The 56,531-nt window shown below is 59.0% G+C and carries 55 protein-coding genes (2 of these 55 running past the window's edge); 32 read left to right on the top strand and 23 right to left on the bottom strand.

The genetic code is table 11. The annotated features are described in order from the left end of the window. Positions 1-1,415: the 3' portion of a hypothetical protein gene (locus tag ACTG27_RS20890; protein WP_439980339.1), read on the top strand. Its footprint begins 247 nt before the window's first position; 1,415 of the gene's 1,662 nt are visible here — the last part of the coding sequence; the start codon falls outside the window, past its left edge; it ends in the stop codon at positions 1,413-1,415. A 117-nt stretch (positions 1,416-1,532) separates the two neighbouring features. Here the strand turns inward: ACTG27_RS20890 and ACTG27_RS20885 are convergent, their stop codons facing one another. Continuing rightward, positions 1,533-1,946, bottom strand: a complete 414-nt coding sequence (locus tag ACTG27_RS20885) for a CBS domain-containing protein (RefSeq protein ID WP_040068349.1) — start codon at positions 1,944-1,946, stop codon at positions 1,533-1,535. A 154-nt stretch (positions 1,947-2,100) separates the two neighbouring features. On the opposite strand from ACTG27_RS20885, the gene ACTG27_RS20880 reads away from it, so the two are divergent. The 4 genes from ACTG27_RS20880 (at position 2,101) to ACTG27_RS20865 (ending at position 6,648) form a co-directional block, all read left to right on the top strand. Then, a complete protein-coding gene (locus ACTG27_RS20880) occupies positions 2,101-4,011 on the top strand; it encodes an ABC transporter ATP-binding protein (protein ID WP_159164262.1) in 1,911 nt (636 codons plus the stop codon). Further along, positions 4,004-4,465 (top strand): DUF2390 domain-containing protein, encoded by a 462-nt coding sequence (locus ACTG27_RS20875; RefSeq protein ID WP_042052355.1) that lies wholly within the window; start codon positions 4,004-4,006, stop codon positions 4,463-4,465. The genes ACTG27_RS20880 and ACTG27_RS20875 overlap by 8 nt, the downstream gene beginning before the upstream one ends. Beyond that, complete coding sequence (locus ACTG27_RS20870) at positions 4,459-5,313, top strand: 23S rRNA (adenine(2030)-N(6))-methyltransferase RlmJ (protein WP_158110599.1); 855 nt, start codon at positions 4,459-4,461, stop codon at positions 5,311-5,313. The genes ACTG27_RS20875 and ACTG27_RS20870 overlap by 7 nt, the downstream gene beginning before the upstream one ends. 729 nt (positions 5,314-6,042) lie before the next feature. Next, positions 6,043-6,648 carry an HD domain-containing protein gene (locus ACTG27_RS20865; RefSeq protein WP_159157601.1) on the top strand — a complete coding sequence of 202 codons (606 nt, stop codon included), beginning with the start codon at positions 6,043-6,045 and terminating at the stop codon, positions 6,646-6,648. 82 nt (positions 6,649-6,730) lie between these two features. Here ACTG27_RS20865 and ACTG27_RS20860 read toward each other — a convergent pair whose 3' ends face one another. Further along, a complete protein-coding gene (locus tag ACTG27_RS20860; protein WP_043821654.1) occupies positions 6,731-6,937 on the bottom strand; it encodes a hypothetical protein in 207 nt (68 codons plus the stop codon). 191 nt (positions 6,938-7,128) lie between these two features. Here ACTG27_RS20860 and ACTG27_RS20855 point away from each other — a divergent pair, with 191 nt between their 5' ends. Beyond that, positions 7,129-7,494, top strand: coding sequence for a DUF2061 domain-containing protein (locus tag ACTG27_RS20855; protein WP_236303510.1), 366 nt, complete (start codon positions 7,129-7,131; stop codon positions 7,492-7,494). Positions 7,495-7,681: 187 nt separating this feature from the next. Beyond that, positions 7,682-8,278 carry an MliC family protein gene (locus tag ACTG27_RS20850; RefSeq protein WP_439980336.1) on the top strand — a complete coding sequence of 199 codons (597 nt, stop codon included), beginning with the start codon at positions 7,682-7,684 and terminating at the stop codon, positions 8,276-8,278. Positions 8,279-8,316: 38 nt separating this feature from the next. Here the strand turns inward: ACTG27_RS20850 and ACTG27_RS20845 are convergent, their stop codons facing one another. Next, positions 8,317-9,492, bottom strand: a complete 1,176-nt coding sequence (locus tag ACTG27_RS20845) for an aspartyl protease family protein (protein WP_439980335.1) — start codon at positions 9,490-9,492, stop codon at positions 8,317-8,319. A gap of 629 nt (positions 9,493-10,121) precedes the next feature. On the opposite strand from ACTG27_RS20845, the gene ACTG27_RS20840 reads away from it, so the two are divergent. From ACTG27_RS20840 to ACTG27_RS20815, 6 genes are all read left to right on the top strand, one after another. Then, the gene (locus tag ACTG27_RS20840) at positions 10,122-10,490 is read left to right on the top strand and encodes a hypothetical protein (protein ID WP_181269193.1); all 369 of its coding nucleotides are present in this window, start codon (positions 10,122-10,124) and stop codon (positions 10,488-10,490) included. Between the two features lie 131 nt (positions 10,491-10,621). Continuing rightward, the gene (locus ACTG27_RS20835; RefSeq protein ID WP_181269194.1) at positions 10,622-11,455 is read left to right on the top strand and encodes a DUF2806 domain-containing protein; all 834 of its coding nucleotides are present in this window, start codon (positions 10,622-10,624) and stop codon (positions 11,453-11,455) included. 178 nt (positions 11,456-11,633) lie between these two features. Continuing rightward, complete coding sequence (locus ACTG27_RS20830) at positions 11,634-12,092, top strand: hypothetical protein (protein WP_181269195.1); 459 nt, start codon at positions 11,634-11,636, stop codon at positions 12,090-12,092. Between the two features lie 87 nt (positions 12,093-12,179). After that, entirely contained in the window at positions 12,180-12,542 is a 363-nt protein-coding gene (locus ACTG27_RS20825; RefSeq protein ID WP_139443346.1) for a MerR family transcriptional regulator, read from the top strand. Positions 12,543-12,585: 43 nt separating this feature from the next. After that, a complete protein-coding gene (locus ACTG27_RS20820; protein ID WP_429035460.1) occupies positions 12,586-12,876 on the top strand; it encodes a putative quinol monooxygenase in 291 nt (96 codons plus the stop codon). A 121-nt stretch (positions 12,877-12,997) separates the two neighbouring features. Next, positions 12,998-13,483: a GNAT family N-acetyltransferase gene (locus ACTG27_RS20815; RefSeq protein WP_429035462.1), complete on the top strand. Its 486-nt coding sequence runs from the start codon at positions 12,998-13,000 to the stop codon at positions 13,481-13,483. Between the two features lie 123 nt (positions 13,484-13,606). On the opposite strand, the gene eno is transcribed toward ACTG27_RS20815, so the two are convergent. The 5 genes from eno to rlmD all read right to left on the bottom strand — a co-directional run bounded on the left by eno (position 13,607) and on the right by rlmD (position 21,415). Further along, positions 13,607-14,908, bottom strand: a complete 1,302-nt coding sequence (gene eno, locus ACTG27_RS20810; RefSeq protein WP_005335583.1) for a phosphopyruvate hydratase — start codon at positions 14,906-14,908, stop codon at positions 13,607-13,609. Positions 14,909-14,997: 89 nt separating this feature from the next. After that, positions 14,998-16,635: a glutamine hydrolyzing CTP synthase gene (gene pyrG, locus ACTG27_RS20805; RefSeq protein ID WP_005335584.1), complete on the bottom strand. Its 1,638-nt coding sequence runs from the start codon at positions 16,633-16,635 to the stop codon at positions 14,998-15,000. A 141-nt stretch (positions 16,636-16,776) separates the two neighbouring features. Next, positions 16,777-17,574: a nucleoside triphosphate pyrophosphohydrolase gene (gene mazG, locus ACTG27_RS20800; RefSeq protein ID WP_421177588.1), complete on the bottom strand. Its 798-nt coding sequence runs from the start codon at positions 17,572-17,574 to the stop codon at positions 16,777-16,779. Between the two features lie 73 nt (positions 17,575-17,647). Further along, positions 17,648-19,861: a GTP diphosphokinase gene (gene relA / locus ACTG27_RS20795; protein WP_005335588.1), complete on the bottom strand. Its 2,214-nt coding sequence runs from the start codon at positions 19,859-19,861 to the stop codon at positions 17,648-17,650. A 231-nt stretch (positions 19,862-20,092) separates the two neighbouring features. Further along, positions 20,093-21,415, bottom strand: a complete 1,323-nt coding sequence (rlmD, locus tag ACTG27_RS20790; protein WP_069528883.1) for a 23S rRNA (uracil(1939)-C(5))-methyltransferase RlmD — start codon at positions 21,413-21,415, stop codon at positions 20,093-20,095. Positions 21,416-21,568: 153 nt separating this feature from the next. Between rlmD and barA the strand changes: the two genes are divergently transcribed. The 7 genes from barA to galE all read left to right on the top strand — a co-directional run bounded on the left by barA (position 21,569) and on the right by galE (position 30,549). Continuing rightward, positions 21,569-24,286, top strand: a complete 2,718-nt coding sequence (gene barA / locus ACTG27_RS20785; RefSeq protein WP_042052370.1) for a two-component sensor histidine kinase BarA — start codon at positions 21,569-21,571, stop codon at positions 24,284-24,286. Positions 24,287-24,375: 89 nt separating this feature from the next. Next, positions 24,376-24,855, top strand: a complete 480-nt coding sequence (locus ACTG27_RS20780) for a DUF1456 family protein (RefSeq protein ID WP_005335594.1) — start codon at positions 24,376-24,378, stop codon at positions 24,853-24,855. A 34-nt stretch (positions 24,856-24,889) separates the two neighbouring features. Next, positions 24,890-25,777 (top strand): N-acetylmuramoyl-L-alanine amidase, encoded by an 888-nt coding sequence (locus ACTG27_RS20775; RefSeq protein ID WP_439980333.1) that lies wholly within the window; start codon positions 24,890-24,892, stop codon positions 25,775-25,777. 155 nt (positions 25,778-25,932) lie between these two features. Beyond that, positions 25,933-26,400, top strand: a complete 468-nt coding sequence (locus ACTG27_RS20770; protein ID WP_139707517.1) for a Dps family protein — start codon at positions 25,933-25,935, stop codon at positions 26,398-26,400. Between the two features lie 293 nt (positions 26,401-26,693). Further along, a complete protein-coding gene (gene hcp, locus ACTG27_RS20765) occupies positions 26,694-28,343 on the top strand; it encodes a hydroxylamine reductase (protein WP_439980547.1) in 1,650 nt (549 codons plus the stop codon). A 111-nt stretch (positions 28,344-28,454) separates the two neighbouring features. Next, the gene (locus tag ACTG27_RS20760; RefSeq protein WP_439980332.1) at positions 28,455-29,441 is read left to right on the top strand and encodes an FAD-binding oxidoreductase; all 987 of its coding nucleotides are present in this window, start codon (positions 28,455-28,457) and stop codon (positions 29,439-29,441) included. 94 nt (positions 29,442-29,535) lie between these two features. Further along, positions 29,536-30,549, top strand: a complete 1,014-nt coding sequence (galE, locus tag ACTG27_RS20755; protein ID WP_100652867.1) for a UDP-glucose 4-epimerase GalE — start codon at positions 29,536-29,538, stop codon at positions 30,547-30,549. 69 nt (positions 30,550-30,618) lie between these two features. Here galE and ACTG27_RS20750 read toward each other — a convergent pair whose 3' ends face one another. Beyond that, positions 30,619-31,320 carry a phosphatase PAP2 family protein gene (locus ACTG27_RS20750; RefSeq protein WP_439980331.1) on the bottom strand — a complete coding sequence of 234 codons (702 nt, stop codon included), beginning with the start codon at positions 31,318-31,320 and terminating at the stop codon, positions 30,619-30,621. A gap of 259 nt (positions 31,321-31,579) precedes the next feature. On the opposite strand from ACTG27_RS20750, the gene mpl reads away from it, so the two are divergent. After that, the gene (gene mpl, locus ACTG27_RS20745) at positions 31,580-32,950 is read left to right on the top strand and encodes a UDP-N-acetylmuramate:L-alanyl-gamma-D-glutamyl-meso-diaminopimelate ligase (RefSeq protein WP_042063094.1); all 1,371 of its coding nucleotides are present in this window, start codon (positions 31,580-31,582) and stop codon (positions 32,948-32,950) included. Beyond that, complete coding sequence (locus tag ACTG27_RS20740) at positions 32,947-33,558, top strand: flavin prenyltransferase UbiX (RefSeq protein WP_128815641.1); 612 nt, start codon at positions 32,947-32,949, stop codon at positions 33,556-33,558. The genes mpl and ACTG27_RS20740 overlap by 4 nt, the downstream gene beginning before the upstream one ends. 72 nt (positions 33,559-33,630) lie before the next feature. On the opposite strand, the gene ACTG27_RS20735 is transcribed toward ACTG27_RS20740, so the two are convergent. Continuing rightward, positions 33,631-34,245 carry a TetR/AcrR family transcriptional regulator gene (locus ACTG27_RS20735; protein WP_042079938.1) on the bottom strand — a complete coding sequence of 205 codons (615 nt, stop codon included), beginning with the start codon at positions 34,243-34,245 and terminating at the stop codon, positions 33,631-33,633. A 201-nt stretch (positions 34,246-34,446) separates the two neighbouring features. On the opposite strand from ACTG27_RS20735, the gene hpt reads away from it, so the two are divergent. From hpt to ACTG27_RS20720, 3 genes are all read left to right on the top strand, one after another. Then, positions 34,447-34,977, top strand: coding sequence for a hypoxanthine phosphoribosyltransferase (gene hpt, locus ACTG27_RS20730; RefSeq protein ID WP_005335618.1), 531 nt, complete (start codon positions 34,447-34,449; stop codon positions 34,975-34,977). Positions 34,978-35,088: 111 nt separating this feature from the next. After that, positions 35,089-36,006: an ABC transporter ATP-binding protein gene (locus ACTG27_RS20725; protein WP_005335620.1), complete on the top strand. Its 918-nt coding sequence runs from the start codon at positions 35,089-35,091 to the stop codon at positions 36,004-36,006. Beyond that, entirely contained in the window at positions 36,003-36,776 is a 774-nt protein-coding gene (locus ACTG27_RS20720) for an ABC transporter permease (protein ID WP_019445351.1), read from the top strand. The genes ACTG27_RS20725 and ACTG27_RS20720 overlap by 4 nt, the downstream gene beginning before the upstream one ends. A gap of 59 nt (positions 36,777-36,835) precedes the next feature. On the opposite strand, the gene ACTG27_RS20715 is transcribed toward ACTG27_RS20720, so the two are convergent. After that, the gene (locus ACTG27_RS20715) at positions 36,836-38,938 is read right to left on the bottom strand and encodes a hypothetical protein (RefSeq protein WP_439980329.1); all 2,103 of its coding nucleotides are present in this window, start codon (positions 38,936-38,938) and stop codon (positions 36,836-36,838) included. Positions 38,939-39,183: 245 nt separating this feature from the next. Here ACTG27_RS20715 and ACTG27_RS20710 point away from each other — a divergent pair, with 245 nt between their 5' ends. From ACTG27_RS20710 to ACTG27_RS20700, 3 genes are all read left to right on the top strand, one after another. Beyond that, entirely contained in the window at positions 39,184-39,456 is a 273-nt protein-coding gene (locus ACTG27_RS20710; RefSeq protein WP_439980328.1) for a hypothetical protein, read from the top strand. Between the two features lie 253 nt (positions 39,457-39,709). Then, a complete protein-coding gene (locus tag ACTG27_RS20705; RefSeq protein WP_439980327.1) occupies positions 39,710-40,129 on the top strand; it encodes a MauE/DoxX family redox-associated membrane protein in 420 nt (139 codons plus the stop codon). 4 nt (positions 40,130-40,133) lie between these two features. Then, positions 40,134-40,661: a rhodanese-like domain-containing protein gene (locus ACTG27_RS20700; RefSeq protein ID WP_439980326.1), complete on the top strand. Its 528-nt coding sequence runs from the start codon at positions 40,134-40,136 to the stop codon at positions 40,659-40,661. A gap of 83 nt (positions 40,662-40,744) precedes the next feature. Here ACTG27_RS20700 and ACTG27_RS20695 read toward each other — a convergent pair whose 3' ends face one another. The 10 genes from ACTG27_RS20695 to thpR form a co-directional block, all read right to left on the bottom strand. Then, positions 40,745-42,109: a cation:dicarboxylate symporter family transporter gene (locus ACTG27_RS20695; RefSeq protein WP_439980325.1), complete on the bottom strand. Its 1,365-nt coding sequence runs from the start codon at positions 42,107-42,109 to the stop codon at positions 40,745-40,747. Between the two features lie 144 nt (positions 42,110-42,253). After that, a complete protein-coding gene (locus tag ACTG27_RS20690; protein WP_005354654.1) occupies positions 42,254-42,604 on the bottom strand; it encodes a putative quinol monooxygenase in 351 nt (116 codons plus the stop codon). Between the two features lie 24 nt (positions 42,605-42,628). Beyond that, the gene (gene panC, locus ACTG27_RS20685) at positions 42,629-43,486 is read right to left on the bottom strand and encodes a pantoate--beta-alanine ligase (protein ID WP_439980324.1); all 858 of its coding nucleotides are present in this window, start codon (positions 43,484-43,486) and stop codon (positions 42,629-42,631) included. Between the two features lie 201 nt (positions 43,487-43,687). Continuing rightward, complete coding sequence (panB, locus tag ACTG27_RS20680) at positions 43,688-44,482, bottom strand: 3-methyl-2-oxobutanoate hydroxymethyltransferase (protein ID WP_005335640.1); 795 nt, start codon at positions 44,480-44,482, stop codon at positions 43,688-43,690. Continuing rightward, the gene (folK, locus tag ACTG27_RS20675) at positions 44,479-44,988 is read right to left on the bottom strand and encodes a 2-amino-4-hydroxy-6-hydroxymethyldihydropteridine diphosphokinase (RefSeq protein WP_005354659.1); all 510 of its coding nucleotides are present in this window, start codon (positions 44,986-44,988) and stop codon (positions 44,479-44,481) included. Before folK ends, panB begins: the two co-directional genes overlap by 4 nt. Positions 44,989-44,999: 11 nt before the next feature. Further along, positions 45,000-46,466 (bottom strand): polynucleotide adenylyltransferase PcnB, encoded by a 1,467-nt coding sequence (gene pcnB / locus ACTG27_RS20670; protein ID WP_005335642.1) that lies wholly within the window; start codon positions 46,464-46,466, stop codon positions 45,000-45,002. A gap of 255 nt (positions 46,467-46,721) precedes the next feature. Next, positions 46,722-47,630, bottom strand: a complete 909-nt coding sequence (gluQRS, locus tag ACTG27_RS20665) for a tRNA glutamyl-Q(34) synthetase GluQRS (RefSeq protein WP_439980323.1) — start codon at positions 47,628-47,630, stop codon at positions 46,722-46,724. Between the two features lie 111 nt (positions 47,631-47,741). Continuing rightward, a complete protein-coding gene (gene dksA, locus ACTG27_RS20660) occupies positions 47,742-48,191 on the bottom strand; it encodes an RNA polymerase-binding protein DksA (RefSeq protein ID WP_005335644.1) in 450 nt (149 codons plus the stop codon). A 119-nt stretch (positions 48,192-48,310) separates the two neighbouring features. Then, the gene (gene sfsA / locus ACTG27_RS20655) at positions 48,311-49,054 is read right to left on the bottom strand and encodes a DNA/RNA nuclease SfsA (protein ID WP_439980322.1); all 744 of its coding nucleotides are present in this window, start codon (positions 49,052-49,054) and stop codon (positions 48,311-48,313) included. Then, positions 49,051-49,593: an RNA 2',3'-cyclic phosphodiesterase gene (gene thpR / locus ACTG27_RS20650; protein ID WP_439980321.1), complete on the bottom strand. Its 543-nt coding sequence runs from the start codon at positions 49,591-49,593 to the stop codon at positions 49,051-49,053. Before thpR ends, sfsA begins: the two co-directional genes overlap by 4 nt. A gap of 178 nt (positions 49,594-49,771) precedes the next feature. Here thpR and hrpB point away from each other — a divergent pair, with 178 nt between their 5' ends. The 3 genes from hrpB to gloA2 all read left to right on the top strand — a co-directional run bounded on the left by hrpB (position 49,772) and on the right by gloA2 (position 55,071). After that, complete coding sequence (hrpB, locus tag ACTG27_RS20645) at positions 49,772-52,219, top strand: ATP-dependent helicase HrpB (RefSeq protein ID WP_439980319.1); 2,448 nt, start codon at positions 49,772-49,774, stop codon at positions 52,217-52,219. 73 nt (positions 52,220-52,292) lie between these two features. Then, positions 52,293-54,611 carry a penicillin-binding protein 1B gene (gene mrcB, locus ACTG27_RS20640; protein ID WP_100652841.1) on the top strand — a complete coding sequence of 773 codons (2,319 nt, stop codon included), beginning with the start codon at positions 52,293-52,295 and terminating at the stop codon, positions 54,609-54,611. Between the two features lie 58 nt (positions 54,612-54,669). Then, positions 54,670-55,071 (top strand): SMU1112c/YaeR family gloxylase I-like metalloprotein, encoded by a 402-nt coding sequence (gene gloA2, locus ACTG27_RS20635; protein ID WP_005362902.1) that lies wholly within the window; start codon positions 54,670-54,672, stop codon positions 55,069-55,071. A gap of 78 nt (positions 55,072-55,149) precedes the next feature. Here the strand turns inward: gloA2 and ACTG27_RS20630 are convergent, their stop codons facing one another. Beyond that, the gene (locus ACTG27_RS20630; protein ID WP_005335659.1) at positions 55,150-55,470 is read right to left on the bottom strand and encodes an SMR family transporter; all 321 of its coding nucleotides are present in this window, start codon (positions 55,468-55,470) and stop codon (positions 55,150-55,152) included. Beyond that, entirely contained in the window at positions 55,467-55,853 is a 387-nt protein-coding gene (locus ACTG27_RS20625) for a DMT family transporter (protein ID WP_005335660.1), read from the bottom strand. The genes ACTG27_RS20630 and ACTG27_RS20625 overlap by 4 nt, the downstream gene beginning before the upstream one ends. Positions 55,854-56,011: 158 nt before the next feature. Between ACTG27_RS20625 and ACTG27_RS20620 the strand changes: the two genes are divergently transcribed. Next, positions 56,012-56,531: the 5' portion of a LysR family transcriptional regulator gene (locus ACTG27_RS20620; RefSeq protein WP_076492513.1), read on the top strand. The gene runs 362 nt beyond the window's last position; 520 of the gene's 882 nt are visible here — the first part of the coding sequence; its start codon is at positions 56,012-56,014; the stop codon falls past the right edge of the window.

The following is a 56,531-nucleotide window of genomic DNA, read 5'->3' as shown; positions in this document are numbered from 1 at the left end:
GTTGCGTATTGCTGCTGCTCGATGCCGATCAGAGCGAGCAGGAGTTTCTCCCCTCGGATCTCTACTTCTCCCTCTATCTGGCTCTCCCCTTCATGACCCAGCAGCTCACCGCGGTGCTCGGCCAGCTGGTGAAGTTAAGCAGCCTGACCCGCACGCTGGCCGCCCCCATTCTGCTGCGGGAGTGGCAACTGGCTACCGCCCTCTGTGAAGACCTGCTGTTTCAACGGGAGAATCGCTCGCTGACCCCCTGGCTGGATCGGCTCAAGGGCTATCTGCTGCTGCAATCAGCCGAGCGGATCACTGCCGCCCAGCACTATGCCCTCTGTGCCAACGAATATCAGGCGAGCTGGCCAAGGGCCGGGCTCTTCTACGCCATGCTGGGGCTCGGCAAATTGCAAAGCGCCCGGACCGACTTGCAGCGCCATCAGGCCAGCGTCTCGATGGCCACCCGGCTGGAGCTGCAACTCGCCAGCCAGCTGCATCAGCATCACTGGCTGGCGGCGTGGGAGACCATGGGAGAGCTGCTGCAGATCCGCCCCCATCAGCCGCGCTGGCATCAGCTGGCGATGTTGCTCGGGCTGGTGCTGCAAGATGAGGAGAAGGTGCTGGAGCAGGCCAACAGCCTGACCCTGCGCCACTTCAGCGAGCAGCGCGTCCGGCTCGCCATCGACAGCTTCATGCTCAATGCCAGTCTGGCGGTGCTGTGGCACGCCCCCTCCAGCAACCGGATCCGCTCCCTGCAACAGGAGTGGGAGCACCTCAAGCGCACCGTCCACCTGCAACCCCACGAATATGAGCTGCTGCAGGCGTTGATGCTGGGGCTGGATTACCGCTTCGACGAGGCGCTGATCCTGATTGCCCACCACCAGCCGGATGAGGGGAGCGACAACCACCTCACCCTGCTGCTCGGCTTTGCGGTCAGCCAGTTCTGCGGTTTGCCCCACCACGCCCAGCGCTACCTGACCCAGCTGACCCAATACCGCGTCAGGGTGGCGCCCCACCCGCTCACCCGCCAGCTGTTCCACCATCTGGTGGCCGAGCTGGGCCAGCGCCTGACGGCGAGAGAACAACGGCTGAGCGAACTGCGCCAGCTGCGCCACAAGGCTATGCAGGCCAGCCAGTATCAGACAGCCCTGCAAGCGGGCTTGCAGCTGCTGGAGGAGTTCCCCGCCCTGCCGGGCGATGCCTGGCAACTGCTGGAGCTGCTGCAACACTGCTGGCCAGCGGGTATGGCGGCCCCCAGAGTGGCGCTGCTGGTCGATACCCTGGAGCGGCGCCTCAAGCACAGCCCCGCGTTTCTCGATCAGCATGCCCAGCAGTACCAGCGCACCCTGCAGGAGATCCGCACCCATCTGCAGCCGCACCTCTCCGGCAGCGGCCCCTCCTGTCTTGTCGCAGGGCAGCCCGAGCCGTGATGATGCAGGCGCCGTACAAATCGGCATTGTCGGCAAAGCCAATATAGAGAGAGGGTAGCCTTGGCTCCCCTCTCTCTATATTGGTTCTCTGTCAGCTAGTGGCGATAAGCGTTGGGCTCAAACCAGCGCGTCACTCTCCAGCGCCGCCTTGAGAAAATCTTTCCAGCTGATGATGCCGACCAGGGCGCCATTCTCCAGCACCGGCAGGCAGGAGACCCCCTTCTCCAGCATCAGCTTGACGCCGTCGCGCACGGTGAGATGGGGTGCGATGGTGACGAGCTGACGACTCATGATCTGGTGAGCCCGCTTGTTGAGGGTTTCGGTATCGCGGCTCATCTCGGCTTCGGAGTCGAGATAGGGGCTGATTGCACGGAACAGATCCCGATCCGAGATGACCCCCACCAGCTCTTCCTCTTCCAGCACCAGCAGGTGGCGAAAGTGAGCCTGCTCGAAGATATCCCTGATGACTCGGAGTCGATCATCCATTGAAACGGTGGCGACCCGGGTCGTCATAATATCCCTGATATGCATGCTAACCTCCCGTAACCAAACTGGTTTCTCTGTTATGGCATGTTTTTGCAGCGCCAGCCAGTGGCCAGCCCTTCGCTACAGTGCAAATCAGCGTCATTTCACGTAAGATCCGCGCCAGTTTTTCTCCTCCATTTTGAGCAAGCAGATCCCACCCATGATAGTTGCCAGTCAAATCGAACTGATCCGCGGCGGCCGCAAGCTGCTGGACAACGCCTCCGCCACCATTCACCCCGGCCACAAAGTGGGTTTGGTGGGCAAAAACGGCTGTGGCAAGTCCACCTTTTTTGCACTGGTACGGGGCGAGCTGGCCATCGACAGCGGCACCTTCAGCCTGCCCGCAGGCTGGCAGATCGCAGGCGTCGCGCAGGAGACCCCGGCGCTCGACTGCTCCGCCCTCGAGTATGTGATCGACGGCGACAAGGAGTTCCGCTCGCTGGAAGCCCAGCTGGTGCAGGCCGAGCAGGATGACAATGGTCTGCTGGTGGCCGAGCTGCACGGCAAGCTCGACACCATCGGCGCCTACAGCATTCGCGCCCGCGCCGCCGAACTGCTGCACGGCCTCGGTTTCAGCGATGAGCAGCTGAGCTCGCCGGTGCGCAGTTTCTCCGGTGGCTGGCGCATGCGTCTGAACCTCGCTCAGGCGCTGCTCTGCCGCTCCGATCTGCTGCTGCTCGATGAACCGACCAACCACCTGGATCTCGATGCGGTGATCTGGCTGGAGAAGTGGCTCAAGGGCTATCAGGGCACGCTGGTGCTCATCTCTCACGACCGCGATTTCCTCGATTCTGTCATCAGCCGCATCATCCATATCGAGAACGGCAAGCTCAACGAATACACCGGCGGCTACTCCGACTTCGAACTGCAGCGCGCCGAACATCTGGCCCAGCAGCAGTCGATGTACGAGAAGCAGCAGCGGGAGATGTCCCACATGCAGGCGTATGTGGACCGCTTCCGCTACAAGGCCTCCAAGGCCCGCCAGGCCCAGAGCCGCCTGAAAGCGATGGAGCGGATGGAGAAGATCCTGCCCGCCCACGCCGACTCCGAGTTCAGCTTCGAGTTTCGCGAGCCGTCGGCCCTGCCGACCCCGCTCATTGCCATGGAGAACCTCTCTGCCGGTTACGGTGACAAGGTGATCCTGGAGAAGATCAAACTCAATCTGGTACCGGGTTCGCGCATCGGTTTGCTCGGTCGCAACGGCGCCGGCAAGTCCACCTTTATCAAGATGCTGTCCGGCTCCAACCCGCCGCTCTCCGGCAAGCTCGAAGTGAGCGCCGGGGTGAGCATCGGCTACTTCGCCCAGCATCAGCTGGAGACCCTGCGTCTCGATGATTCCCCGCTCGATCATCTGGCCCGCCTCGCGCCGGACAAGACCGAGCAGGAGCTGCGCAACTATCTGGGCAGCTTCGGCTTCCACGGTGACAAGGCGCTCGACAAGGTGGCCCCCTTCTCCGGTGGCGAAAAAGCGCGGCTGGTGCTGGCGCTGATCACCTGGCAAAAGCCGAACCTCCTGCTGCTGGATGAACCGACCAACCACCTGGATCTGGAGATGCGCCACGCCCTGACCATGGCGCTGCAAGGCTTCGAAGGGGCCATGGTAGTGGTCTCCCACGACCGTCACCTGCTGCGTACCACCACAGATGACTTCTATCTGGTGCACGGTGGCCGGGTCGAGCCGTTCGACGGCGATCTGGACGACTACCACAAGTGGCTCGGCGAGCAGGAGAAAGAGGCCAACGCCAAACCGGCCGACGGCCCCGTCTCTGCCAACTCGGCAGTGGCGCGCAAGGATCAGAAGCGGCGCGAGGCGGAGTTCCGCCAGCAAACCCGTCCCCTGCGCCAGAAGCTGGAAAAGCTCGAAGCGAGCATGGAGAAACTGCAAGGCAAGCTTGGCGACATCGAGAGCCAACTGGCCGACCCAGCTATCTACGAAGAGAGCGCTAAAACCAAGCTCTCCGAGCTGCTCAAATCCCAGGGCCCCCTCAAGGAGCAGCTGGAAGAGGTAGAGCTGGAGTGGATGAGCCTCTCCGAAGAGCTGGAAACCATGGAGCAAGCCTTCTTTGCGTGACGAACAGCTGATGGCCAGCGAGCGGGTCGCGGTCCACGAATTGCCGACGCCGATCGGCTTCTGGCACTGGAGCGGCAAGGTCTATGGTGAGCGCAGCCAGGATTGGCTCACCGTGCAGGAGCAGGGGGGCAACGTCAATCTGGCGCTGCTGCTGCACCGGCTCGATCAACTCGGCATCGTGGTCGATCTCACCGACCTACAACCAGCGCTGGTGCAAACCGAGGCGGTGCTAACCCCGTGGCGCGCCCTGCGCCAAAGCGCCAAGGCGCGGCTCGACGAGCAGCAGTATCAGTCGATGCTAGCCCACGAACTGGAGCTGGAGCGGCTGCAACAGGGCGTCCTATTGCAGACCCTGCGCAGCCTCTCCCTGTTTCGCGGCAACAGCCGCAATTTGTTGAACTATCTATCGTTACTGGGTGCCCAGCAGGGCCCCCTCAGAGATCTAATATGCTGAGCTATCGCCACGCCTTTCACGCCGGCAACCATGCCGACGTGCTGAAACACGCCGTTCAGGCCCTGATCATCGAGTCCCTCAAGAAGAAGGAGAAACCCTTCATCGTGCTGGACACCCATGCCGGTGGCGGTCTCTACGACCTGCGCGGCGACTGGTCCCAGAAGAAGGCCGAGTATGCCGATGGCATCGGCCGCCTGTGGGACGAGCGGGCCCAATGGTCTGCCATGGCCCCCTATCTCGGCATCATCGAAGAGATGAACAGCGATGGCGAGCTGCACTACTACCCCGGCTCGCCGGAGCTCTCCCGTCGCCTCACCCGCGAGCAGGACAAGCTGGCGCTGATGGAGCTGCACAACAACGAGGTCGAAGATCTGCGCGCCAATATGGGTTACGACCCTCGCGTGGCCGTGCACCACCGCGACGGCTTCGAGGGGCTGATCGCCCTGCTGCCGCCGACCCCGCGCCGCGGGCTGGTGCTGATCGACCCGCCCTATGAGCTCAAAGAAGATTACTTCGCCGTGGTCGACACCCTGAAAAAGGCGCAGAAACGCTGGGCGACCGGCATCTACGCCCTCTGGTACCCCATTCTGGGGGAAGAGGCGGACAAATCCCGCGACATGCTGCGCGCCATCAAGCGCGAAAACTTCGGCAACGTGCTGGTGGCCGAGCTGGAAGTGGCCGGTCAGACCAAGGATTGGGGCATGAACGGCTCAGGCATGCTGATCATCAGCCCGCCCTGGATGCTGGACGAGCAGATTGAAGCCTTCCTCAAACCGCTGTGTGCCAAGCTGGCGCAGGGCGCCGGCGCCCAATACAAGGTCGAGTGGCTGAACAAGGTCGAAGAGTAAACCTGCACCAGCCCGCTCCGGCGCCCGGCCAAGGCGCCAGCAAGTCGCTCACCCAAGCCGTCCACAGTGGCGGCATGGCCAGCAAAGAGAAGCCCCGTTCAGGAGCTTCTTGTTTTTTTACCCGCTACCGCTTTAGCCACGAACTCTGTTCCCCACTAACTGTTTACCTCACCAATGGCAGCACCCGCCCCATCTGCACACCAGATCAGTCGTTATTGACTAATTAGTCGATCCAGATCAGAAATCGGCCATCTGGCCCTTTCCCTCCATCGACCCGCCGCTAATATATCCGATTGGCAACACACACCTCGTTGGAGTCTCCCATGAGCCATGCCAACCCCATCCCGTTGGTGAAATGCAGCAGACTGGAAGCTGAAATTCAGAGGCGGTAGCCATGCCGGATGGAATGGATAAGCGAGAGTTTCCTACGACCCACTCAACATGGTGACGGCCCCATTTTTATTTCTGACCTGCTCATGCAGGCATGCTTTGGCGGCGCTTTCCAAGACTGCGCTGAGCACTTTTTTCACACCAATAGTAACAGCGGCACAAAAAGAGGAGGTCAAGCGAATACATTCAAGTATCAGAGGTAGACTGGTAATATTTTGATTTGATTTTATTTTTCCATGTCAAAAATCAGAGCAGATCGGATTTATATGGAAGGCTCTGCTATCGGATTAGTGCCGCCCTCTATCTAATCACCGTTAAATTATCAAGAAGGAGCGAGAATTGAATTCAATTGACGATATATTTAGCTTTATTATTGAAATCGAAAAGCTTAAAAATGTACTTCGAAAAACCAAGCCTGTCGGTCTAAATCGCTTTGAAAATTCTGGTGAGCACAGCTGGCATGTTTGTCTAGTAGCATTACTTTTTAAAGAATATTCCAACTTTGAAATCAATATTGACCGTGTAATTAAAATGTTACTTATTCATGATCTTGGTGAAATTGATGCAGGAGACACAATTGTGTACTCCTGCGAAAATAAAGAAATAAAGGAATTAGAAGCTGCCAGCATCCGAAGAGTTTTTAATCTATTACCAAGTCATTTAGCTGCGGAGCTATCAGATCTTTGGCACGAATTTGAAGAAGGTATTACACCCGACTCAATTTATGCAAAATCCATAGATCGAATTCCTCCTCTACTCCACAACATATATGGAAATGGTCACAGCTGGAAAGAACACAATATCTCTGCTGCACAGGTGTATGGCCTGAATAGTAGAATCGGAAAAGGCAGTGAGTTAGTTTGGGAAAATCTTAAGCAAAAGCTAAAAACCGCTGAATCTGAGGGAATTCTTAAGCAGTACAAATCTGGGACACCACCTTTCTGAGCAAGGTGTAGCATAACCAAAACCCAAAAGATGGGTGTCCAAGGTCTGGCAACCTAGCCTGGAGCCCCTTCCGCAGCCAGCCCTATGAGCGGGCGGGCAGATCCTGTTTCAGCGCAACCAGCAACAGGGCCAGCAGGCCAAAGGGCGGAAACAGACAGAGCAGGGAGCAGATAAGGGTGATCAGCGCCGGATGCTCGCTCTTGCGGCGCGCCAGTCGCCAGGCGATGAGGCCGACGATGACCATTAGCAACGCAATGAACTGGCCAAGCAGAGTGGCATTGATATTCATGAAAGATCCTTTTTCATGGGCAAGTGTGAAGAACCTGTACTTTATCGCCTTGGCTGCGATTGGCAACCGCTGAACCACACCGGCCACTCGCCCGTTGATAGGTTCTCTCTATGCTGGCAATAGATGAGAATAGTTTTCATTTAATCTCATTTCGGCAGATACTCTCATCATCAACAGAGGGAGCCGCCATCATGAAAAAGACCATCAGCTTTGCCATCCTGCACTTCGGTGTCGCCTTTACCGTGGCCTACCTGCTGACCGGTGAACTGCTGACCGCCAGCCTGATCGCCCTGATCGAGCCTGCCGTCAACACGGTCGCCTTCTACTTTCATGACCTTGGCTGGCACAAGCTCAAGCCAGACCACAGCCTGCAGGCCAAGACCAGCAGCTTCGCGGTGGTCCACTTCTCGGTGGCCTTCGGGGTGGCCTTCCTGCTGAGCGGCGAGCTGCTCACCGGCGGCGTGATGGCGATGATCGAACCGGCTATCAATACCGTGGTGTTCTTCTTCCACGAGCGGCTGTGGCGCGCCCGCAGTCAACAACTGGCGCTGGCCTGATCGACCGGGCAACCCGCCTCCCCCCTTTATCGCGGCCACAAAAAACCCGACATTCCGGCCAGGAGTGTCGGGTTTTTCCGCTTGGCAGCCATTCAGCAGTGCAAGTGCGCTCGGCTCCCCTGCTGCATTGCCCTGTAGAGTGTGCTGTAGTAGGCAGATATACCCTCCTCATTGCTGGAATCTATCGATGAACAAGACCTTGCTTGCCACCCTGCTGTTTGCCCCTCTGCTGGCCAGCGCCGCAACCCCCTCCTTTGACTGCACCAAAGCCTCCGGGTCGGTCGAAACCCTGATTTGCAAGGATGCCGGACTGGCCGCCCTTGATAACGAACTGGCGGCCCTCTACCCCAAGGCGATTGCAGCGCTCTCTCCCGAACAGCTCAAGACAGAGCGCGCCATGCAGCGCGGCTGGATCAAGGGACGTAACGACTGCTGGAAGGGGCAGGATCTGCGCCAGTGTGTGGAGGATAACTACCTGCTGCGGATCACCGAACTGCAGATCAGCGGCGGCCAGCTGATGGTGCCAGCACCGGTCAACTACCAGTGCGGCAAGAACGTCACTCTCTCCACCTACTTCTATAACGATGCCAAGCTGCCCGCCGCGGTGATCAATCTGAGCGAGGGCGACACGCAGCAGCAAGTGCTCGCCTATGAAGCCCCCAGCGCCAGCGGCGCCCGTTATGAAGGGCAAAACCTCACCTTCTTCACCAAGGGGGACGACGCCACGCTGGAGCGTTACGGCCAGCCAACCCTCACCTGCATGGAAAATCCGACCAAGGGCTGAGGCTGACTGGGGCGGCTCGTCTTGCCGCCCCACCTTGACTAGATGGCGATATCCAGCGGTTTTCCTTCCCGCACAATCCGCAACTTGAGCGACCCCGGCTTGCCGGTGCTGAGCAGCTCACGCACCTTGTCGATCTCGAGGGGACGATAAGCCACCCCGTTGATCTGCTCCAGAATGTCGCCGTTGGCCAGACCATAGGGGGCCAGATCCCGTTCGTCGCTGTAGTAGACCTGCAGATGCTTGCCATCAAAACGCACCCCGATATTGCGCAGGACTGGCGGCACTTTGCGCGCCAGGCTGTCGGCGTCGTAGCAGAGCATCATCCGCCCGGGCATGATCGCAAAGCGATTGAAGCGGTTAACAAAATCCAGCCCCAGACCATACTGCTCATTGCTGTTTTCCGACACGCGCAGTTCACCGAGCTGGCGCTCATCAAAGTGCAGGCCGGTGAGGATATGGTCACGCCCCTCCACCATACCGCTGGCATCCACCCCTTTGCGTGGCGTGGCATCTTCACCAGCGATCGCCTTCTGGCTGGCCATAAAGTCGATAAAGGCATGGTCGGCATAGCTCTGATCGGCCCCGGTATCCAGATACATACGCACGCTGCTCTCGCCATGGGTCAGATACACTGCCGGGGAGCGGTTGTAGCTATCTTCATAGCCGATGCAACGCTCGAACGTGGCTGCCGACGGAGCCGTCAGCGAAGCCGTGAGCTGATGCCTGTCGCGATCAAACACCCAGTTGAAACGGCGGATGGTGTCGATCCCGAGGATGCCATCGACACGGCTGCCGAGAGACTGGGAGAAAAGATCGAAATCAACGGTTGCCCACAGATCGCTGTCCTCAATGGTGACCGACCCCACCGAGAAGGGTTGCGGCTCAACAAAACCAAGCTGCTCGCTGCCCAGTTGGCTCGAAACACTGCTCACAGTGGCAAAATCAGCCTGATAGGCCCTGGGCAATTCGCTTAAGGTCAGCGCCTTGAAGCGGCTGGCCAGACGACGATCGATAAAGGTGATACTGGCCCCGGTATCCAGCAAAAACTGGTACTGCTCACCGGCGATGGTGACGGGGATCAGGGGGGCACTTTCGTAATGCACTGTCAGCACCGGGCCGGGTACATTGCGCTTGGTGGATGAATCCGGGGCTGTGCAGCCTTGGACGACGAACAGGGCCAACATGGCCAGCGCCACTTTGAACTGCGACTTCATAACTCTCCTTCCCGATAGCAGATGCCCCCGCAACGCCACCGCATAATGCTATCTTGTTGATTTATAGATAAATAAGCTATTTCAGCGGGGAATGCGGACAATAACAAAGAGTTTTATGCTGGTTCAAGCCGGATATGACCATGAATATTCTATGGTGATAGTTCAAGAATGGTTGTTCACGCTATCTCGGCGCGTCATCAATCGTTGGCGAGATTTGATTAATTTATTGATCTTGCACAGAAATTCTCAATATTGAGCTTTCTCTCCACAGCGCCATGGTTAATATTGCCATTTGGCAACACTTGCCTCGTCGGAGTCTCCCATGAGCCATGCCAGCCACACCTCGTTGGTAAAACGCAGCAGACTGGAGGCTGAAATTCAGGGGCGGTAGCCATGTCAACGCTTGCCATGACTAACGTCATACTGATTTTCTATACAGTCGCAATTGTTGTGTAAAAAGAAGAGGTCCATCGAATACGACCAGCTTCAGAGGCAGGGACTTAACCAATTGATTTAAAATATAATTTGCGGAGTGTCATATCGGGCAGGAGTGGAGTTAGATAGAAGGTGGTATTAATGTGTTAGTACCACCTTCTATCTAATCACTGTTATGAATCTATGGATCTCCTATGAAAGATGACCTCGTATTAGTGGCGCTGGATGCAGAGCAGATAGCCAAAGCGAAAGATGAAAATGGGAAGCGTAAGCAGATAACCCATGCGCTTGTCGTTGGAAACTACGGGGTGATGTTCGGTACTGAGAAGCAATGCATGAAGTATTACTCGGTCTGGAAGGATATCTTCAAAGATCTATTCGGCCAGTGCTACGAAACAGACCAGTACCATCTCACCACCTATACAAGCTCCGGCAATGTGGTGATGGATCTGATAGAAGAGTCCGATAGACGCAAACCCAACATAGATTTCATCGAAGATGCGATGAAGCACGAGAAAAAAGGCTTTTGGGACAAATTGTTTAGCCGCCAGCAAAACTCATAACCAGAAATTTCAGTTCGTTCCGGCCTTGAAGGACCTACTCCGGACACACTCTTCTCCACTTAGCTAAAAAATGACGCAGCTGAACAATGACATTATAAATACTAGATAATCGATACTTGGTGGTAGTAATAATGACAGAAACAAGTCTTATTGATTTAAAAGCTCTATCTGAACCTGCATGTAAGTTGATTGATGCGATCAGTAACACAATTGGTGTTTTATATGAGCCGACAAGAATTCGCCGAAAAGCTATAGCTGAATCTGATTCACTCGTTATTATGGCTAAAGCAGAGTCTGATGCACTTTCTATTAGGGCTGCTCGACGGATTTCAACACAAGAGACGCGTCGACAAGAAAATATCGAAGGCATTGTCGACAAATCAATTAGCTACCTTGATAATAATGATATTGCTGATGGTGTAGCATTAGATGCTGATTGGTTGTCGTTCTATTTTGATAAATGCCAAGATGTTTCTATAGAAAATGTCCAAAATCTTTGGGCTAAAATACTTGCGGGTGAGGTTTTGGAACCAGAAGCGTGCAGTAGAGCTACATTGCTTGTCCTGCAATCTCTAAGCAACAATGATATAAATTTATTTAATCGTTACTGTCAGTTTCTTTTTCATGTTAACGGTGAGTTATTGCGTTTTAAATACTCATCACTTAACAAACATATCGAAAACAGCGGAATAAGAGAGTCTGATATTCGCCATCTTCAAGACCTTGGTTTGATACAACCTCAGCAACAATTCCATTTTACCAAGAATGAGCGTTATCTAATCGAATATGGTAGCTATAGGTTTGCAATGACGTTGAATGGACATCGTGAAAATCGCACTGAGTTTCTAACTAAAGCTGGACGAGAGCTCTATCGCTTCATTGACATTAAGCCATGTGAAAAATACTACGAGATCTTGTTAAGCAGATCGCAGTTGATGGCTCGTAAAGTAAAAATGTTAGAGTAAATATTTATAATTGAGAGTTATATTGCCAGTAGATTAGAATAGCGAAGCGTATTCGGACAATTGCGAATAAACCGGCCGAAAAATCCACTATCGCTATAGCAAACGTTCCTGACGAGGTGGGGATCCTCTGCCATTCACTGATTAAGCGGACGTTATTTTTATCCAGCTGGAATAAACAATGAAATATTCATTAAATTGGAAACAACCATTACTCTCCATGAGCAAGCGGTTCTTTATATTTATCACTTTGATTTTTGCCGGGTTTGTTGCGCTCAGTACATACAAAACCCAACTCGACATGGAGTTGGGCTCTTGGCTCTTTTACCAATATTTAAAAATCCTTCTAACATCCTTCGTTGTATTGTTCGCAATGGCTCAAGCCTCCAGATTGTTTTCCGTCGAATTGAGGAGCGAGGATGTGGTAGGTAGAAACCGCTTTTTCCAGAAAGTATCCATACCCTATACAGAGATGATCGGTGTGAGTATGGGGAAATTACTCATAGTTGATTGCATGGTCATTCGTACTAACAGTCGCAAGAAAATTTACGCCCCTTTTGACCTGGATGGCTTCTCAGATTTTTCGAATAAAATAGATGCCAGACTACAAAGTAGCAAAGCACTTAAAAATAATGCGTAACCAACTCCACTTTTATATTTTGGAGTTAATTCCAAGACTTCTTATCATTCCGACGTTTAACCTCATAAAAAATTTCATGGAGATATCATGAAGATTTCTGAAGTCGCAGAGATGACAAATATTTCCATTCATACACTGAGATATTATGAGAAAGAAGGGCTATTACTGAATATCCGTAGAAATGAATCCGGCCAACGTATTTTCGATAAAACAGATATTGAATGGCTAACCTGGATTAAACGTTTAAAGTCTACCGGAATGCCGCTAGCGGAAATAAAGTCATTTGCCAAGCTACGCCAAGCCGGCTCTACAACCTTGTCAGAAAGAAAGTCTTTGCTTGTCGCTCATAAAACCAACCTTGAACAAGAGATAGCAAGACTCAATGGTGAACTGAATATTGTGCTTTACAAAATAGATGCCTACGACCAAAAAATGCTTGACCTAGAGTGAACTCGAGGGATTAGCGTACAGATTCCACAGTAAGGAGTCATTTATGTTTAATCCCGGTTATTACATTACTGCCGAGCTAAAGGTCAAAGTTCCTGAAAACATCGATAAAGCTCGCCAACACTTGAAAGAACTTTGCGAAGAGACTCTAAAAGAGCCTGGTTGCTCTATTTTCACACTTCATCAATGTTTAGATGATAAGAGCCGTCTCTTGCTGTGGGAAAGGTTTAACAGCGAAGATGATTTCAAATATCATTTTGAGCAACCTCACACGCAAGAGTATCTGAGGCATGACTTGACAGAGGTGGTGCAGTACTTTGTGACGGATGTGCTCTAACTCGTTCATATCCTGTTTGCTCAGGTCTAATTATCACCAGACACCGACGGCCACCAGTCGGTGTCTGACTCCATTTGCAATCACAGCCAATCACTGTTTGGCGAATGCGCCAAGGAGATAAATGAAGCCTGACTTAACCGGCAGACGGATTGTGCTGCGCACCATTGGCCCGCAGGATGCTGCCGATCTGTTCGAGATTTATAGCAATCCGCTGACCATGGAGTTTGCCTCTGATCCCTGCTTTACCTCTCCCGCCATGGTGGTGCAGATGATGGCGAGCGTGGTGCGGCTGGAGCACACGGGGAAGTCGCTGGAGTGGGCGATTGTCGAGCGGGAGGGCAATAAGGTGATCGGCACCTGCGGCCTGCACAGTTTCAGCGAGGCGGGCCGCTGCTGCGAGGTGGGCTGCCTGCTCAATGCGGCCTATTGGCGCAGAGGGTTTATGTCGGAGGCGCTGGGATTGCTGTTCGCCCACGCCAGCACACTGGGAGTCACCTGCCTCACCGCAGATATCGATGCAGATAACGTCCGCTCTATCGCCCTGTTTGAAAAGCTGGGCTTCAAGGCGCATGCAGGGCGCTATCAGCGCATGCTGCCTTTTGTCTGACCCGACACCAGAGGCACAACGCCCTCGCCTCTCAGGCCGTTGTGGCAAGGATCAGGCATAAAAAAACCGGAACCCAAGGGTTCCGGTTTTTTTCATTCCAGCCGAAGCTGGCAAACCAGCAAATTAAGCCTGGTTTTTAACTTCTTTCAGACCGCGGAAAGGAGCTTTGGCACCCAGAGCTTCTTCGATACGGATCAGCTGGTTGTACTTGGCAACACGGTCAGAACGGCTCATGGAACCGGTCTTGATCTGGCCAGCAGCGGTACCAACAGCCAGGTCGGCGATGGTCGCGTCTTCGGTCTCACCGGAGCGGTGGGAGATGACGGCAGTGTAGCCAGCGTCTTTGGCCATCTTGATGGCAGCCAGAGTTTCGGTCAGGGAACCGATCTGGTTGAACTTGATCAGGATGGAGTTGGCGATGCCGTTGTCGATACCGCGCTTCAGGATCTTGGTGTTGGTTACGAACAGGTCGTCACCCACGATCTGGATTTTCTTGCCCAGTTCAGCAGTCTGGTAGGCGAAACCTTCCCAGTCAGATTCGTCCAGGCCATCTTCGATGGAGACGATCGGGAACTTGGTGGTCAGGTCAGCCAGGAAGTCGGAGAAACCGTTGGAGGTGAAGACACGACCTTCGCCTTTCAGGTTGTACTCTTTCTTCTCTGCGTCGTAGAACTCGGAAGCAGCGCAGTCCATAGCCAGGGTGATGTCGGTGCCCAGTTTGTAACCGGCAGCGGCAACGGCTTCAGCGATAACTTCCAGCGCTTCGGCGTTGGATTTCAGGTTCGGAGCGAAACCACCTTCGTCACCAACTGCAGTGTTGTAGCCCTTGGACTTCAGCACTTTGGCCAGGTTGTGGAACACTTCTGCGCCCATGCGAACGGCTTCTTTCAGGGTCTTGGCGCCAACCGGCTGGATCATGAACTCCTGGATGTCGACGTTGTTGTCGGCGTGCTCACCACCGTTGATGATGTTCATCATCGGCAGCGGCATGGAGTAAACACCCGGGGTGCCGTTCAGCTCGGCGATGTGGGCGTACAGCGGCATGCCTTTGGCAGCAGCGGCAGCTTTGGCGTTAGCCAGGGAAACAGCCAGGATGGCGTTGGCGCCGAACTTGGATTTGTTCTCGGTACCGTCGAGGTCGATCATGATCTGGTCAACGGTGGCCTGGTCCTTGGCATCTTTACCCAGCAGAGCTTGAGCGATCGGGCCGTTTACGGCTTCGATGGCTTTCAGCACGCCTTTACCCAGGAAACGGCTCTTGTCGCCGTCACGCAGTTCCAGCGCTTCGCGGGAACCGGTGGACGCGCCAGACGGAGCGGCTGCCATACCAACAAAACCACCTTCCAGGTGAACTTCGGCCTCAACGGTCGGGTTACCACGGGAGTCGATGATTTCACGACCGATCACTTTAACGATCTTGGACATGTGTATTTCCTCAGGTTTCGTAAAAAAACAACAAAAATATGCCAAAAAAAGCGGCTGTGGCACAGTGCCCCAACCGCATTTATTTTCAATTACTTCAAATTACGCTTCTGATACTCGCCTGCCGCCTTCACAAAACCGGCGAACAGAGCGTGGCCATCACGAGGAGTAGAGGTGAACTCCGGGTGGAACTGCGCAGCCACGAACCAGGGGTGATCCGGGATCTCGATGATTTCCACCAACTTCTTGTCAGCGGAGAGACCGGTCACTTTCAGACCTGCCGCTTCAATCTGCGGCAGCAGCTTGTTGTTTACTTCGTAACGGTGACGGTGACGCTCGTAAATGGTCGGGCTGCCGTACATCTGACGCACCTTGGAATCTTCGACCAGGTGGCAGAGCTGGGAACCCAGACGCATGGTACCGCCCAGATCGGACTTCTCGGTACGGGTCTCGACGTTGCCTTCTTCATCCACCCACTCGGTGATGAGGCCGACGACCGGGTACGCGCAATCTTTCTTGAACTCGGAGGAGTGAGCCCCTTCCATACCCGCTACGTTGCGAGCGAATTCGATCATGGCAACCTGCATGCCGAGGCAGATACCCAGGTAGGGGATCTTGTTCTCGCGGGCATACTGGGCAGCCAAAATTTTGCCTTCCACACCGCGCTCACCGAAGCCACCCGGCACCAGGATCGCGTCCAGACCTTCCAGCAGCTCGGCGCCACGGGTCTCGATATCCTGAGAGTCGATGTACTTGATGTTGACGGAGTGGCGGGTCTTGAGACCACCGTGCTTGAGCGCCTCGTTGACGGACTTGTAAGCGTCCGGCAGGGAGACGTACTTGCCGACCATACCGATGGTCACTTCACCAGTCGGGTTGGCCTCTTCGTAAATAACCTGTTCCCACTCGGACAAATCAGCTTCTTTGCACTCCAGACCGAAACGCTCGGTGAAGTAGGAGTCCAGATTCTGGGATTTCAGCAGTGCCGGGATCTTGTAGATGGAGTCGACGTCTTTCATGGAGATGACGGCGCGCTCGGGCACGTTGCAGAACAGGGCAATCTTGGCGCGCTCGTTGGCCGGAATGGCACGGTCGGAGCGGCAGATCAGCACATCCGGCTGGATACCGATGGAGAGCAGCTCCTTGACGGAGTGCTGGGTCGGCTTGGTCTTCACTTCACCGGCAGCGGCCAGGTAAGGAACCAGAGTCAGGTGCATGAACATGGCATTGTTGCGACCCACTTCGGCAGCCAGCTGACGAATGGCTTCGAGGAACGGCAGGGACTCGATGTCACCTACGGTACCGCCCACTTCGACGATGGCAACCTGATGGCCTTCGGCACCGGCAATCACCCGCTCCTTGATGGCGTTGGTGATGTGCGGGATAACCTGAATGGTGGCGCCCAGATAGTCACCACGACGCTCTTTACGCAGTACGTCGGCGTAGATACGGCCGGTGGTAAAGTTGTTGCGACGGGTCATCTTGGTGCGGATGAAACGCTCGTAGTGACCCAAATCCAGATCGGTTTCGGCCCCGTCCTCGGTTACGAACACTTCACCATGCTGGGTCGGGCTCATGGTGCCCGGATCCACGTTGATGTAGGGGTCCAGTTTCATGATGGTCACATCCAGACCACGGGCTTCCAGAATGGCTGCCAGAGAAGCTGCGGCAATGCCTTTGCCGAGGGATGAAACAACGCCACCAGTAACAAAAATATATTTGGTCGTCATGCTGAACCTGAAAGAAGTTTAGGGAATTTTAAGGGGTGCTTCGGGGATGAAGCAGGACGGGGAAACAGTATACCAAAAACCCCTCTCCCAAACAATGAGCAAAAATCTATCAGGCTCCTTGCCGCCCCATCTTGCGCCAAATCAACTTTGCTCGGTTTCCTTCGCCTTGTCCCAGGCAGCATCAAGCTTTTCGAGGGTGCAATCGCTCATTTTCAGCCCTTCTGCGGCGATTATCTGCTCAACCTGACGAAAGCGACGCTCGAACTTGGCGTTGGCGCCCCGCAGCACCTGCTCCGGATCCTTGCCCAGATGGCGCACCAGATTGACGGTGGCAAACAGCAGATCGCCAAGCTCGTCGCTCACCCGCTCCTCGTCCACATCGACCATCAACACCTCTTCCATCACCTCGTCGATCTCCTCGTGGATCTTGTCCACCACCGGCCCCAGAGTTTTCCAGTCAAAACCGACGGTGGCACAGCGCTTCTGGATCTTGGCGGCGCGGGTCAGGGCCGGCAGCGAGAGCGGGATATCGTCCAGCACGCTCTCTTTGTCGAGGGCCGCCCGCTCTTTGGCTTTTTCCGCTTCCCAGTTCGCTTTTACCGCCTGCTCGTTGGCAAGGTCTGCATCGGAAAAAACGTGGGGGTGACGGCGAATGAGTTTCTCGCTTACCGTATCGACGATATCGGCGAAGTCGAACAGCCCCTGCTCCTTGCCAAGCTGGGCGTAAAACACCACCTGAAACAGCAGGTCACCCAGCTCCCCTTTCAGCCCCTGCCAATCTTCGGTCTCGATGGCATCGGCCACTTCGTAGGCCTCTTCCAAGGTGTGCGGCACTATGGTCTGGAAGTTCTGTTTCAGATCCCAGGGGCAGCCGTTTTGCGGATCGCGCAGGCGAGCCATGATGTCGAGCAGTTGGGGCAGATCGTAACGTTGAGACATGGGATATTCGCTTTCAATTCGTTCAAAAAGGGTCGTAAATGCAGACCGGCCACTGGGGCCGGTCGGTTCGATATCAAAGCCGCTTGGCGCTGATCACATCGTTAAGCTGACTGAGCTTGGCCAACGCCCGGTTGAAGGCGTTGATGTTGTAAATCTCCAGCTCCATATCGATCTCGGCGGTCTGCTCGCGCACGTTTGAGCGGGAGCGCACCCCCATCACATTGATCTTCTCGTTGGCCAGCACTGTAGTGATATCGCGCAGCAAGCCGGAGCGATCGTTGGAGATGATCCTGATGGTGAGGCCGTAGCCACCGGAGTAGTTCTCCCCCCACACCGCATCGATCAGCCGCTCGGGGTTGCGACGTGACAACTCCTTGAGCTGCTCGCAATCTTCCCGGTGGATCGAAACGCCACGCCCCATGGTGATGAAGCCCTGAATGGAGTCCCCAGGGATCGGCTGACAGCAACGGGCGATATGGGTCATCAAATTGCCGACCCCTTCCACCACTATGTGGTCTTTGGGCTTGTGGCGCATCGGCGCATTGGCCTTCTGCTCCAGCTTCTCCAACAGGCGGCGATCTTCCTCTTCCGCCGTCGGCTTGTTGTAGCAGGTGTCGAGATAGTTGAGCACCTGGTTGATGCGGATATCGCCGCTGCCGATACCAGCCAGCAGATCGTCGGTGCTCTCCAGATTGAAGCGGCGCAGCATGTTGCCCTTGTCGATCTTGGACATGCTGAGGTTGTGACGATCCAGCTCCTTCTCGAACAGCTCGCGACCGGCCACGATGTTCTTGTCCCGATCCAGCTTTCTGAACCAGGTCGCTACCTTGGCCCGCGCCCGGCTGGAGCGCAGGAAGCCGGCGTTGGGGTTCATCCAGTCGCGGCTCGGGTTGGGCTCCTTCTGGGTGATCACCTCCACCTGATCGCCGGTCTGCAGCGCATAGGTAAACGGCACGATGCGGCCGTCAATCTTGGCGCCGATGCAGCGGTGGCCGATCATGCTGTGGACGTGATAGGCAAAATCGAGCGGGGTGGCGCCAGCCGGCAGGTCGATGACATCCCCTTTCGGGGTGAAGACGTAGACCCTGTCCTCGAACACCTGACTGCGCAGATCTTCCAGCAGGGAGCCGCTCTCGGAGAGATCTTCCTGCCAGGCGAGCAGCTTGCGCAGCCACTCGATCTTGTCTTCGAAGGTGTTGGCCTTGCCGCCAGCCTGTGCCCCTTCCTTGTAGCGCCAGTGCGCCGCGACGCCGAGCTCGGCATCCTGATGCATCTGGTCGGTACGGATCTGGATCTCGACCGTCTTGCCCTCCGGCCCCACCACTACGGTGTGGATCGACTGATAGCCGTTGGGTTTGGGGTTGGCGACATAGTCGTCAAACTCGCGAGGAATGTGGTGGAACTGGGTATGCACGATACCGAGCGCCGCATAGCAATCCTGCAGCCGCTTGGTCACTACCCGCACCGCGCGCACGTCGAACAACTCGTTGAACTCGAGGTGCTTCTTCTGCATCTTGCGCCAGATGCTGTAGATGTGTTTCGGCCGACCGTACACCTCGGCGTCAACTCCCGCCTCTTTCAACCCATTACGCAGGGATTGCACAAACTCGCGGATATAGCGCTCACGGTCGAGCCGCTTCTCGTCGAGCTGCTTGGCGATCTGCTTGTAGGTATCCGGGTGCAGATAACGGAAGGCGAGATCTTCCAGCTCCCACTTGAGCTGGCCGATGCCCAGACGGTTGGCGAGCGGCGCATAGATGTTGGTGATCTCCTGGGCCATCAGCACCCGGGTCTCTTCATCTGCCGTCTTCGCTTCCCGCAGGCAGGCGATCCGCTCCGCCAGCTTGATCACCACGGCGCGCACATCCTCGACCATGGCGAGCAACATGCGACGCACGTTGTCGACCTGCTCCGGCGAGGTTTCGCTGCGATGGAGGGTTTGCAGGGAGCGGATGGCCTCCATCTCCAACACCCCTTCCACCAGCTTGGCGATCTTGGAGCCGAAGTCCTCGTCCATCCGCTCCTGGCTGATGAGACCGGCTTCGACGAAGGGGTAGATGATGGCGGCCTTGAGGGTACCGATATCCATGCTGAGCATCTGCAGGATGCCCACCATTTCGATGCCGCGCACCAGCAGCTTGCTGGTCAGCGCCTCGTCACCGAGCGTCAAACAATACTGGTAGACGGTTCGCAGCTGATCCTTTTCACTGTCACTCAAGGAGAGCGAGCTGACCCACTCTTCCAGGGTGAAGTTGTCTTTCAAATGAATATCGCGAACCGCAACCATGGTATCAATCCTTTAAATTATCGGGCCGAAAGCTGTCACTTTCTCCCCTCATGAGATTGCCTCAAATGGGGATATCCAGCGCACTTTTCAAGGCATATTGTCCAGAAAGACAATAGAGCGCGCCAACAGGCCCTGCCGAACGACAAGGGTCTAGATTACCCCAATCACACAAGCTCAAACAGCCGCAGACATGCCAGATTACACATCCGCATCGCCGTACCGATGAGTCATTTACTCCCGTTCAAACAGCGCCATGGACTCCAGATGACCGGTGTGAGGGAACATGTCGAGCATGCCGAGGCGCACCAGACGGTAACCCCCTTTCACCAGCACCTGACTGTCCCGCGCCAGGGTGACCGGGTTACAGGAGACGTAGACCACCCGCTTGGGTGAAAGTTTCACGACGTGTCCCATCACTTCCAGCGCGCCGGGGCGAGCCGGATCCAGCAGCACCAGATCGAACCCTTCCCGCGCCCAGGACATGCCGACGATGTCATCGCTCAGGTCGGCCTTGTAGAAACGGGCATTGGTGATGCCGTTGCGACGGGCGTTCTCTTCGGCCCGCTGCACCATGGCCAGTTCACCTTCCACACCCACCACTTCGCGAGCCTGACGGGCCAGCGGCAGGGTGAAGTTGCCGATGCCGCAGAAGAGATCGAGCACCTTGTCATCCTTGCTCGCCCCGAGCCATGTCAGCGCCTGCTCAACCATGCTCTGGTTGATGGGGCCGTTGACCTGAATGAAATCACCGGGTGCAAATGCAAGAGACAGGCCATCCAGCGAGTAGGATGGGGAAAATTGTTGCTGCAGCGCTTCGATGCGATCATCCGCCGCCTGCAGATAGAGGTCGATCCCCTGTGCTTTTGCAAACTCCACCAGCAGGGCGCGATCCGCCTCATTGGGGCGGCCGGTGTGACGCAGCAGCATCATGATCCCCTGCTCGGCCTGGATAAGCTCCGCATGGCCCAGCTCGCGCTGGCTCTTGAGGCGATTGAGGCACTCACGCAGCGGGGCAATCAGCGCAGAGAGCGGCTCGGCCAGCACAGGGCACCCTTCGATTTCCACCAGATCGTTGCTGTTGCGACGGCGGAAACCGACCCGGGTGCAGCGACCGTTCTTGTCAAATTTGATGGCCAGACGACAGACCCGGCGATAGGCACGATCTTCACCGGTCAGTACCGGCTCCAGCGCAGGCGCCTTGATGTTGCCCAACCGCTCGAACAGGCTGACCAGTCCGGCCGCCTTGGCGGCTTGCTGATCGGCAACCGACATGTGCTGGGCACTGCAACCGCCGCACTCGCGATAGTGGCTGCAGAAGGGGGCGATACGATTGGCCGCCGGGGTCACAACCTGTTGCAAGGCGGCGTGACCGTACTGCTTTTTTTCTTCGGTGATGCGTGCCTTGACGGTCTCGCCGGGCAGCGCCCCTTCGACGAAGATCGCCTTGCCCTGATGGCGACCGATACCGACGCAGTGGTGATCGAGGGTGTCTATCGTAAATTCAATGCGTTGGAGCTGGGTGGACTTCTTTTGGGGCTTGAAAAACTGGGCCATAAAACTTGGTGCCTATAGGTGGCTATGTCATGATTGTGGAATCTGCTGCCGGGTATTGTCCCACAAGAATAATAGTATGACCAAATACGGCCACAGAGCCCGTGTATTGCCATCAACCCTATCGCCAACCCTGTTCACTGGTGGCCTGTTCGTATGACCAAATATGGCCTGAGAGCACGCGTTCTCGCCTTCACCATCCTGCCGACCCTGATCATCGGTGGCCTGATGGCCGGTTACTTCACCTTCCACCGCTACCAGCAGCTGGAAAACAACCTCATTGATCAGGGGATCAACATCATCGAACCGCTGGCGATCGCCAGTGAATACGGGATGACCCAGCACAGCCGCGAATCCCTCAAGCGACTGATTGGCCTGACCCACCGCAAGAACTCCCCCTTCATCAAGTCCATCGCAGTCTTCACCCAGGACAACCAGCTGTTCGTTACCTCGAACTATCACCGGGATTTCACCCGACTCAGACTGCCCGATGGCGAGCCTATTCCGGATCTGACCAGCGTGACGTTTCAGGGGGACGACATCATTTTGCGCACCCCGATCCAGGCTGAAACCAGTCTGGATGGCTTCCCGCTACCCAGCGATGTGGAGCCGCCGATGATCGGCTACATCTCGATGCAGATGGCGACCGACAGGGCCATGCTGCTGCAGTATCGTGACACCTTCTTTGCGGTGATCATGGTGCTCATCGGGGTGGCCTTCAGTACCCTGTTTGGCTTCCGGCTGGTCAAGAGCGTGACCCAGCCCATCACCAACATGGTGCAGGCGGTGCACAAGATCAGGGAAGGGCGGCTCGATACCCGGGTCAGCGGCCAACTCACCGGCGAGCTGGATATGCTGAAAAACGGCATCAACGCCATGGCCAAGGCGCTCTCCGAATATCACGAAGAGATGCAGCAGAATATCGATCAGGCCACCTCTGACCTGCGCGAAACCCTGGAGCAGATCGAGATCCAGAACGTCGAACTCGACATGGCCAAGAAACGGGCGCAGGAGGCGGCGCGGGTCAAGTCGGAGTTTTTGGCCAACATGTCCCACGAACTGCGCACGCCGCTCAACGGGGTCATCGGTTTTACCCGCCAGTTGCTGAAAACCAGCCTGACCCCGAGCCAGACCGACTACATGCAGACTATCGAGAAATCGGCGCGCAACCTGCTTGGCATCATCAACGACATCCTCGACTTCTCCAAGCTGGAGGCGGGCAAGCTGCAGCTGGAGCATATCCCGTTCAGCCTGCGCGACACCCTCAACGAGACCATGCACCTGCTCGGCCCCAGCGCCCACGACAAGCAGCTGGAGCTATCCCTGCGGGTGGATGCCGATGTACCGGACTACCTCACCGGCGACCCCATGCGTCTGCAACAGGTGCTGACCAACCTCACCGGCAACGCCATCAAGTTCACCGAACAGGGCAACGTGGATGTCCATATCGAGCAGACCGGCAGTGGCAACCACAAGGTGAGGCTCAACGTCCAGATCCGTGATACCGGCATCGGCATCTCCCAAGAGCAGCAACATCAGCTGTTCCAGGCCTTCAATCAGGCCGACTCCTCTATCTCCCGTCGTTATGGCGGCACGGGCCTGGGCCTCGTCATTACCCAGAAGCTGGTGCAGCAGATGGGCGGCCAGATCCGCTTCGAATCGGAGCTCGGCAAGGGCTCTATCTTCTCGTTCAGTCTGGATGTGGAGGTCTCGCCCCTGCCCCAGACCGATCAACTGCCACTGGATCGGATCCGTGGCAAACGGCTCTGGCTGCTGGAACCGGATCCCTTCGCGCAAGCCTCCCTGCTCGCCCTGTTGGCGGAGTGGCACCTCGACGTGCACCCACTGACCAGCGATGATCCTTGGCCTGAGATGAGCGAGCAGGAGATGGTGATCATCGGCAGCAGCACCCTGCATACACCGCAGCAGGTGCTCGGCCGTCTCGACAGACTGAACGGCCAGCAGCAGAACACCATAGTACTGCTCAGCAGCCACGAGCCAGCGCTCTATGAAGCTATGCTGGCCCATGGCGCCCAGCACTGTCTTTCCAAACCGGTCAACCACCGCAAGCTGCTGCACGCCCTGCTCTCGCCGGAATCGAGCCGCCAGAAGCTACCTGCTCAGCCTGCTCCGCGCCAGTTGCAGCCAATCAAGGTGCTGGCGGTGGATGACAACGCCGCCAACCTCAAGCTGATCGCCGCCATGCTCAAGGAGATGGTGAGTCAGGTGGTGGTGTGCAAAAACGGCAAGGAGGCGGTCAAGCAGGCCCAGAGCCAGCCGTTCGACATCATCTTCATGGATATCCAGATGCCAATCATGGATGGCATCAGTGCCACCCAGGCGATCCGCAACCAGTCCCTCAACACCACCACCCCGATCGTGGCGGTGACCGCTCACGCCATCCCCGGCGAACGGGAGCGACTGATCCGGCAGGGGATGGACGACTATCTGGCCAAGCCCATCGACGAGAGCATGCTGGCCCAGCTCATCACCGACTTTGCCCATCGCCGCCACCAGAATAATGGTGCCCAACAGATCGACTGGGCACTGGCGGTGCGGCAAGCGGCGGGGAAAGAGCATCTCGCCAGAGAGATGCTGACCATGCTGCTGGCCAGTTTCGACGAGGTGGAGCCTGTGCTGGATAGCGCACTGGCTGGCGAAATTGAAGATAGCGAGGTGCTGGCCCAGCTCCATCGCCTCAACGGTGGCTGTGCCTATTCCGGGGTGCCGGGACTGCAACGGCTGCTCTCCCAGCTGGAGCAACAGCTGCGTGACGGCGTGCCGGTCAGCGAGCTGGAACCCGAGCTGCTGGAGCTGCAAGATGCGCTGGAACTGGTGCGCCAGGAGGCGCCCCGCTATCTCGGCAAGGCCTGATGAGCTTGACCTGAACTGTATTGGCCCCCGCTTTTTCTGACGCGAGGGCCGCCAGATGGTAAAGTTGCGCCGTTTACACAGGAGTCAGCATGACCAACAACGATATTCTGCGCCGTCTGCGCTACGCCCTCACCATCAGCAACGACCAGATGGTCGAGATGTTTGCCAAGGGCAACCTGACGGTCACTCACGCCCAGCTGCACAGCTGGTTGATGAAAGAGGCGGCGGAAGGTGAAGAGCAAGAGGCAGGCTATGTCGCCTGTCCCGACTCGGCCCTGAGCCAGTTCCTCGACGGTTTCATCATCGCCCGCCGCGGCGTGCGGGAAGATGCACCGGCCCAGGTGATCCCGAACCGGATCAACAACAACATGATCCTGCGCAAGCTGCGCATCGGTCTCAACTTCAAGGAAGAGGACATGCTCGGCACCCTCAAACTCGCCGACTTCAACCTCTCCAAGTCCGAGCTCAGTGCCCTGTTCCGCTCCAAGGATCACAAGCACTATCAGGATTGCGGGGATCAGATCCTGCGCAACTTCCTGATCGGCCTCACGGCCAAATACCGCGGCTAACCAGCCGCGCGACTGACCAGACCGGGCCTTCGACATGTGCCAGCGACTCACTCCTCCCACGTTCAGCAGACTGGCTGTGGCAGGGGGATGGCGCTGGCGCTGTCTTCTTCCCCTCTTCTTTCTGCCACTGGTTCTGCTGCTGAGCGCCTGTACCCCGTCCGAGTATCAGCTCTCGACCCGCTATCAGAGCGCCAACCAGAACGAGCGGATCGCCTTTCTGATCCTCCACTACACCGATGAAGACGATGCCAACTCCTTGCGCCTGCTGACCGAGCCGGAGCACAAGGTGAGCGCCCACTACCTGATTCCCCGCGACAGCCACGAGACCCCGCTACCGGTCTATCAGCTGGTGCCGGACAGCGCGCGCGCCTGGCATGCCGGACGCAGCCGTTGGCACCAATATGCCGGGCTCAATGCCAGCTCCCTTGGCATCGAGATCGTCAACCTCGGCTATCCAGCAGAAGATGAGCCGCTGGCCCCCGATGTCCGCCGCTGGCAACCCTATACCCCGCAGCAGATTGCCGCCGTCGGCGCCCTCAGTCGGGAGCTGGTCGCCCGCTACCAGATTCCACCGACCCAGGTGCTGGGCCACAGCGATGTCGCCCCCGAGCGCAAGCAGGATCCCGGCCCCCACTTCCCCTGGCGCCAGCTCTATCTGACGTACGGAGTCGGCGCCTGGCCAGATGAAGGTCGGGTGGCCGAGCTACTGGCCAGTCCCTTGCCCGATTGGGATGCGGCCATGTGGCAGCAGCAGCTGGCCCGCTATGGCTATGGCCTGCCCCGGAGCGGCCAGTGGGATGAGCAGAGCCGCGCCGTCATGGGCGCCTTTCAGCTCCACTTTCGCGCCAGCAAGGTCGATAGCAAACCAGACCGCGAGTGTCAGGCCATCCTGATGGCGCTGCTCGAAAAATACTTCCCCTAATACTCATCCATTGCCCCCGTCGCTGCGTACTGTTTGATAGCTGTTAGCTATCAAACAGTTAGGTACAAGCAATTGTCCCTTCATTTTGCAAGGCGTTACTCTGACTGCGTTCCGAAAGAGAATTTAAAACCGATTTCCAAATCTGGAGGTGAATGATGAAAAGCCCGATTGGTCTTGATACTGCTCAATCACAAGCCCTGGCAGCCGAGTTGAACAAATTGCTGGCCAGCTACCAGATCCTCTACATGAACGTCCGCGGCTTCCACTGGAATATCCGTGGCAACCAGTTCTTCGAACTGCACCTGAAATTTGAAGAGATTTACAACGACCTGCTGCTGAAAGTCGATGCACTGGCCGAGCGGATCCTGACGCTGGATGGCGTGCCAATGCACAGCTTCAGCGACTACCTGAAAGTCTCTGCCATCCCGGAGCAAAAAGGGCTGCACGATGGCCGCGCCTGTGTCGAATCCTTGCAGGAGAGCTTCCGCGAACTGCTGGTCGCCCAGCGCCGTATTCTGGGTCAGGCCGCCGAAGCCGGTGATGAAGGCACTGCCTCCATCCTCTCCGACTATGTGCAGCAGCAGGAAAAACTGGTCTGGATGCTGCGCGCTTATCTGGCCTGATAGTCAACCAAGCCGACTACAGCGTACGTATTATTGTTTGAGTAAGTACCGGGCCGGAAGCACCTGACCAGCCAGACCACGGCCCAATCCGTCTGATTGTTATGTTCTGTTGCAAACCTGAGTTGTCTCTCCTTTTATCCACCCGCTTGCCGCCCTGTTTGGGCGGCTTTTTTTGTTTTTGATCTGCATCAAGGGAAACTTAATTGGCAAATTGAATGCCTATTAAGTTTTTCGCGAGAGGAATAGAATCGCCACAAAACAGACAACTGAAATGTCCAATTAGGAGAGGCATGATGTTTTGTGTGCAATGTGAACAGACAATTCGTACCCCGGCAGGCAACGGCTGTGCCTACGCACAAGGTATGTGCGGCAAGACGGCGGAAACCTCGGATCTGCAAGATGTGCTGATCTATACCCTGCAGGGGCTCAGCGCCTGGGCGCTGGCTGCCCGCGAGCAGGGCATCATCGACCGCGAGATCGATGCTTTCGTGCCCAAGGCCTTCTTCGCCACCCTCACCAACGTCAACTTCGATTCCGCCCGTATCGTGGCCTACGTCAATCAGGCCATCGCTTATCGCCAGCAGTTGGCCGAGCAACTGGCCGGGATGGCGGTACAGGTCAACGACTTGCCACACTCCGCTTACTTCGAGCCAGGTGCCGAGCTGCTGGAACAACTTGCCCATGCCGCACCAGCCGCCCCGAATCGGGGCAAGAACGAGGTAAACGAAGACATCATGGGGCTGCGTCTGCTCTGTCTCTACGGCCTCAAGGGCGCGGCCGCCTACATGGAGCACGCCCGGGTGCTCGATCAGCAGAGTGACGAGGTGGCCACCGAATTCCACCGCATCATGAGCTGGCTCAGCACAGACCCGAGCGAAATGGGTCGGCTGTTCAGCTGTGCCATGGAGATCGGTCAGCTCAACTTCAAAATCATGGAGATGCTGGATCTCGGTGAAACCAGCGCCTTCGGCCATCCGGACCCCACCCAGGTACGCGTAACACCCATCTCCGGCAAGTGCATTCTGGTCTCCGGCCACGACATGATGGATCTCAAGCTCATTCTGGAGCAGACCAGGGGGACCGGCATTCATATCTACACCCACGGTGAGATGCTGCCTGCGCTGGCCTACCCCTTCTTCAAGCAGTACCCCCATCTGGTGGGCAACTACGGCTCCGCCTGGCAGAACCAGCAGAAGGAGTTTGCCAACTTCCCGGGCGCCGTGGTGATGACCTCCAACTGCATCATCGACCCGAATGTGGGCAACTACTCGGATCGTATCTTCACCCGCTCCATCGTCGGCTGGCCGGGCGTCACTCATCTGGAGGGGGATGATTTCTCCACCGTGATCGCCAAGGCCCAAGCGCTGGAAGGCTTCAAGCACACCGAGCTCGAGCACTTCATCACCATCGGCTTTGCCCGCAACGCCCTGATGCAGGCCGCCCCCGCGGTGATTGAGAAGGTCAAAGCCGGAGAGATCAGCCACTTCTTCCTGGTGGGGGGCTGTGACGGTGACAAGGCCGAGCGCGCCTACTTCACCGAGTTTGCCAAGGCGGCGCCGCGCGACAGCCTGCTGCTAACGCTGGGCTGCGGCAAGTACAAGTTCAACAAGCTCGATTTTGGCGACATCGGCGGCATTCCGCGCCTGCTGGACGTGGGTCAGTGCAACGATGCCTATTCCGCCATCCAGTTGGCGCTGGCACTCTCCGAGGCTTTCGAGTGCGGGGTCAACGATCTGCCGCTGACGCTGGTGCTCTCCTGGTTCGAGCAAAAAGCCATCGTCATTCTGCTCACCCTGCTCTCCCTCGGGGTGAAGGACATTCGTACCGGGCCGACCGCCCCCGCCTTCCTCACCCCGGCGCTGCTCAAGGTGCTGGAGGAGCAATTTGGCCTGAAAGGGACCACCACGGCCGAGGCTGACTTGGCCGAGATCCTGGCGGCCTGATCGGCACCTCATGTTGTAAGCGTTTGGCGAGCCGCCCGGCTCGCCTTTTTTCTGGATCCGGCTTTTTCACCAGACGTTTTTCGAACCGTTTAAAACCTAAGGAGCCTTGTGATGACCTCTCTCACGCTCACCTGCATTGGCCGCCAACAGAACACCCACGACGTCGTGAGCTGGCAGCTGGCGCCGCTTTCCGGCAGCCTCCCTCCCGTACTGGCTGGCCAGTGCATCACCCTGCACACCGAGATCGACGGCCAGCCCCACTGCCGTGCCTATACCCTCTCCTCCAGCCCGCAGGATGCATGCTGGCAGGTCACCATTAAGGATGTGGGACGGGTCTCCCACCATCTGCACCAGACCTTGCAAATGGGAGACAAGATCCGGGTGGATGGCCCGTTCGGCGATTTCAACCTGACCAACCTCCCTTGCAAACGGCCACTGCTCTTGAGCGCTGGTTCCGGCATCACCCCCATGTGGGCCATGTTGCGGGACGAGCTGGCCAAACGGCCGGATGCCGATATTCGCTTTATCCATAGCGCCCGCTCGCCAGCAGATGTGATCTTCGCAGATGACTTGGCTGAACTGGCTGAGGCCCATGCCGGTGTACGCCATGCCCTGATTCTGGAAGATGCCCCAGCAGATCACCCCTGGATTGGCCGACTCACCCCCGCCATGCTGGCCGAACTGGCTCCAGATCTGCTCGAACGCCATGTCTATCTCTGCGGCCCGGCCCCCTATATGGCGGCGGTCAGAACCATGCTGACGGAGCTGGGATTGCCGCCGGAGCAACTGCATCAGGAGTCCTTTGGTCTTCCTCCCGCAGAGCCCGCCACCACCAGCGACCACTTCTGGCTGACCCTGAAAAAGAGCGGCAAAAAGGTGAAGATCCTGCCGGGTCAGACCCTGCTGGCGGCACTGGAAGCGGCGGGCGAAACCATAATGGCGGCTTGTCGCGCCGGGGTATGTGGCAGCTGTCGTTGCACCACCACAGGTGACATCGAGCGCCAGAGCGTGATGACCTTGAGTGCGCAGGATCTCGAGAGCGGCATGGCTCTGGCCTGCTCCTGCACCGCGAAAGGGGATATAAGTCTCGATTATTGAGATACGCAAAGGGCTTCATTGGTATCTCAACCTTTTCCCGAGCGGGCAGGACGGGTAGACTCTGCCCCAGTTTCACCAGAACACGGGATAAAAAATGACAATACTGGTCACAGGGGGCGCCGGCTATATCGGCTCCCACACCCTGGTTGAGCTGCTCGGCGCGGGGCAGCAGGTCGTGGTACTCGACAACCTCTCCAACTCCTCACCGGAGTCACTCAAGCGGGTCGAGCAGATCACCGGCAAGCCGGTCACCTTCATCGAAGGGGATGTGCTGGACAGAGCCTGCCTGCAGCAGCTGTTCGCCAACCACCAGATCGAATCGGTCATCCACTTCGCCGGTCTCAAGGCGGTCGGGGAGTCGAGCCAGATCCCGCTCACCTACTACCAGAACAACATCAGCGGCACTCTGGTGCTGTGCGAAGAGATGGCCAGGGCCGGGGTTTTCCGCCTGGTATTCAGCTCCTCGGCCACCGTCTATGGCGATCCCGCCTCGGTGCCGCTGCGGGAAGATTTCCCCACCAGCGCCACCAACCCCTACGGCCGCTCCAAGCTGATGGTGGAGGAGATCCTGCGCGATCTCGCCAAATCCGACCCCCGCTGGGCTATCGTACTGCTGCGTTACTTCAACCCGGTCGGCGCCCACGAGAGCGGCCTGATTGGTGAAGATCCCAACGGCATCCCCAACAACCTGCTGCCCTATATCAGCCAGGTGGGTGTCGGCAAGCTCAAGGAGCTGGGGGTATTTGGCAACGACTACCCGACCCCGGATGGCACCGGCGTGCGCGACTACATCCATGTGGTGGATCTGGCCATCGGCCACCTGAAAGCACTGGCGCGCATCAAGAGCGACACCGGCGTCTTCACCTACAACCTGGGCACAGGTCAGGGCTACTCGGTACTGGAGATGGTCAAGGCGTTTGAAGCGGCCAGCGGCCGACCCATTCCCTACCAGATCAAACCCCGTCGCCCGGGCGACATCGCCGAGTGCTGGGCAGAGCCAACGCTGGCCCGTGCCGAGCTGGGCTGGCAGGCAGAACGCGGTCTGGAGCAGATGATGGTCGATACCTGGCGCTGGCAAAGCAACAACCCGAACGGCTATCAAGGCTGATCTCTCGCGGGTTGATAACAAAACGCCCCGACATTTTCATGTCGGGGCGTTTTATTTTGCGACGTTCAATCAGTGGGTCTGACTGCGCAGCAGCGGCACACGGGCCAATCGGGGGGCGATGCGCTCTATCAGCCGATCCGCCAGCGGGGTCAGCAGCAACCAGGGCAGACAGAGGGTCGCCTGCCCCAGTGCGCCGACGTAGACATCGGTAAACCAGTGAGCCCCAGCCAGAATGCGCGGCGCGGAAAAGATCGGCACCATCAGCAATGCGGTGACTCCCGCCCAGCGCGGTAGATAGCGCAAGGCGTAGCCGGCGAAGATCATCAGGAACAGGGCGTGATCCCCGGGGAAGCTGTCACCGGAAGAGTCCTTGGTCGGAATACCGCTGATCTGGGTCACCCGCAGCGCATCGGCCACCATCAGGGTCGGGCTGGGTCGCTCCACCGGCAATCGGTGACCAAGCTGGTTGATCACCAGTGCACTTAGCAGCATCACTATGCCCATCGCCACCAGCTGGCGACGACCCGCCAGATCCCGTGCAAAGAAGCAGCGGACCAGAATCAGCCCCATACAGGCCAACACCGCCAGATCGAACAGCCGGTTATTGGTGATGGCCACCAGATCGGCCCACAGAGCCGACTGCCCGAGCCAGCCGTTAACGGTATGAAAAATCGCGAGGTCCCACTGATCCCAGGGACCATGAGCAGGCAACGCAGCCCAACTGATGGCCACTAGACCACCGACCAGATAGCAAAGCAGGAACTTGCCCATGGGGACTCTCCTTTAGAAAAGGGCGATATCGTAAAACTGTTGAGTGCGTCACAAAAACGAAGAATTGTAAGAAAGTGCGACACAAAATCAAGCCTCAAATAAAACCGAATGGTTTGCCCTCCTCTTTCATTGCTGTTCGGGCTACTGAGTTTTACTCCCAGCCCCCCGGTCTGTGGGCCTCTCACCATGAGTGCGGCTTGTGCCACCACCGCAACACCCCCTAGAATGCGCACTTCCCTTTACTGCGAAAGGAAGCGGTATGCATATTCACATTCTCGGGATCTGCGGCACCTTTATGGGTGGTCTGGCGGTGTTGGCAAAACAGCTTGGTTACCGGGTGACCGGTTCGGATGCCAATGTCTATCCCCCCATGAGTACCCAGCTCGAGCAACAGGGCATCGAACTGACCGAAGGCTATGACCCCTCCCAACTCGATCCGGCGCCGGATCTGGTGGTGATTGGCAACGCCATGAGCCGCGGCAACCCCTGTGTTGAATATGTGCTGGACCGCAATCTGCCCTACATCTCCGGCCCCCAGTGGCTGCTGGAGCACGTGCTGCAGGATCGCTGGGTGTTGGCCGTTGCCGGCACCCACGGCAAGACCACCACCGCCAGCATGCTGGCCTGGGTGCTGGAGTACGCCAAACTGGAACCCGGTTTCCTTATTGGCGGCGTGCCGGGCAACTTCCCGGTCTCCGCCCGTCTCGGCTCTGCCCCCTTCTTCGTCATCGAAGCGGACGAGTATGACTGCGCCTTCTTCGACAAACGCTCCAAGTTCGTCCACTACCATCCGCGCACCCTGGTGATGAACAATCTGGAGTTCGACCATGCGGACATCTTCCCGGATCTCGCCGCGATCCAGCGCCAGTTCCACCACCTGATGCGCACCGTGCCGAGCAACGGCCGGGTGCTGTTCCCGCAAGCGGATGACAACCTCACCGCCGTACGCAAGATGGGCTGCTGGAGCGAAGTGGAGCTGGTAGGTCAGGACGACGCCAAGTGGAAGGCGGTCAAGCTGGCCGATGACGGCTCCGCCTTCGAGGTGTGGCTGGATGGTGAAAAACAGGGCGAGGTGCATTGGGAGTGCATCGGCGAGCACAACGTCAACAATGGCCTGATGGCCATCGCTGCCGCCCGCCACGCTGGCGTGATGGTGGAGCATGGCATCGCCGCCCTCTGCCAATTCAAATCCCCCAAACGGCGGATGGAACTCAAGGGCGAAGTGGCTGGCATCAGTGTCTATGACGACTTTGCCCACCACCCCACCGCCATCGAGACCACCCTCGGCGGCCTGCGCGCCAAGGTAGGCGGCTCACGTATTCTGGCGGTGCTGGAGCCGCGCTCCAACACCATGAAGCTGGGGGTTCACAAGGAGGAGCTGGCTGGCTGCTTCGATGGCGCCGACGAGGTGTTCTTCTTCCAACCCCCCAACATCGGCTGGGATCTCGGCGAGGTGACGGCCCATATGACCCGACCGGCCAAGGTATTCAACGATCTGGAGACCTTGATCAACCGGCTGGTGGCCGAGAGCCGCGATGGCGACCATATTCTGATCATGAGCAACGGCGGCTTCGGTGGCATTCATGACAAGCTGATCGCCCGCCTCAAGGATTACCACGGCGAACTATGAACAACGCGATCACCCTGGCGCTGACCGGCGCCTCCGGCGCCCCCTACGCCCTGCGCCTGCTCCAGTGTCTGGTGCAGGCGGACTATCGGGTCTACCTGCTCGCCTCATCGGCGGCTCGTGTGGTACTCAAGACCGAGCAGCAACAGGATTGGCCCGGCTCGCCGAAAGAGCTCTCTGCCTATCTTTGTCGCCAATATGGCGCCAAGGAGGGGCAGATAGTCGCCTGTGGCAAGGAGGAGTGGTTCTCGCCGGTGGCCTCCGGCTCGGCGGCCCCCAAACAGATGGTGGTCTGCCCCTGCTCCATGGGCACCGTCTCGGCCATTGCCAACGGAACCTCGGACAACCTGCTGGAGCGGGCAGCGGATGTGGTGATCAAGGAGCGCGGCCAGCTGATCCTGGTACCCCGCGAAACCCCCTTCTCGGCGATCCATCTGGAGAACATGCTGAAACTGGCACGGCTCGGGGTGACCATCATGCCCGCTGCGCCCGGTTTCTATCATGAGCCGAAAAGCATCGAGGATCTGGTGGACTTTATGGTCGCCCGCATTCTCGATCATCTCGGTGTCGAGCATGAGCTGACCCACCGCTGGGGCTATGGCCACCACTGAGCTGACCACCACATTCGGCCATAAAAAAACGGCGCCACTCAATGAGTGACGCCGTTTTTTCGTTAAGCCGTGTTAGCGAGCCTGAATTGGCGCCGTCACGTACTTGAACAGGAAATCAGTCACCTCTTGGCGCGCCGGGCGCTGAGGTTGATTGATCATCTGCATCATCACATAGCCAAAACCGGTCAGAGAGCGGGCCAGATCCTGTGCTGACAGCACGCTGGTGATCTCCCCTGCATCCATGGCGGTTTGCAGCTCGCTGGCGATCAGCTCAAGGCAGTGATCGAGCAGCCGGGTATAGCGGGGCCATACCTCTTCCCGAACCGATGAGCTCCACTCCAGCCAGATACCGGCATAATCCGGTTGATCGTAGGCGGCATCGACAGAGAGGCGTACATGACGCTGGATCTTGTCGAAAATGGAGCCCTGGTCACCGTATGCCTGCGACAGCATCTGGTTCACAAAGCGTTCGATCTCGGCCAGCACCTCATCTACCAACTCCTCGCGGGTGTTGAAATAGTTGAATACGGTAGCCACAGAGACCTTGGCCTGTTCGGCTATCTCGGCGTGACCTGCACGGCCAATGCCGCGACGGGAGAACACCTCGATGGCACATTCCATCAATTGGGAGCGACGAGCTTCCGGCGACAGCCGGGTACGACGTCTTATTTCTGCGCGTGGTTCCATAGTTTTTATCATCTAATAGTTATTGATTATGGTGTTTATAGTATTTTAACTAATCATGCCTGAGTGCCTGCTAACTCTATCAATTAAAATAAGCCGATAAAAGCACCACGTATCTCTAGCACCCTTCAACATGAGTGGTAGAATCATCGGTTTTGATATTCATGAACGGCCAAATCCCCTTTGGCCTTATGGGAGTAAGTGATGAAACACACCGTCGAGGTGATGATCTCCGAGGCTGAAGTAGCCGCCCGGATCGCCAAATTGGGTGAAGAGATCACCGCCCGCTATCAGGGTTCTGACGAAGTCGTGATGATTGCGCTACTGCGCGGTTCCTGCATCTTCTTGGCCGACCTCTGCCGCCAGTGCCAGCTGCCCATCACCCTGGACTTCATGACCGCCTCCAGCTACGGCTCCGGCATGCACAGCACCCGTGACGTCCGCATCCTCAAAGACCTGGACGATGACATCAAGGGCAAGGATGTGGTGATCGTGGAAGACATCATCGACACCGGTTACACCCTCAACAAGGTGCGCGAGATCCTCTCCCTGCGCGAGCCGAAATCCCTGGCCATCTGCACCCTGCTGGACAAACCCTCCCGCCGCGAAGTGCAGGTGCCGGTCGACTGGATTGGCTTCGCCATTCCGGACGAATTCGTGGTCGGCTGTGGCATCGACTACGCCCAGAAGTACCGCAACCTGCCGTTTATCGGCAAAGTGGTACCCCAGGAGTAAGCCAGGTTCAGGAATATCACGGGTGAAGCGGCCTTGCGCCCTTTACTCTGTGCAGGCGGCCTTGGCCGCCTTTTCTGTATCGAGCCGGATTCAACCATCACAGAGGTTGCAATGAACGCACTGGAAATCAGCGGCCTGAAAAAGACCTATCAGGGGGGCGTCGAAGCCCTTAAAGGCATCGATCTTACCGTCAGGCAGGGGGATTTCTTCGCCCTGCTCGGCCCGAACGGCGCGGGCAAGTCCACCACCATCGGCGTCATCAGCTCGCTGGTGAACAAGAGCGCCGGCAAGGTGAAGGTATTTGGCTACGACATCGACAGCGATCTGGAACAGGCCAAGGCCCAGCTCGGGCTGGTGCCGCAGGAGTTCAACTTCAGCCAATTCGAGAAGGTGATCCAGATTGTCACCCATCAAGCCGGTTTCTACGGCGTGCCCAAGGCGGAAGCCAAGATCCGCGCCGAGAAGTACCTGCGCCAGCTCGATCTGTGGGAGAAGCGCGACATGCCTGCCCGCACTCTCTCCGGCGGCATGAAGCGCCGCCTGATGATCGCCCGCGCCCTGATGCACGAGCCCAAGCTGTTGATCCTCGATGAGCCGACCGCCGGGGTCGATATCGAGATCCGCCGCTCCATGTGGACCTTCCTCAAGGATCTCAACGAACAGGGTGTCACCATTATTCTCACCACCCACTATCTGGAAGAGGCCGAGATGCTCTGCCGCAACATCGGCATCATCGACAAGGGTCGTCTGATCGAGAACACCAGCATGAAGAATCTGCTGGGCAAGCTGGGTCGCGAGACCTTCCTGCTCGACCTTGCGCCAGGTTCTGCCGTACCCGAGGTGCCAGAGTTCAACGGCCGCATGCCGGATGAGCGCACCCTTGAGGTGGATCTCGACAAGAGCCAGTCACTCAACAGCCTGTTCGAGCAGCTGTCGAGCCAGCAGGTGCAGGTCGTGAGCATGCGCAACAAGGCCAACCGGCTGGAAGAGCTGTTCGTCAATCTGGTCGAAGAGGGGAGAAAAGCATGAATCTGGCCATCTACTACATCGCCTTCAAGAGCATTCTGGCCAAGGAGGTGAGCCGCTTCACCCGGATCTGGATCCAGACCCTGGTGCCACCGGCCATCACCATGAGCCTCTACTTCGTCATCTTCGGCAACCTGATCGGTTCGCGCATCGGTGACATGGGCGGCTTCACCTACATGGAGTTCATCGTGCCCGGCCTCATCATGATGTCGGTGATCACCAACTCCTACTCCAACGTTGCCTCCTCCTTCTTCAGCGCCAAGTTCCAGCGCAATATCGAGGAGATGCTGGTCGCGCCGGTACCCAACTACGTCATCATTGCCGGTTACGTGGGCGGTGGCGTGGCGCGCGGCCTCTGCGTCGGCCTCATTGTCACCCTGGTGTCGCTGTTCTTCGTGCCGCTGCAGATCCACCATCTGTTCAGCGTCTGCTTCACCGTACTGCTCACCGCCATCCTCTTCTCGCTGGGGGGACTCATCAACGCTGTGTTTGCCAAGACCTTCGACGATATCAGCATCATCCCCACCTTCGTGCTGACACCGCTCACCTATCTGGGCGGAGTGTTCTACTCCATCAGCCTGCTGCCCCCCTTCTGGCAGGGTGTCTCCCAGGTGAACCCCATCATCTACATGGTGAACGCGTTCCGTTACGGCTTCCTCGGTATCTCCGACGTGCCGCTCGGCACCGCCTACCTCATCATCATCGGCTTTATCGTGGCCCTCTACGGTATCGCCTGGTGGCTCATCTCCCGCGGCACCGGCCTGCGCCACTGATTGCCAAAACGGGCACCTCGCGGTGCCCGTTTTCATTGTCCGGCCAGCCTCGGGATGACCTAGACCCGGATAGCGTGATCCTTTAGCAGCCGGGCGGTGAGCTCAAGCTTCTCGTTGCGCTCTGCAGCCCGCTCGGGAACCGTGACGCCCCCCTGCTCATCGACCCGCTCCTGACCGAAGGCATCGTCGATAGCCTGCGCCATGGCGGTGCGACCAGCAGCGAGCTCGGGATCGATCAGGCTCTCCTGCATCCGGATCCGGTTCTCGCTGGCCGCCAGCTGCAGTTCATCCAACTGGGTGGCGAGAGTGACAATCCGGTTATCGACCCGCTGGGCCAGTTCGAAGAGGCGGTTTTCATTCCCTGCCGCCATCGCCAGTCCATCTAGCTGCTCCCCTTTGCGCTGATCAAAGTTGCTTACCGCACGAGCAGCCAGCTCCAGTGCATACGCCTTGGTTGCCATGGCGTTGACTCCGCCCTCCCAACCGACATCGGACCCCACCCCCAGTGTCACGCCAAGGGTAGTATGAAACTTGGCTCCCTCCGGCCCGAAAGCCGCAGTGGCACCGGCCGATGCACCGACACCCAGATTGGCGGAGGCGCGTACCTTGGCCGAAAGGCCATAGGCATCCGCATACTGGCTCTTGAGCAGATTGAGCTGGGCACTCCCCTCAGCTTTCATACCAGCAAAGGCCGAGGCGTTGGCCGTTACGCTGACCACTGGCCCATTTGGGGTCATGATAGCCGCAGCACCGGCCTCCAGCTTGGCATTGGCGACCACCTCGGCAGATCCTGCCAGCTTGGCGTTAAGCAGATTGCCGATAGTCCAGCTCCCCTCCACCGACAGCCCCAGCCTGCTCACCAGCTCGGCACTGGCACCAATGCGCAGCAGACTAAGGTCATGGGGCCCCGGGGTGTAGCGCGATCCATCGGTATCATTGACGATCTTGTTCACCGGATTGAACACCAATGAGCCCTCCGCCTTGCCAATCACCAGCTCGGCCTTGGCACTCGCCTTGTTCTCCTGAGCCAGAGCCACCTTGCCGGCAAACTCTCCTACCGGCGTGTCGCGACGCCCCTCCCACTTGCCAATCTCGATCTCGGCGAAAGCCTCCACCAGCACACTGGCACTGACCAGCCCGAGCCCGCCAAAGGCCTTGTGGCTCACGGGCTCACCCGGTTTCAGCTCCTTGCTGGCCGCAGAGAAAGGGCTCTTGAGCTCGGCCCGTACACCACTCTGATAGTGCTTGCCTGATGCGGCCTCTCCCTGCCAGAGCGCCTTCTCCTGCGCCTCGCGCTCAAGCCAGGGCTCATCCAGTCCATCCACCAGCGCGGTCAGCAGCTCGGTCCTGAGCAGGCCAATCTCCCCCTGCTTGCTCACCTGCTGCTGAATGCTGAGATCCAGAACCTCCTTGAGGTGGCCGAGCTCCAGCAACTGACTGTGGGTCAACAGGATATCGCGACCATTCTCCTCGGCAGTGGCTTGCGGCTTGAGCTCACCCAGTGCGGGCAGAGCCTGACGCAAGGTCCCGCAAAACAGCTGCCACTCGTGGCTTGCTGCGACCTCTTCACGGGTCGGCGCCCGCTCCAGCCGTCGCGCCATCATCCCCTCACTCACCCCGAACATCAGGTCTAGTCCCCCTTGCAGCTCCTGCTTGAACAGGTCGTTGGCCCCCTCCTGTTGCAGGCGAGCCAACTCGCTGCACCACTGGCGGATCTGCTGGTTACTCTCGATAGGCTGATTGACCCTCCCCTGTTCGTTGCAGACCCACGCCAGCTGAAATGAGGGAGGCTTGCCACCCTGTGCCAACGCCTGACGGCGGACAGCGATGTCATCGACCAGTTTTTGCAACACGGGATCCTGCTGACGGGAGCGATTCTTGCCCGAGTCGATCCAGAACTGCAGCGCCTGTTCGATCTTCGCCAGCCCGGCCAGTGAAGGTGTTGGCTGGGCCTGATAGTGCCGTACCGCCTGCTTGACCGCCTTGAGTTCCGGGCTCTGCCGATGGCCAACACCGCGGCGGATCCCCCTATCGAACTCCCGGTTACCGGCATCCAGCAGCCGTAGTCTGGCGTTGCCAAGGCGAACAGTAGCAGGTGGAGTGGCATCAGGGCTTGTCTGCTGATGACGGCTTACATCGATATCCGGGGAGGCAATTTTCATGGTAAGAAACCTGCGTTGATGAGAGAGAAGATACTCAGCGTACGCCGCACCCCCTTGACACCCTGTCAGCGATGGTCCCGCTTTTTTAGGATTCGGACTGACCCGTAAAAGATGTCTGTCAGCTCACAATTTCGGCACAATCACCCGCCCCGCCGACCAAAAACGCTAAAAAAATGACGACAAGTGATAAGCAGCCACCGATCAGCCGCATAGGGTGTCACTCTCCCCCTGCCCGAGGTTTGGCCATGTATCACGCTCTCATCACCGCCCTGTACACACAACTTGGACTTCCGCTTCCGGTGGCCGGACAGACAGCCACCACCCTGACCATCAACGACGAGCTGGTGCTGACGCTGGCAGAGGATGAGGGCCATCTGGTGATCTATCTGCTGCTACCGGGCCACGCTATGCCCAACACGCCCCTGCTCAACCACCTTGGCGACGAGCCGGTGTTTCTGCTGGATCAGACCGAGCGGGGAGAGACCCTGATCTGGCCCGCGAGTGGCTCGATCATCTGACGGTCGACAGTCTGCGGCTACTGCTCGAGCGGGCCATCGAGCTGGCTGCCGAACTGCTGACCCACCAGCACGATCGGGAGCAATCGACACAGCCAGAACAACCCGCCTCCACAACCGCCACCATCAGGGTCTAGCGCCCACATTCTGGTCACTGTCTCGCAAAATAGAGATTTATCTTGTTTGGCATGGGTTTAGTCATTGCGGCTCAATCGGGAATTGTTAGAATTCACCTCTCTCTATAAAGAGGTAGAACATGCCTGCGTTGTTGCGCATGCTGGCCAGACTGGCGCTGGGGGGATTCTTTCTCGCCTCGGCCGGGTTCAAGCTGGTATCCCCCGCCCTGTTTGTCGAACAGATCGCGGCCTTCGGGCTGATTTGGCCGTCACTGATCCCGCCGGTGGCCTGGGGGCTGATCGCGCTGGAGCTCTGCGCCGGGCTTGCAGTCATCGCCAACCGGCGCTGGGGACTCTGGCTGGTGATCGGGCTGCTCGCCCTGTTTATTCCGGTGTTGGGCTATGGCGTTGCCATCGGGCTCGACATCTCTTGCGGCTGTCTGGGCAGGGCTGATCTCAGCTCGTTGCCGGAGGCCATTGTGCGGGATCTGCTGCTACTGACGCTTGCGGGCGCCCTGCTGCGAACTTCCCGCCCCGTTTTTCCCGTTCTAAAGGAGTAGTGACATGATGACATTGCGATCCCGCACTCTGGTGGCCTCGCTGATCGCCGCCAGCTTTGCCCTCGGTGGCTGTGGCGATAACCAGTTCGAGCAGGAGGTGAAGCTGGAGCAGTCGGCGGTGCAGTTGGCACAGGAGGCGCAGCAGGGGGGCTATCAGCTGCTGACCGTGGCCGAGCTGAAAACCCGGATGGACAAGGGCGAGGAGCTGGTGATCATCGACACCATGCCCTATGAGGACTCCTACAAGAAAGAGCACATCCCGGGCGCCAAGAACTTTGTCTTCGTGAAGGAGGCCAAGTCAGGCGACAACTGGAGCGAGATTGTCGAGGGGAGCGGCACGGCGGAGCAGTTCCAGGCGCTGCTGGGTGAAGACAAAGCTCGCCCCGTGGTGATCTACTGCGGCTTCGTCAAGTGCGGCCGCAGCCACAACGCTGCCGCTTGGGCGGTCAATCAGGGCTATCAACAGGTCTATCGGGTGCCAGGCGGCATCTTCGCCTGGAAAGGAGCCGGTTACCCCGTCTCTGCCGAGTAACCGCGTCTGCCCACAAGGCAACACAGCCGATATGAAAGAAGCCCGCAACTGCGGGCTTCTTTCATATTGGGCAACACTCGGGGTTAGCTGGCGGCCTGCTGCTCTAGGACCTGCGTCTCGGCCAGCTGCTGTTTGCCCAGCAACCGCTTGGTGATCATGGCCGCCATGATGGAGCCGTTGACGTTGAGAGCGGTACGGCCCATGTCCACCAGCGGCTCGATGGCGATCATCACCCCCACCAGCGCGATGGGGAAGTTTAGGGTGGAGAGCACGATAAGCGCAGCGAAGGTGCCGCCACCGCCGACGCCGGCCACCCCGATGGAGCCCAGCGCAATCACCGGCAGCAGAGTCAGCAGGAACAGGGGATCAAACGGGTTGATACCGAGCATGGGGGCAATCATCGCCACCATCATGGCCGGATAGATGCCAGCGCAGCCGTTCTGGCCGAGGTTGGCACCGAACGAGGCGGCAAAGTTGGCGATGCTGGAGGGCACGCCAAGGCGCTGCTGGGTCTCGATACTGAGCGGAATGGAAGCCGCGCTGCTGCGGGAGATAAAGGCGAAGGTGAGCACGCCCCACACTTCCCGAAGATAGTGCAGCGGGTTCTGGCCGATCAGCAGCAGGATCACCATGTGCACCGCAAACATCGCCAGAATGGCGATGTAGCAGACCAGAATAAAGCCGAGCAGACTGAGGATCTCGCTCAGGGGATAGTGAGCCACCACCCGGGCAATCAGCGCCATCACGCCATAGGGGGTGAGCGCAATCACCACCCGCACCATCTTCATCACCCACAGTTGCAGGGTGTCGATGGCCACAGCGGCGCGAGCACCCGCCTCTGGATGCTCCGCCTTCAACTGCAGCAGGGCAACCCCGGCCAGCACGGTGAAGATCACCACCCCGATCACCGAGAGACCGCGGCTACCCGCCATATCGGCGGCAAAGTTGGTGGGCACCAGCGAGAGCAGCAGGGCCGGCAGGGTCTGGGCACTGTCGATGGTACTCATGCTCTGTTGCAGCGCAGCCGTGTCGCTGCCGTGGCTCAGCAACCCTTCTGCGGTGAGACCACTCAGATGGGTCACCGTCATCCCCACCACACCGGCGATCATCACCAGCATCAGCATGGAGCCGATCAGCACGGCGCTGATCTTGCCGAGGGACTGCGCCTGCTCCAGCTTGTTGATGGCGGAGAGGATGGAGGTGAACACCAGCGGCATCATCACCACCTTGAGCAGGCTGACATAGCCGCCGCCGATGATATTGACCCACTCCAGGGTCTGCTGGACGCCGGCATCATCGGCGCCCCAGCCCAGCTGCAGACCGAGACCGAACAGCCCCCCCAGCAGCAGACCGGCGAGCACCTTGCGCGAGAGCGGCACCGAAGCGGGCAGCCGGGTCAGGGCAAAACAGAGCAGACAGAAGAGCAACGAAGCAAACAAGGTAAACATAAATAAACACCTGTAGCGGCCATCAGGGCCGATTGTGGAGAGAGAAAACAGCGGGTGCGAGCAGAGTCGCGAGGGAAAACGCCAAATGGCAGGCGTGAAAAAGCAGCGGACGCCCGAGGGGGCGTCCGCTGACAATCGGGGGAATTACTTCTTTACGGGGGCGTCGTACTGTTCGGGTTCGTCGCTATAGACGCAGACATTCCACTTGGCGGCCAAACCATCTTCCGCCAGACAGTAACGCTCGAAGAAAGCCTTGATCTCCGCGCGCTGGCAGTGGGCTTCAAAGGCTGCCATATCTTGCCAAATCTCGTTGAACACGATGGGGAAGCTCTCCCCCTCGGCAAACGGGCTCGCGATGTGGCGGGTCACCCGATATTGCAGGCAGCCATCCTCACGCAGGGTGTTGGGCTCGAGCGCCTGCAGCACCTGAAACAGGGCCTGCTCCTGACCGGGTTTGGGCAGGAATTGGGCAATGCAGTAAACCTTCTTGGACATGGGGTCCTCCTGGTTGTGGCGGGCTCAGGCTTGCTGCAGCGTGACCACTTGATTGTCGATAAGGCGGGCCTTGCCAAGATAGGCAGCCATCAGGATCACCAGCTGCGCGCTCTCGTCAGTGGCGGATTCGAGGGTGGCGGCATCGACGATGTCGATGGCATCGGTACGAAAACCGGCGTTGTCGAGACGCTGGCTGGCCTGCGCCACCAGCGACGGCAGGTGATGGTCACCCGCTTCGATCTGATCGGCGATCCAGTTCATGGTGCGCGCCAGCTCGGGGGCAATGGCCCGCTCGGCGGCTGTCAGGTAGCCGTTGCGCGAGGAGAGCGCCAGCCCGTCTTCGGCCCGCACGGTGGGCACGCCGACGATCTCGATGGGCATCGCCATGTCGGCCACCATCTTGCGAATGAGCGCCAGCTGCTGGTAATCCTTCTGGCCAAAGCAGGCCACATCCGGCTGTACCAGATTGAACAGCTTGGTGACGATGGTACTGACACCACGGAAGTGACCCGGGCGCAGCGCTCCCTCCAGCAGATTGGAGAGACCCGGCACCTCGACGAAGGTCTGGCTGGCCAGCCCCTGCGGATACATGATCTCCGGGGTCGGGGTGAACACCATATCGACACCGGCCGCTTCCAGCGCAGCGCAATCCTGCTCCAGAGTGCGCGGATAGTTGGCAAGATCCTCGGCCTTGTCGAACTGCATCGGGTTGACGAAGATGCTGACCACCACCTTCTCGGCGTGGCTGTGTGCCTCCTTCACCAGTGTCAGGTGGCCCTGATGCAGATTGCCCATGGTGGGCACGAATGCGATGGCACGCCCTTCACGGCGCCATTGGCTGATCTGCTCACGCAGAACGACGGGATTATTTACGACCAACATCAGCAGTTCACCTTCCGATAAATCAAAAAGAGAGACGGGTTGCATCCACAGATAGCGCTCGGGCGGGATGGGGCACGAACATGACTATCAGCAGTTCACCTTTAGATGAATCAATAAGATACGGATTAGCTATACGGATTAACTGTGCGAGGCTGAGAAGCAGAGACGGGGGCCGCAGCCCCCATCATGCAACCGCCAGGATCAGTTGAAGCAGTGCTCCGGGCCGGGGAAGCTCCCCTCGCTCACCTGCTGGACATAGAGGCGGATGGCGGCACGCACATCGCCGGTCTCGGCCAGGAAGTTCTTGGTGAACTTGGGCACATAGCCGGAGGTGACGCCAAAGGCATCGTGCATCACCAAAATCTGACCATCGGTCGCGGGGCCGGCACCAATGCCGATCACCGGGATGCGAAGCGCCTTGGTGATGCGCTCGGCCAGCGCAGTGGGCACACACTCGAGCACCAGCAGCTGGATACCGGCCGCTTGCAGTTCGAGGGCCTGACGGTAGATCTCCTGCGCCTGAAACTCATCGCGCCCCTGCACCTTGAAGCCGCCAAAGACATGAACGGATTGCGGAGTGAGGCCGAGGTGACCACACACCGGCACCCCGTTGCGGGTAAGGTGGCGGATGGAGTCACACAGCCAGTCGCCCCCTTCCATCTTCACCATGCGAGCACCGGCCGCCATCAGGCGGGCTGCGTTCTGGTAAGTCTGCTCGGGGGTGGCGTAGCTCATGAACGGCATATCGGCGACCACCAGTGCCTTGCTGGCACCGCGCGCCACACAGCGGGTGTGATAGACCATCTCATCCATGTTGACCGCCAGGGTATCCTGACCCCCTTGCAGCACCATGCCCAGCGAATCGCCGATGAGCAGCACGTGGGCCCCCTCGTCGTCGAACAGCTTGGCAAAGGTGGCATCATAGGCGGTGATGGCGGTGAACTTTTGACCTTCCTGCTTCATCTTCAGCAGGCTGGCGGTGGTGATCTTGCTCATAGAGGCTCCTGTACGTCTGCACGCGGGGCAATGATGGCCAAATCATTGTGCGGGCAGCGGGCAACCAGTCGGGCGAGCGGGGTGCCGCAGGGCAGCACCAGAGCAGGCGCAATTTCGGCAAGGGGCAGCAGCACGAACTCCCGCTCCTTCATGCCGTAGTGGGGTACGATCAGGCGCTCATGGTTGATCACCTGATCCCCATAGAGCAGCAGATCGAGATCCAGAGTTCTCGGCCCCCACCGCTCATCTTTGCGCACACGTCCCTGTTCCAGCTCGATTTTTTGTAATTGATCCAGCAGCGCAAGGGGCGCGAGCCGGGTATTGAGCCGGGCCACGGCATTGACGTAGTCCGGTTGGTCAGCAGGCCCCATGGGGCGGCTGCTGTAAAACGACGAGGCCTCCACCAGCACAGATTCCGGCAACCTTGCCAACGCGGCAACGGCGCGACGAGCCTGACCCAGCGGATCAGACAGGTTGGAACCAATGGCGATGAAGACCTCGGTCATCACGTCTGTTGTCACTCGGCCACTTTCGGTTTGCGGCGACGGGGGCGACGGCGGTTACGGCTGTTGCTGCTGCGCTTCTCGCCATCGTGGCTGCGAGCCTCGCCGCGCTCACCGCTGGCCGGGCGACGGGTCGCTTCACGCTGCAGTTGCGGGCGCACATCCGGATTGGAGGCGACATAGCGCTCCCACCAGCTGGCCAGCTCGCCGAGACCGCGCTCGACCCGGTTGCGCAGCAACAGGAAGTCGAACGCCGCGCGGAACTTGGGATGCTCCATGGCGCGCTCGGGGTGCTTGCCCTGACGACGGGTCAGCCGCTGTTGCAGTGCCCAGATGTCGCGGACATCTGTGGTGAAACGGCGGGGAACGGCGATGATCCGCACCTGATTGTCCAGCACCTCGTTGATCGCCAGCATGAAGGCGTCATACCAGGGCAGGCCGCTCTCGTTCTCCAGCACCCGACCACGGGCCTCGACGCAGCCCCACAGCAGGGTGGCGTAGAGGAAGGCTGGGGTGACGCGCTTGTCTTCACGAACGCGGGTGTCGGTATCGATCAGTGCCTGCTCGATAAACTGCTCGTAGGGCGAGTTGCCGTGCGGGGTAAACAGCGCCGCCACTTGCGGGAACAGCTGTTGGAACAGGCCATACTCGCGCAGCAGTTTGTAGGTCGCCAGACCGTCGCCAGCCAGGAACAGCTTGAGGGTCTCCTCAAACAGGCGGGCAGCCGGGATGTCTTGCAGCAGTGGCGCCAGCTCCTTGATGGGGGCGGCGGTACGCGGGCTGATGGTCATATCCAGCTTGGCGGCAAAGCGCACGGCGCGCAGCATCCGCACCGGATCTTCACGATAACGGGTCTCGGGATCGCCGATCAGCTCAAGCTTGCGCTCGGCAAGATCTTCCAGACCCCCTTCGAAATCGTGCAGGGTGAAATCTTTGGCGCTGTAGTAGAGGGCGTTGACGGTAAAGTCGCGGCGCTCGGCATCCTCTTCGATGGTGCCGTAGACGTTGTCGCGCAGCAGCATGCCTTCATCAGACTGGGCCGACACATGTTTGCTGGTATTGACCTGATGGTGGTGACCCCGGAAGGTGGCCACTTCGATCACGTCACGACCAAAGACAATGTGGGCCAGGCGGAAACGACGGCCAATCAGGCGGCAGTTGCTGAACAGCGCCTTGATCTGCTCCGGCGTCGCATCGGTTGCGATGTCGAAATCCTTGGGCGTCTTCCCGAGCAGCAGATCCCGGACTCCGCCGCCGACCAGGTAGGCTTCGTAGCCGCCCTTGTTCAGGCGATAGAGCACCTTGAGTGCATTCTCGCTGATCTCTTTGCGCGAAATAGGGTGCTGATCACGGCTTAAGGTACGACGTTGACCGGCGACACGGGCTGGAATGGGGGATTCCACCGACTGCTCGCCGTCTTCCTTGCCGAGCACCTTGCGGCAAAAGTTTGCGATCTGGGAAAAAATGGTACACCTCTTCATGACTTCTAAATTGACGGGAGGCCAAAAAATAGCGGCCTATCATAGCTCACGCCTAACCAAATGAAAAACCGTGCAGACAATTGATCCCGCATGAAACCGTCTGCCAGCGAAAATAGCGGTCAATCTGCACATAGCTCACACCTGACCAAATGAAAAACCGTGCTGACAATTGATCCCGCATGAAACCGTCTGTCAGCGAAAATAGCGGTCTATCAGCGCCCAGCTCACGCCTTATTACACGAAAACCGGCTCTTTTTACTCAAGGTCCAGCGGGATTTTCTCGCTGGCGGGCACCCGTTCTAGCTGCCAGTTGGCGATGCCCCAGCCGATGATCTCGTCGATCCGGCTTGCCATCAGCTCGGGCGGCGGGCACTGGCCGAGGAAGTGCAGCGCCTGCCACAGGGCCGGTCGCACTTCATCGAGCGCCAGGGCCGGCGCATGGTTCTGCTTGGAGAGCTTGTTGCCATCTGCCAGCACCGCCAGCGGTAGATGCACCCAGTCGGGCACCGGTGCCCCCAGGGTCTGGTAGAGGGCAATCTGGCGCACCGTGGGCTCCAGAAGATCGGCGCCGCGCACTATCTCGGTGATGCCGCTGTCCATGTCATCCACCACCACCGCCAGGTTGTAGGCATAGAGCCCGTCGCGGCGACGGATAATGAAATCCTCCTCGGCGAGCGCCGCCGGTACCGCGATATGGCCCTGCAAGCGATCGTCGAAGTGGTAGACCGGATGGTGCTGGCGCAGCCGGGCGGCGCAACCTTCGGCCGCAAGCCCCAGCGTGCGGCAGTGGCCGCTGTAGAGACCGCCCGCGGCCATGATTTCGCGCCGGGTGCAACGGCACCAGTAGAGGTCCCCCGCCCGATAGAGCTGGTCGATGATCTCGTCATAACGGCGGTGGCGCGCGCTCTGGAACATCACCTCCCCATCCCACTCGAGGCCATATGCCTCAAGGGTTTTGAGGATCAGGGTCGCAGCCCCCGCCATCTCTCGCGGCGGATCGATATCTTCGATGCGAACCAGCCAGCGTCCCTGCTGCGCTCTGGCCTGCAAAAAGCTGCCGAGGGCGGCGATCAGCGAACCGAAATGAAGCGGGCCTGAGGGTGAGGGGGCAAAGCGGCCGACATAGGGGCGCACAAGGGGTGAGGATGGGGAATTCACTGGCATGACTATTCGGGTAAGCGATTCATTGAGGCTGCATTCTGGGGCGCGACCGCCAAAAGCTCAATAAAAAAGGGAGCCCGCGAGCTCCCTTTTTCATATACCAGAGGGTCGGGATCAACCGGCCATCTGTTTTTCCTTGATCTCGGCCAGCGTCTTGCAATCGACACAGAGGTCGGCAGTCGGACGGGCTTCCAGACGACGGATACCGATCTCGATACCGCAGTGTTCGCAGTAACCGAAATCATCGTCTTCAAGCAGCTGCAAGGTCTTCTCGATCTTCTTGATCAGCTTGCGTTCACGGTCGCGGGTACGCAGTTCAAGAGCGAACTCTTCTTCTTGCGCGGCACGATCCACGGGATCCGGGAAGTTGGCAGCCTCGTCTTTCATATGGTCGACGGTACGATCAACTTCCTGCATCAGTTGGTTGCGCCAGGCACCCAGGATCTTGCGAAAATGCGCCTTTTGTTGGTCATTCATGTACTCCTCACCCGGCTTTTCCTGGTAAGGCGCGACACCCGCAATGGCCAGGGGGCCCAGAGATTTCCTGTTTTCGCCTGTTGGCATGCCCTGTCTCCTAATTCAGCACGCTACCCGTGCCATCCATAAATTGAGGGCGACATCTATAGCAGAAGGGTAACGGGTAAGCAAACGAGCCGTACCAATAATGTTACCCACTCCAATATTTATGCACTCCCCTCGGGTAACAGGTGACCAGATTCAAACGGGATAAACCCTTGAGCCACCATGCCTTGCACCCCAACATGGGGCCGATAGCATAAAATTTCAACCCCCGCCGCGATTGCCTGCTCAATTAGCAGACTATAGTGCGGATCTATATGGGTTGCAGGGCGCATCCGGCTTATTCCGGAGTGCAACACCATAAAGAGCAGCACGGCCCTGTGGCCCGCCGCTTTCATCGCCATCAACTCGCGCAAGTGCTTGGCACCACGGGCGGTGACCGCATCGGGGAAGTAACCCATCCCCGGATGTTCACGTTCGTCGAGCAGGGTGACCGATTTTACCTCGATGTAACAATTGCCCTTCTCGTCATCTTCCAGCAACAGATCGATGCGACTGTTCTCTTCGCCATACTTCACCTCGGTGCGCAACCGGCTGTATCCCGCCAGCGGAGCAATGGCCTCCTGCTCGATCAGCTCCCGGGCAATCTGGTTGGCGCGCGCCGTGTTGACGCAGATAAAGTGGCCCGCCGGGCTCTCGGCGATCTCCCAGCTGTAGGGCAGCTTGCGCTTGGGGTTATCGGAAGTGGAGTACCAGACCCGGGTGCCCGGATCGGCACAGCCGGTCATGGCACCGGTATTGGCGCAGTGGATAGTGATGACCTCGCCGTTATCGAGTTGCACATCGGTCAAAAAGCGCTTGTAGCGGGCCACCAGCTGGCCCGATTGCAGGGGGGGATCAAAGATCACGGGTTAGCCCTCCGCGCGTCTTCTTTTACCCGGGCGCGCAGCGGCCAGCAGGCAAGCGGCTCGTAGCGTACCCCGTCCGGAGTCGAGATGGATTGATAGAGGCAGAACTCATCGGCCTGCAGCAGAAAATTTGGGGCAGGCAGGATGGCTGGCGCCTCACCCGCCTTGCGCGACAGGGTGACATGGGGGCGATAACCCTGCTCGCCATTGCCAAGGCGCAGCTTCTCACCGTGGCGGCGCAGCGCCTTTGCCAGCACGGTCAGCTCGTTGGGCCACTCCTTCGGGCCAATCCAGGCAGCCTTGGCTCGGCTGAACCAGCCGGTCTCATCCAGCCTGATGGAGAGCGGCGGACAGTGCTGGCGCTCTACGGCGGCGATCAGGCGGCGGGTGGTCAACTCGTCTGCCTCACCCAGAAAGGCGAGGGTCAGGTGGAGGTTGGCTTGCGGCACCGGCTGACCGGGCCAGGGCAGCTGATCGCGCCAGGCGATGAGCTCGGGGGCGAGCGCCTTGACGGGCAGGGCAAAGAAGAGTTTGGCCATGTGGTGATAATGCCTTTTTCACGCTCATTGGATGGGCCCATTCTATGGCAGCTATCCGGCCATGTCTCGCCAGCCTCCCGCCCGAGTGGCCATATCCGCACATCCACTCACGGTGGCGCGGGCGGCTGTGGCAGAATAGGCGCCGTTTTACCGGTTGCCACAGAAGGTGCTCATCGCTTTGTCCCAGCTCCCCATCGTTTCGGTATTGCCCGAACTCTTTGCCGCCCTCGACAGCCACACCAGCGTGATCCTGCAGGCGCCACCCGGCGCGGGCAAATCGACCCTGCTGCCGCTGGAGCTGGTGCGTCAGAACCGGCTGCCCGGCCGCATCATCATGCTGGAGCCACGGCGCCTTGCGGCGCGCAATATCGCCACTTTTCTGGCGCGCCAACTGGGGGAGAAGGTGGGCGAGCGCATCGGCCTGCGAGTGCGTGGCGAGAGCCGCACCAGCGCAGCAACCCGGCTCGAGATCGTCACCGAAGGGGTACTGACCCGGATGTTGCAGCAAGACCCGGAGCTGACTGGCATCTCGCTGGTCATCTTCGATGAGTTCCACGAACGCAGCCTGCACGCCGATACCGCATTGGCCTTCGCCATCGAGAGCCAGCAGGGATTACGCGATGACCTCAAGCTCCTGGTGATGTCCGCTACCCTGGATGGCATGGCACTCGAGACCTTGTTGCCGGATGCCCCTGTGGTTCGCTCGGAAGGGCGCGGTTTCCCCATCGACTACCACTACCGCCCAGCCAACCGCCAGCAGTGGCTGGAGCCGCAGGTCGGCGCCGTGGTACTCGAAGCACTGGCCGAGCAAGATGGCAGCCTGCTGGTCTTTCTGCCGGGACAGGGTGAGATCGAGCGGCTGGCACAATGCTTGGCAGACAAACTGCCGGACGACGTGACCCTCGCCCCCCTCTACGGCCGCCTCGACATGGCGGCGCAGCAGGCAGCCATCGAACCGGCGCCTGCCGGCCGCCGTAAGCTGGTGCTTACCACCAATGTGGCGGAGACCTCGCTCACCATCGAAGGCGTCTCTGTCGTTATCGACTGCGGGCTGGAACGACGGGCTTCCTTTGATCTGAAAAGCGGTGTCACCCGACTGGAGACACGCCAGATAGCCAAATCCTCCGCCACCCAGCGGGCAGGTCGCGCCGGTCGCCTCGGCCCCGGTATCTGCTACCGGCTCTGGAGCAGCGAGGTGCAGGAGCGGCTCGCCGAGCAGAGCCCGCCAGATATTCTCACTCAGGAGCTGACCGGTCTGCTGCTGGATGCCGCCCAGTGGGGGGCCAAGGTGGAAGATCTGCCGCTGCTGGACATGCCCCCCGCCGCTGCGGTGGCCTGCGCCCAGCGGCTGCTGGTTGCCCTTGGCGCCATGAAGCCGGAGGGTGAGCAACAACTCACTCCCGCTGGCCGTGCCATGGCCGCCTTCGGTACCCACCCTCGTCTCGCCCGCATGCTGCTGCGCGCCCGCGAGCTGGAAGCTGAAGGTCTGACAGGGATTGTCGCCGATGCCGCTTATCTGGTGGCGTTGCAGGAAGAAGATCTGCGAGGATCGGAGCGCCTATCTGTGTTGTTCCACCGCCGTCAAAGCGCCCTGCGTCAGGGGGCGACCCGCTGGTTTGAACGGCTTGGCGTGCGCCCAGCCAGTGCGCAGGGTCAGTGGCTGGGGCTGCTCTGTGCCCTCGCCTGGCCGGATCGCATCGGCAAACTGCGCAGCGGCAGTCGCTATCAACTCAGTGGTGGGGTGAGCTGCGATCTGGTAGAAGGTCATCCCTGTCAGGGACAAGCGGCCCTCATCGCCATCGAGATGGGGCAGAACGATCGCGGCAGCCGCATTTTTATCGCCGAACCGGTCGAGCTGGACGAGCTGGTGCGCCTGCTGCCGGAACTGGTGAGCGAACGGCAGTGGTTCGACTGGGATGAGCGCGAGGAGCGGGTGCGAGCCGAACGCCAGCAGGTGATCGGCGAGCTGGTGCTGAACCAGCGACCGCTGACCGAACTCTCTGACGAGCAGAAAGGGCGCTGCCTGCTGCAAGGCATTCGCCGCAAGGGGCTGCATGTGCTGCCTTGGGACGAGAGCAGCGAAGGGCTGCTGGCCCGCCTGCGCTGCGCCCGCGACTGGCTGCCCGATGAGGGGTGGCCCGCGATGGATGACGAGAGCCTGCTGGCCACGCTGGAACAGTGGCTGCTGCCAGCGGTGAGCGGCATGACCCGGCTGGAGCAGTTGAAAAAGCTCAACCTCGGCGACGTGCTGCGCCAATCCCTGCCCTGGCCGTTGCCCAAACGGCTGGACGAGGCACTGCCGAGCCACTTTGCGGCGCCCACCGGCAGCCGGGTGCGGATCCGCTATCAACCGGGGCAGGCACCGGTAATCCCGGTGCGCATTCAGGAGATGTTCGGGCAAGGTTCAACCCCTTGCGTGGCCGATGGCCGGGTACCGCTGGTGGTGGAGCTGCTCTCCCCCGCCCAGCGACCGCTGCAGATCACCGCCGATCTGGCCGCCTTTTGGGCAGGATCCTACGAGCAGGTGAAGAAAGAGATGAAGGGGCGCTATCCCCGCCACTACTGGCCGGATAATCCGCTGGAGGCAATGCCGACCAAAGTCACCAAAAAGAAGATGGGCATCTAGGTTCGATGGGTTAATCCCGCTCGGACGTTCGCGAATGCGACATAACAAGTAGAAAGGAAAGCAAAGAGGATTTATGGCAACCCAACGACGCAAGCGTGCCCCCAAGAAGGCAGCGCCCAAACGCACCATCTGGCGCAAGCTGTTCTGGCTTGGCTTCAAGCTCTCTCTGGTGGTGGCGGCCTTTATGGTGGTGTTTGGCATCTACCTCGATACCAAGGTGCGCGAGCGCTTCGATGGCGAGAAGTGGCAGCTGCCGGTGATGGTCTACAGCCGTCCGCTGGAGCTCTACCCCAGCCAGCGCCTGTCGCGGGACCAGATGCTGCGCGAGCTCAACATGTTGAGCTACAAACAGGTGCGCCAGCCTCACACGCCGGGTGAATACACCATCAACGGCAACCGCATCGAGCTTATTCGCCGTCCGTTCGAGTTCTATGATGGCGCCGATGGAGCCCGCGGCCTGCGCCTCACCTTCAACGGCCCGCGCCTTGAGGGGATCCAGTCGCTGGAGAACCAGCGCCAGCTCGGTTACGCCCAGATGGACCCGGTGCTGCTCGATCGCCTCAACACCGAAGATCGGGAAGATCGCCTGCTGGTGCGCATCGCCGAAGTACCCGACAGCCTGCTGGTGACCCTGCTCACCACCGAAGATCGCGACTTCTACCAGCATGGCGGCGTCTCGCCGGTGGCCATCATGCGCGCCATGTTCGCCAACCTGATCGCGGGTCGCACCGTGCAGGGGGGCAGTACCCTGACCCAGCAGCTGGCCAAGAACTTCTTCCTGACCCGTGAGCGCAGCCTGTGGCGAAAACTGCAGGAAGCCTACATGGCTGTGCTGATCGACTATCGCTACAGCAAGGACGAGATCCTCGAGTCCTACCTCAACGAGGTCTATCTGGGGCAGAACTTCTCGCAAGGGGTCTATGGTTTCGGCCTCGCCTCCTACTTCTACTTCGGCATTCCGGTCAACGAGCTGGATATCGATCAGGTGGCCCTGCTGGTCGGTCTGGTGAAAGGCCCCTCCTATTACGACCCATGGCGCTTCCCGGAGCGGGCCAAGACTCGCCGGGATCTGGTACTGAAGCTGCTGATGGATCACGGCAGCCTGACCCAGGCCGAATATGAGCTGGCCAGCCGCCAACCCCTCGGCATCATCGCCCGTGGCCAGATGAGCTATGGTCGCACCCCGGCCTTTATGGGACTGCTCAAGCGAGAGATCCAGAGCCGCTTCGGCGCCGATCTGCTCAAGCAGTCCGGCCTCAAGATCTTCACCAGCCTCGACCCCATCGCCCAGCACGCGGCCGAGCGGGCGGTCGAATCGGGCCTCGCCGATATCGAGAAACTGCGCGGCAAGAAGAAGCTGGAGGCGGCCATGGTGGTCTCCGACTGGCACAAGGGCGAAGTAGTCGCACTGGTGGGTGGCCGCGATCCCCGCTACGCAGGGTTCAACCGGGCGCTGGATGCCCGCCGCCAGATCGGCTCGCTAGTGAAACCGGCGGTCTACCTCACCGGTCTCTCCAACGGCCTGACGCTCGCGACCCCACTCAAAGATCAGCCGATCCGTATTCGCGGTCAGGATGGCCAGGTCTGGACACCGCAAAACTACGATCGCAAGTTCCGCCAGAGCGTGCCGCTAATGGATGCGCTGGCCAGCTCACTCAACGTGCCGACAGTCAATCTGGGTCTGCAGGTGGGGCTGGAGAAGGTGGTCGATACCCTACACAAGCTGGGAGTCCAGCAGGAGATCCAGCCCTATCCGTCGCTGGTGCTGGGGGCGGTGGCCCTCTCCCCGCTGGAGGTGAACCAGATGTATCTGCCCATCGCCAATCAGGGGCTGACCCAGCCGCTATCGGCCATTCGCGCCGTGGTGAACGGGGATGGCAGCCTGCTCTATCAGCATGATCAGACCGCCAAGCGAGTCACCGACCAGCAAGCAAGCTGGCTGACCCTGTTCGCCATGACCAAGACGGTGAGTCAGGGTACGGCCCGCGCGCTCAGTGCCAAGTTCCCGGGCGCCACCATGGCGGCCAAGACAGGCACCACCAACGAGCTGCGCGACTCCTGGTTTGCCGGGATGGACAACAACGAGCTGGTCAGTATCTGGGTCGGTCGCGACGACAACACCCCGGCGGGCTTGACCGGTGCCAGTGGTGCTCTGCAGCTCTTTAGCGGCTACATGAGCCAGCGCGGCGTCAACAGTCTGGGACTGAAGATGCCGGAAGGGGTCACCTGGGCCAACTTCTCCCGCGCCAGCGGCACCCGCGTCGCCAGCGACTGCCCGGGCAGCCTGCAGGTGCCGGCCAAGGCATCCACCATGGGCTCCCCGGCTGGCTGCGCCAGCAGCGCGACGCCGCGCAGTGCGCTGGATGACTGGTTCGGCGGTTTCTTCAACTAGATCTACGACACGGGCAGCGCAGGCTGCCCGTTCACTATGCTGCTGACAAGGAAACACCATGACCTTTCCGCTGTTTGACGCCATCCACCATGTGGCCATCATCGCCAGCGATTACCCACGCTCGCGCCACTTCTACCACGAGGTGCTGGGGCTGCCCATCATCGCCGAGACCCTGCGCGAAGCGCGCCAGTCGTGGAAACTGGATCTGGCCCTGCCGGACGGCAGCCAGCTGGAGCTGTTCAGCTTCCCCTCGCCTCCCGAGCGCCCCTCCCGCCCCGAGGCGTGCGGCCTGCGCCATCTCGCCTTTCGGGTCAGCGACCTTGACCGGGTCATCGCCCACCTGCTGGCCCATCGGGTCGAGGTAGAGCCGGTGCGGGTGGACGAGCTGACCGGCAAGCGCTTTACCTTCTTCGCCGACCCCGACGGCCTGCCGCTGGAGCTCTACGAAGCGCCGCGCTGAGCCTGCATCGACCAAGCAATCAGCCAAACAAAAGCCGCCCGGTTGCAACCGGGCGGCTTTTCTTATTGCTTCAAGTTATCAGGCGGTAGTCAGCATAACGACAGCCAGCGCCATCACCATCATGCCAGCCCAGCCGATGGGCTTGAGCCGCTCACCGAAGAAGAGCAAACCGCCCAGCGCCGTACCGACGATGCCGATAGCCCCCCAGGTGGCGTAGGCAACAGCCAGGTCAATCTGGCCACCACTTACCGCTTCCGAGAGCAGGGTAAAGGCGCCGAGTACCAGCATGATCCCCAGGAATCCCCACCCCTTGTAACGAAAACCTTTGGAGCGGTTGATAGCCATGTTGGCGCCGATATCGATCAGTGCGGCACCCAGTACAATCACAAACGGACTCATGCTGTGGCCTCCGCTTCTACTGACTTGTCTGCGGGCTCATCATGGGTCTCCCCCATGGTCACCATAACAATCCCCACTATCGCGAGAGCCAGGCCAATCAGCTCCTGAACGGTCACATCGTAACCAAGGAACATGACCGACACTATGGTGATCAAGGTGATCCCGAGCCCCTCCCAGAGCGCAAACGCAATACCAATGGAGATTGTTTTGGCGGCTTTCGCCAGCAACCAGTACGAGAAACCGATCAACAGCCACATCGGGATGTAATTCATCCAGCCAGCCCCCTGCTCGGGGATCATGGCCATGCTGGAGGTACCGGCGACCTCGGTCACGATGGCGCCGGTCAAAAACAGCCGGGCCAGAAACATACGACTCAATAACATATAAGATGCCTTTGTTGCTTCGACGGGAGAGATGGTAAACGGGGAGAAGCAACTCGCGACAATCGCTCAGCGTCGATTATTCCGACGCCACAGGTTTGCCTTGCCTTGGTTCGGCACGCTAAGGTGATGGTGAAAAACTCCGCCACAGCCTGTAAAACATGAAGCTATATCAGATAGAACTCTTTGTAGAGTCAGCCAATAGCGGCTCTATTGCCAATACCGCCCGTCGTCTCGGCAAAAGCCGCAGCGCCGTCAGCACCTCCATCGCGGCGCTGGAAGTTGAGCTTGGCGTCGAACTTTTTGAACGAGGTGCCAATCAGAGTCGTCTGACCGAGATCGGCGAGCTGGTGCTTGATGATTGCACTCGCCTGCTGCAGGCAGCCAATAGCCTGCAGCAGAAGTGCAAACATTACGCCTCGGGGGCCGAAGTGGCGCTGCGGGTTGCCCGCGATGACGCGATTCCCGAGCCGGTGTGGCGCGAGATGCTGGCCAGCCTGCACAATCAGTTTCCAGGTACCAGTATCTCGCTGGTGCTCGCCTCCCCACCCGAACTGCCGGCGCTGGTGGAAGAGGGGTTCGTCGATGCCGCCTTTGGCCTTATTACCGAAGATCAGGAGCGCAGCGGCCTCAATATCGACGTGCTCAACCCGATCCGCACCCTGATGGTGGTGGCACCCA

The sequence above is a fragment of the Aeromonas sp. 97A genome (assembly GCF_051919185.1).
Taxonomy (GTDB): domain Bacteria; phylum Pseudomonadota; class Gammaproteobacteria; order Enterobacterales; family Aeromonadaceae; genus Aeromonas; species Aeromonas veronii.
This window is presented reverse-complemented; position numbering and strand designations above follow the sequence as displayed.

Coding starts and splice junctions, on each gene's coding strand:
- ACTG27_RS20885 (WP_040068349.1), bottom strand. CDS start 1,946: ATGCATATCAGGGATATTATGACGACCCGGGTCGCCACCGTTTCAATG.
- ACTG27_RS20880 (WP_159164262.1), top strand. CDS start 2,101: ATGATAGTTGCCAGTCAAATCGAACTGATCCGCGGCGGCCGCAAGCTG.
- ACTG27_RS20870 (WP_158110599.1), top strand. CDS start 4,459: ATGCTGAGCTATCGCCACGCCTTTCACGCCGGCAACCATGCCGACGTG.
- ACTG27_RS20860 (WP_043821654.1), bottom strand. CDS start 6,937: ATGAATATCAATGCCACTCTGCTTGGCCAGTTCATTGCGTTGCTAATG.
- ACTG27_RS20855 (WP_236303510.1), top strand. CDS start 7,129: ATGAAAAAGACCATCAGCTTTGCCATCCTGCACTTCGGTGTCGCCTTT.
- ACTG27_RS20850 (WP_439980336.1), top strand. CDS start 7,682: ATGAACAAGACCTTGCTTGCCACCCTGCTGTTTGCCCCTCTGCTGGCC.
- ACTG27_RS20845 (WP_439980335.1), bottom strand. CDS start 9,492: ATGAAGTCGCAGTTCAAAGTGGCGCTGGCCATGTTGGCCCTGTTCGTC.
- ACTG27_RS20840 (WP_181269193.1), top strand. CDS start 10,122: ATGAAAGATGACCTCGTATTAGTGGCGCTGGATGCAGAGCAGATAGCC.
- ACTG27_RS20835 (WP_181269194.1), top strand. CDS start 10,622: ATGACAGAAACAAGTCTTATTGATTTAAAAGCTCTATCTGAACCTGCA.
- ACTG27_RS20830 (WP_181269195.1), top strand. CDS start 11,634: ATGAAATATTCATTAAATTGGAAACAACCATTACTCTCCATGAGCAAG.
- ACTG27_RS20825 (WP_139443346.1), top strand. CDS start 12,180: ATGAAGATTTCTGAAGTCGCAGAGATGACAAATATTTCCATTCATACA.
- ACTG27_RS20820 (WP_429035460.1), top strand. CDS start 12,586: ATGTTTAATCCCGGTTATTACATTACTGCCGAGCTAAAGGTCAAAGTT.
- ACTG27_RS20815 (WP_429035462.1), top strand. CDS start 12,998: ATGAAGCCTGACTTAACCGGCAGACGGATTGTGCTGCGCACCATTGGC.
- eno (WP_005335583.1), bottom strand. CDS start 14,908: ATGTCCAAGATCGTTAAAGTGATCGGTCGTGAAATCATCGACTCCCGT.
- pyrG (WP_005335584.1), bottom strand. CDS start 16,635: ATGACGACCAAATATATTTTTGTTACTGGTGGCGTTGTTTCATCCCTC.
- mazG (WP_421177588.1), bottom strand. CDS start 17,574: ATGTCTCAACGTTACGATCTGCCCCAACTGCTCGACATCATGGCTCGC.
- relA (WP_005335588.1), bottom strand. CDS start 19,861: ATGGTTGCGGTTCGCGATATTCATTTGAAAGACAACTTCACCCTGGAA.
- rlmD (WP_069528883.1), bottom strand. CDS start 21,415: ATGGCCCAGTTTTTCAAGCCCCAAAAGAAGTCCACCCAGCTCCAACGC.
- barA (WP_042052370.1), top strand. CDS start 21,569: ATGACCAAATATGGCCTGAGAGCACGCGTTCTCGCCTTCACCATCCTG.
- ACTG27_RS20780 (WP_005335594.1), top strand. CDS start 24,376: ATGACCAACAACGATATTCTGCGCCGTCTGCGCTACGCCCTCACCATC.
- ACTG27_RS20775 (WP_439980333.1), top strand. CDS start 24,890: ATGTGCCAGCGACTCACTCCTCCCACGTTCAGCAGACTGGCTGTGGCA.
- ACTG27_RS20770 (WP_139707517.1), top strand. CDS start 25,933: ATGAAAAGCCCGATTGGTCTTGATACTGCTCAATCACAAGCCCTGGCA.
- hcp (WP_439980547.1), top strand. CDS start 26,694: ATGTTTTGTGTGCAATGTGAACAGACAATTCGTACCCCGGCAGGCAAC.
- ACTG27_RS20760 (WP_439980332.1), top strand. CDS start 28,455: ATGACCTCTCTCACGCTCACCTGCATTGGCCGCCAACAGAACACCCAC.
- galE (WP_100652867.1), top strand. CDS start 29,536: ATGACAATACTGGTCACAGGGGGCGCCGGCTATATCGGCTCCCACACC.
- ACTG27_RS20750 (WP_439980331.1), bottom strand. CDS start 31,320: ATGGGCAAGTTCCTGCTTTGCTATCTGGTCGGTGGTCTAGTGGCCATC.
- mpl (WP_042063094.1), top strand. CDS start 31,580: ATGCATATTCACATTCTCGGGATCTGCGGCACCTTTATGGGTGGTCTG.
- ACTG27_RS20740 (WP_128815641.1), top strand. CDS start 32,947: ATGAACAACGCGATCACCCTGGCGCTGACCGGCGCCTCCGGCGCCCCC.
- ACTG27_RS20735 (WP_042079938.1), bottom strand. CDS start 34,245: ATGGAACCACGCGCAGAAATAAGACGTCGTACCCGGCTGTCGCCGGAA.
- hpt (WP_005335618.1), top strand. CDS start 34,447: ATGAAACACACCGTCGAGGTGATGATCTCCGAGGCTGAAGTAGCCGCC.
- ACTG27_RS20725 (WP_005335620.1), top strand. CDS start 35,089: ATGAACGCACTGGAAATCAGCGGCCTGAAAAAGACCTATCAGGGGGGC.
- ACTG27_RS20720 (WP_019445351.1), top strand. CDS start 36,003: ATGAATCTGGCCATCTACTACATCGCCTTCAAGAGCATTCTGGCCAAG.
- ACTG27_RS20715 (WP_439980329.1), bottom strand. CDS start 38,938: ATGAAAATTGCCTCCCCGGATATCGATGTAAGCCGTCATCAGCAGACA.
- ACTG27_RS20710 (WP_439980328.1), top strand. CDS start 39,184: ATGTATCACGCTCTCATCACCGCCCTGTACACACAACTTGGACTTCCG.
- ACTG27_RS20705 (WP_439980327.1), top strand. CDS start 39,710: ATGCCTGCGTTGTTGCGCATGCTGGCCAGACTGGCGCTGGGGGGATTC.
- ACTG27_RS20700 (WP_439980326.1), top strand. CDS start 40,134: ATGATGACATTGCGATCCCGCACTCTGGTGGCCTCGCTGATCGCCGCC.
- ACTG27_RS20695 (WP_439980325.1), bottom strand. CDS start 42,109: ATGTTTACCTTGTTTGCTTCGTTGCTCTTCTGTCTGCTCTGTTTTGCC.
- ACTG27_RS20690 (WP_005354654.1), bottom strand. CDS start 42,604: ATGTCCAAGAAGGTTTACTGCATTGCCCAATTCCTGCCCAAACCCGGT.
- panC (WP_439980324.1), bottom strand. CDS start 43,486: ATGTTGGTCGTAAATAATCCCGTCGTTCTGCGTGAGCAGATCAGCCAA.
- panB (WP_005335640.1), bottom strand. CDS start 44,482: ATGAGCAAGATCACCACCGCCAGCCTGCTGAAGATGAAGCAGGAAGGT.
- folK (WP_005354659.1), bottom strand. CDS start 44,988: ATGACCGAGGTCTTCATCGCCATTGGTTCCAACCTGTCTGATCCGCTG.
- pcnB (WP_005335642.1), bottom strand. CDS start 46,466: ATGAAGAGGTGTACCATTTTTTCCCAGATCGCAAACTTTTGCCGCAAG.
- gluQRS (WP_439980323.1), bottom strand. CDS start 47,630: ATGCCAGTGAATTCCCCATCCTCACCCCTTGTGCGCCCCTATGTCGGC.
- dksA (WP_005335644.1), bottom strand. CDS start 48,191: ATGCCAACAGGCGAAAACAGGAAATCTCTGGGCCCCCTGGCCATTGCG.
- thpR (WP_439980321.1), bottom strand. CDS start 49,593: ATGGCCAAACTCTTCTTTGCCCTGCCCGTCAAGGCGCTCGCCCCCGAG.
- mrcB (WP_100652841.1), top strand. CDS start 52,293: ATGGCAACCCAACGACGCAAGCGTGCCCCCAAGAAGGCAGCGCCCAAA.
- gloA2 (WP_005362902.1), top strand. CDS start 54,670: ATGACCTTTCCGCTGTTTGACGCCATCCACCATGTGGCCATCATCGCC.
- ACTG27_RS20630 (WP_005335659.1), bottom strand. CDS start 55,470: ATGAGTCCGTTTGTGATTGTACTGGGTGCCGCACTGATCGATATCGGC.
- ACTG27_RS20625 (WP_005335660.1), bottom strand. CDS start 55,853: ATGTTATTGAGTCGTATGTTTCTGGCCCGGCTGTTTTTGACCGGCGCC.